Below are 57,671 nucleotides of genomic sequence, written 5' to 3'. Positions count from 1 at the left end.
AATTGCGATAAGCCAAAACGTTCTGCGCTCTCAATAATCATTACCGAAGCATTTGGAACATTTACACCAACTTCAATAACCGTTGTGGCCACCATAATTTGCGTTTCGCCTTTCACAAAGCGTTGCATTTCAAATTCCTTATCAGTAGGTTTCATTTGGCCATGAACAATAGAAATTTGATATTCTGGCATAGGAAATTCACGAGAGACACTTTCATAACCGTCCATTAAATCTTTATAATCCATTTTTTCACTTTCCTGAATTAAAGGATATACGATATAAACTTGTCGACCTAAAGCGATTTCATCTTTCATAAATTTGAAAACTTTCAGTCGGTTGCTATCATAGCGATGAACTGTTTTTATAGGTTTTCTACCAGCTGGTAATTCATCAATTACAGAGATATCCAAGTCTCCATAAACGGACATGGCTAAGGTTCTGGGAATTGGAGTAGCGGTCATTACAAGAATATGTGGAGGAATAAAAGCCCCACCAACCTCCCCAGAGGGGAGGCTTTTTAATTTCGTTTCTATTTGGCTGAGTACATTATCGATATTACCAATGACTTGTTCATTAGTAAAACGAATTACTTTAAAACCAAGATCTCTTAAAATGAGTGTTCTCACTTCATCGATTTCTGTTTGCTGCATGCTGTTATGATAACCACCATCGACCTCAATGACTAAGTTTTTTTCAAGATTTACAAAATCGACAATAAATTCATCTATGATGTGTTGTCGTCTAAACTTATAATTAAGCTTTTTTGCTCTTAAGCATTCCCATAAAATACGCTCCGCTTCGGTGCTATTTTTTTTATTTTCTTGTTGAAATGCTTTCATTAGTTGATAGCTAGAAGGGCGAGCAGTTCTGTATCGGTCAAGTACGGTTTTTGCTTCTTCCCCCTGGGAAGATTGAGATGGGCTTTGTGGTGCGCTTTTATGCCATAATTTACTCCGTTGCGCCACTCCAAAACGGTGCTGTTCGTCAATAATTGCGAGTCCTAAATTCTTAAATTTCACCTTATCTTCAAGGAGTGCATGTGTGCCAATTAAGAGTTGTAAATTGCCGTTTTCGAGATTTTCATGAATTATTTTTCGTTCTGAAGTTTTAGTTGATCCAATTAGTAATGATACGCTGATATCTAGTGGTTTGCATAAATCACTTAATCCATGGTAGTGTTGTGTTGACAGAATGGCAGTCGGAGCCATTAAGCAACATTGAAAACCATTGTCAAGTCCCATTAATATTGACATAAAGGCGACTATGGTCTTCCCAGAACCAACATCTCCTTGTAAAAGCCGATTCATCTGTGCGTTGCTTCCTAAATCTTGCCGGATTTCTTTTAAAACGCGTTTCTGTGCATTGGTTAATTCGAAGGGTAAATGGTCTTTATAAAAACTATTGAAATAGTCTCCTACTTTATCGAAAGTGAAACCTTTTATTTTAGATTTATGGATGAGGTTTTTAATAATTAATTGTAGTTGAATGTAAAATAATTCTTCAAATTTAAGTCGGAATTGTGCCTTTGCCAATAGCTCAGGAGTCTTCGGAAAATGGATATTAAAAAGCGCATCGGGTTTTGAAATTAATTTCAATTCCCTCATAATTGAATCTGGCAAGGTTTCAACAAATCGACCATTAGTTTCCAAAAATAATTGCTGCATTGCATTGGTCACTACTTTATTGGTGACACCTCTATTTGATAGTTTTTCGGTAGAAGGATAGATGGCTTGCATCGCTGAGCGCAGATTGCTCTCGTGGTTAGATTGGGCTTCAATTTCTGGGTGTGGCATACTGAATTTGCCATTAAACCAATTCGCCTTTCCGAAAATAATATAAGTCTGACCCACTTTAAGGTTTTCGCGCATCCATTTCTGTCCACGAAACCAAACCAACTCCATAATTCCGGTATCATCCCTAAAATCAGCAACCAGACGTTTGCCACGTTTTTGAGCGATTTCTCTAAAACCTGTTATTTTTCCAATAATTTGAACGTCAGCATTATTGCGCTGTAACTCATTGATTTTGTAGTATTTGGTACGATCAATATAACGATTCGGAAAAAGATTTAAAAGGTCTTGATAGGTCTTAATACCCAACTCTGAGCGCAATAAATCTGCTCTGTTAGGACCTACACCTTTTAGGTAATCGACAGGAGTTTGTAAATTCACACTCATAGATGCGAATTTAATTAATTCCTACGATTTATATGGAACTAGTTTTAGTAACATAGAAATCATAAACAATGTGAAAAAGCTATTTTATAGAATTTAGTTGTTGTAATTTGTATTTTCATTTATTTTGGTCTCATTCTTGTTTTAAACTATTTATGAAGAATTTTTTTGTCATTATTTGTCTTTTTTTAACGCATGTTTGTTTTGCTCAGCAGATGGATTATGTGGATTTCAAAAAGGTGGAATCTCTAGTTGTATTTAACCAGTTTACTGTAGATAGTACCTTATTTAATTCTTATGATATTAAATTTGATATTCTTAAACCCACAGATTCTATTTATTTAGATGCGCTGAATATGGAGTTTAAGCATGTTGCCCTTAATGGAAAAGCGGTTAAATTTAAAAATGATGGTAAAAAGTTAATCGTGTATAGTGATTTTATTGGTAACCAAAACTACCAGCTTAGTTTTATGTTTTTTACATCTCCTAAAAAAGCCATGTATTTTGTAGGTTGGGAAAATGAAGGTCGAAATCAAATTTGGACTCAAGGTCAGGGGAAATACACCAGTAATTGGTTGCCAAGTATTGACGATGTCAATGATAAAATTGAATTTGACTTAAAATTTGTAGCACCAAAAGGCTATCGGGTTTTAGCAAATGGTAAGCTCATATCTAAGTCAGACTTTTCAGGAAATAATTTGTGGGAATATGATATGGATAAGCCAATGGCCAGTTATTTGGTTGCTGTTGTGGTAGGTGAGTATGATGGTCGATCCGAAATTTCTAAAAGTGGAATTCCACTAGAATATTACTATTATCCTGAAGATTCTTTAAAATTTGAACCTACTTATCGCTATAGCAAGCGCATGTTCGATTTTTTAGAAGAAGAAATCGGTTTTGCGTATCCATGGCAAAATTACAAACAAGTACCTGTGCACGATTTTCTGTATGCAGGTATGGAAAACACAAGTCTTACTATTTTTTCAGATGCTTTTGTGGTCGATTCTATTGGATTTAATGATAAAAATTATGTCAATGTTAATGCGCACGAGTTAGCACATCAATGGTTTGGTAATTTAGTCACAGCAACGTCTGGTGAGAATCATTGGCTTCAAGAAGGCTTTGCAACTTATTATGCTTTATTGGCAGAACGCGATATTTTTGGTGACGATTATTACCATTTTAAGCTTTTGGAATCTGTTTTAGATTTAAGTCAACAAGATTTGTCTGGTAATGGAACCTCACTATTAAATCCTAAATCGAGTAGTCTTACCTTTTATCAACATGGAGCTTGGGTGCTACATGCCTTAAGAACTAAGGTTGGAGATGTGGTTTTTAAACAAGCGGTTAAAAATTATTTAGAAAAGCACCAATTTGCCAATGTACAAACTACTGATTTTATAAAGGAAGTAGAGCGTTTGCATGGCAGATCGTTAAATGCTTTTGTTAATCTGTGGATTAAGAAAAACGGGTTTCCGTTTGAACAAGCTTTTGAGTTGTTGAAGAAGCAATCTACCTTTATAAATGAATATGCGATGGTAGATTGTGAAACCAAATCGTCTAAATGTGCAGAGTATTTAAAATATTACGTTTCAGATGAAGCCAAAGTAAAAATTATTTCACAAGTGCCAGAGTTGGTGACTAAAGATACATTTAAGCATGGTCTCAAAGTAAGGCAAGCCATTGCGCAACACCTAACTAAAATTCCTGAGGCTTTAAAAGCAGATTATGAATCCTTGCTAGAAGATAAATCTTATATCACGATAGAAAAGGCTTTGTATAATTTGTGGGTTAATTTTCCTATTGATCGTGCTACGTATTTGTCAAAAACAAGAGATGTCTATGGTTTTAGCGATAAAAATGTACGTGTCCTTTGGATTGCCTTAAATTTAAGTACGCCTTATTATGAAACCGACAAGCAAAAATTATTTAACGAGTTGGTGAGTTACACAGGTGAAGCGCATAATGCCGATTTGCGGATGAATGCTTTTCAATATTTAAATTTAATGAAATCTTGTAATGACGAATGTCAATCTAATTTAGAGAATGCAAAGTCGCATCATAACTGGAGATTGGTTAAGTTTGCCAAAGAATTATCTGAAAAAATGGCTGCAACAAAACAAAATAAAGATTAATGCGCGCTTTAGTAATATCTGGAGGTGGAAGTAAAGGCGCTTTTGCAGGTGGAGTAGCACAATATCTTATGGAGCGCGAAAAACGCACCTACGATATGTTTTTAGGAACGTCTACAGGAAGTCTCATTGTGCCACATTTGGCTGTAAACGATATTTCTAAATTGTACGATATCTTTACCAATGTGCAACAGCAAGATATATTTAGCATTAGTCCCTTTGTACAGCGTAAAAAAGGCGATCGTGAATATGTTTCTATCGATTTTGTAAACTCATTATGGCAGTTTATGAAGCGCAAGCGTACATTTGGTGAGAGTAAGGCTTTAAAACGTAAAATCCGACGCGATTTTACCCAAGAGGAATACCACAAAATTAAAAAGGAAAAACAGGATGTTGTGGTGACGGTCTCTAACCTTTCTATGAATAGAGTAGAGTATAAGTCCATAAATGATTACAGTTATGAAGAATTTTGTAATTGGATTTGGATATCGTGTAACTACATTCCCTTTATGTCTTTAGCAACGGTAGACGGTTATGAATATGCAGATGGCGGTTTTGGTTGCGTCATTCCTATTAGAGAAGCCATCTTAAGAGGAGCTACCGAAATTGATGCTGTGGTCTTAGAAGCTGAAACTTTAGGAAAGCAAAAAGTTTTGGGTAAAAATCCATTTTCATTAATGATTAGTTTATTTGGTCATTTAATGGATCAAGTAGAGCATAACGATATTGCGATTGGCAAACTCGCAGCGAAGAATAAAAATGTAAAATTGAACCTATACTACACGCCAACTAGTCTTACAGAAAACTCTCTAATTTTTAGTAAGCGTTTAATGGAGCAATGGTGGAAGGAAGGCTCTGAGTATGCTGAAATGAAGCATGCTAAGTAGCATTTTTTTGTAAAAGATATCGTCAATTTGAAAACTTTTTGAATATTAAATTTCATTAAATAAGCTATAGGGTTTTGCTACTTCCTTTTGTAATTATTAGCAAATTTTTAGCACTTCAATTTTAAAAACAAACCTATTTTTCATTGTATCTTTGTGGTTCTATGAAAAAGAAAACCATTGTTATTATTGGTGCTGGTATTGCAGGTATTGCGGCAGCTATTAGGTTAAAATCTAAAGGCAATGATGTTACCGTTTACGAGGCCAATGCATATCCTGGTGGTAAACTTACGGCTTTTTCAGAACAAGGGTATCGCTTTGATATGGGTCCATCATTATTCACCATGCCACAATTTGTAGAGCAATTGTTTGAGGCGGCAAATCAGCCCATCGCAAATTATTTTGAATACAAAAAGAAAGCTACTGTTTGTAATTATTTTTATGAGGACGGTACCACATTTTCCGCAGTGGCAGATGAAGTTGAGTTTGCTAAAAATGCAGCCCACACTTTTAATGTTGAAGAAACTGATATTCTCAATTATTTTAAAAGAAGTAAAAAGAAATACGATTTAACCGCCTCCTTGTTTTTAGAAAAGTCCTTACACAAAACAGCAACCTATTTAAATGCGGACACGCTAAAAGCTATTTTTAATGTGAATAGTTTAGATATTGATACGACGCTTTCAGCTTATAATTCTAAAGTCTTTAAAGACGAACGCCTAGTGCAATTTTACAATCGTTTTGCAACTTACAACGGCTCGTCACCATACCAAACACCAGGAATTATGTCTATGATTCCGCATCTCGAACAATATTTTGGTACCTATTTTCCAAAAGGCGGTATGCATTCTATTACGATGAGTTTGTTTCAATTGGCAAAAGATATTGGTGTCGATTTCCAGTTGAATACCAAAGTCGATGAAATTATTACAGAAGGCAAAAAAGCGGTTGGTATTAAATTAGCCAATCAAATGGTTTCGGCAGATATTGTGGTGTCTAATTCTGATGTCGTCCCAACCTACCGTCAGTTATTAAAAAAACATAAAGCTCCCGAAAAAATACTACAGCAACCTAGAAGCAGTTCGGCATTAATCTTTTATTGGGGAATTACAAAAACATTTCCGCAGCTCGATCTGCATAATATTTTCTTTTCAGAAGATTACAAAACGGAATTCGATTTTATCTTTAACAAAAAAGACGTGCATAGCGATCCAACGGTTTATGTAAACATTTCTTCAAAAGATGAACCAAATGATGCGCCAAAAGGCTGCGAAAATTGGTTTACGATGGTAAATGTACCAAGCAACACTGGTCAAGATTGGGATGAGATAATTAACCAAACCAGACAAAATATTATTAAAAAACTCAGTCGATTATTAGGTGAAGATATATCCAAACTGATAGAATTTGAATCTATTTTAGATCCAAGATCTATTGAATCTAAGACCCAGAGTTACCAAGGAGCACTTTATGGAGCGTCTAGTAATAACAAATATGCCGCTTTTTTAAGGCATCCAAATTTTAAAAGTAGTATCGCTAATCTTTACTTTTGTGGCGGTAGTGTGCATCCTGGTGGTGGCATTCCACTATGTTTACTTTCTGGTAAAATTGTAGCTGATTTAATTGAGTCTTAATCGCATGAAACAGAATAAAAACTTTAAATTATACCTTTCAATCTTTGTCATTTGGCTATTTACAGTATCTGGTATTATTGGCATTTTATCGTCATATCAAGATTGGTTTTTGAGTCTAACACCTTTAAATCTTTTTATCACATTTATTATCTTAATTATCAATATTGAAGACTTAAAACCAAAAGTTGCTTTAGCCTTAAGTATTCCTTTTATTTTAGGTTTCGTCACTGAAGCTTTAGGAGTCAACTATGGACTTATTTTCGGCACGTATGCTTACGGTGAAAACTTAGGATGGAAAATTGCAGGTGTACCACTACTGATATGTTTCAATTGGGCATTATTAACCGCAGTTTCTGCAGATGTGTCGCGTTTTATTTCTAAAAATATCATTGCAGCAGCGTTGATTGGTGGTATTATAATGACTGCTATGGATTTACTTTTAGAGCAATCGGCACCACGTTTCGATTTTTGGGAGTTTGAAAACGGCATTGTACCACTTCAAAATTATATCGGTTGGGTAGCAACGGCTTTTGTGGCACATTTGGGTTATCAAGCCTTCGCCATTAAGACCAATAAAATCATTTCTTGGCACATTTTAATTTCAATTATTGTATTTTTCACCGTATTCTTATTCTTTTAAATGACAAAATCAGATTATATCATTTTAGGCGCTGGCGCATCAGGTTTATTATTAGCGTATCGCATGGCTAATGATTCCTTTTTTGATGAGACGTCTATTGTTATAATCGATAAAGTAAAAGATAAAGGCAATGACCGAACCTGGTGTTTTTGGGAAGAAGGTCTAGGCGAATGGGATTCTATTTTACACAAATCATGGTCTTCTGTTTATTTTGGAAGTGATTTCATTTCAAAACAAATAGACATTAAGCCTTACAAGTATAACATGATTCGCAGTGCGTCGTTTTACGATTTACTTTGGAAGACCATTAGTGAAAAATCAAACATCAGTTTTCAGCAAGCAGAGGTTTCTGGACTTCAGTCTATTGAAAATAAGGTTGTTGTCGAAACCAAATCGGGTCAGTTTGAAGCGTCAAAGGTATTTAACAGCTTGTTGTTTGATGATAGTTATAAAACACAAACCAAATTCCCAGTATTACAGCAGCATTTTATTGGTTGGTTTATTAAAACTGAAACTCCTCAATTTGATGCTGAGGTGGCTACCTTTATGGATTTTGAAATTCCACAACAAGGGAATACACGATTTATGTATGTATTGCCAACCAGTAAAACTGAAGCGTTGTTTGAATACACCTTATTTTCAAAAGAGCTATTACCTAAGGCTGCATACGAAACTGCGATAAAAGATTATTTAGACAAAAAAGGTATTAAAGACTATACCATTACCGAAACTGAAATGGGCTCTATACCTATGACTTGCTATGAGTTTTCTAAACAAAATACCAAAAACATATTACACATTGGTACAGCAGGTGGCTGGACTAAAGCGAGTACAGGTTATACCTTTATGACTACGACTAAAAAGACAAAAGCTTTGGTAGAATTTTTAAAAACGGAGGCTAACATATCTAAATTCGCAAAACGCACAAAATTTTGGTATTACGATTTATTGATGCTCGATGTGTTGGCTAGCGACAATAGCTATGGTGCAAAATTATTTTCAAGCTTATTTAAAAACACAAAAGTTACAACGATTTTTAAATTTTTAGATGAAGAATCAACTTTGATTCAAGATTTAAAAATAATTACTTCTGTACCATCTTGGCCTTTTATTAAAGTTTTATTTAAGCGTTTGTTTTAAGCAAAAAAAAATGCAAGCATCGGGATTTAACTTTTTTTTTCACACCTAACACCTAACACCTAACACCTAACTACTTTCATAAACTTGGCCTCGATGTGGTTTCAACGTATCTCTAATAGGTTTCATTTCAGATTCATCAACCACTAAATATGCTAAACTATGCATGTCGCTGATCGTTTCAACACCAGTAATACTTATGTCTAATTTGTTGATAGTAATGTATTCTTTGAGATGAATGAGATGATGTTCTGCTGTTTTTTGTCCGGCTGGACCTCTAAAATCCCAGATAAGTTTCAGTTGTCGCATGGTTGTACTGCTTTATAAATTTGGTTTATAAATAGAAGTTCCTTTTTCAACGAAATTCTTAAAATTAGTCATATAAGTTCTAGTCTGTTTTTTAAACGCACCTGGCATAAAAAAAAGCATCATGCTCATTTTAAAATTGGTAGGCTCAAATTCATTAACAGAAATCCATTTGGTAAAGCCTTCGTCTGTAGCTTCATAATAATTTTCCTGAATATTTCTAATGCCTTCTGTAGTATAAGTGGCATGAAATTCTTTTGGAAAATCTTGTTTGGTCAATGTTTCTAATACTTCCATCACACGATTCCCAAAACGGTATTTAAGTTTCATTTTGGCGCCCAACTGATTTGGCACTCCAGAAATATGTGCCGTACTCACCAAGCCTTCTTGCCAATGTTTCCAATTACTGGTAGAATTCAGTTTTTTAATCACTTCTGAAATGTTCTTTTTAATCAGTATTTCAGTGGTGTATTTCATACCATCTTTTATTTCGATAAAAGTATAAAAAGTGTCACCAAAAGTGTCAACTATTCGATGTTTGTTTCGTTTTTAGTGTTAAAATCATTATAAAATAATGCCACTTGTTATAATGGTGTGATTTTTACTACGTAACTAGCAGAAACAATTAAAATATTGCCTTTTAAACCGCTTGTGAAATAGGCTATTTATGTTATTTTTGCTCTGTTTCAAATGTGAATAACACAATCTGTACAATATAATAAAATTATAAATTATGAGTCTTAAATTTAAATGTCTGTTTTTAGTGCTTTTTGCATTAAATGTTTCGTTTTCTCAAGATACCGATGCTGTACTTTTAACAGTAGATGGTCAGCCCATTATGGCTTCAGAGTTTTTAAGAGTTTATAATAAAAATCTCGATTTGGTAAAAGATGAAAACCAAAAGGATATCGATGGTTATCTCAAATTATTTACAGAGTACCAACTGAAGCTAAAAGAAGCAAAACGCTTAAAATTAGACGAGGATAAAAATTACCAACGCGAATTTTCTCGATATAAAAAACAACTCATTCAAAATTATATATCAGAAAACGAAGTTACGGATACTTTAGTGAAAGAAGCTTACGAGCGCAGTAATATAGATATTAACGCAGCACACATATTAGTGCGCGTGGATGCTAATGCCAAAGATACCTTAACAGCTTACAACCAAGTTTTAGGGCTGAGAAAACGGGCTTTAGAAGAAGGCTTTGATAAAGTGAAAGCTGAAATGCATAACGGAAAAACCATCTTTATTGAAGACCTCGGTTATTTTTCAGCATTTAAAATGGTTTACGATTTTGAATCAGCCGCATTCAATACTCCTGTTGGCGAAATTTCAATGCCTTTTAAAACTCAGTTTGGATACCATGTGGTAAAAGTTAATGATAAACGTGCATCGCGTGGAACCATAACAGCGGCTCATATTATGGTTAACTTGGCATCTAAAGATTCGTTGCGCGATGCAGAACAGCGTATAAATGAAATTTATAAAAAACTAAACCAAGGAGAGCGTTTTGATGCGCTTGCTAAACAATTTTCTGAAGATAAAAGCTCGGCCAAAAACGGTGGAAAAATTTCACCATTTAAAAGTGGTCAGTTAAGTTCTATTGAATTTGAGGATGAAGCATTTGCGCTTAAAAATGATGGTGACGTTAGTAAACCATTTAAAACAGCATACGGTTGGCACATTGTAAAGCGTATGGAGTTAAAACCCATCGAAGCTTTTGAAGATGTGAAAACGTCTTTTGAAACTAAAGTAAAACGAGATTCGCGCTCTAAATTAATCAACGAAGCCATGGTAGCGAAGTTGAAGAAAAAATATAAGGTGAATTACAACAGCGACGCAAATGCTTATTTTACCTCTATACTGAATAAAGAAATGTATAATCGTGCTTGGAAAGTACCAGAAGATCTTGTAAAGTCTGATACTATTTTCACCATTAATAAACGACCGTTTTCTTATGAAGCGTTTGCGAATCATTTAATGACAGCACAAAGACTCTATACAGGAAAAGCAACTCCATTTGAAACCATAGTTGAAAAAGAATTTGAAAGCTTTTTTGAAAAGTCTATCCTTAAATATAGAGAAGATAATTTAGAAAATGAAAATGAAGAATTCGCAAATATCTTAAAAGAATACAGAGATGGCTTGTTGTTATTTGATTTAATGGAAAAGGAAGTTTGGAATAAAGCTGCTAAAGACTCTCTTGGTTTAGAAACGTTTTATGCCAAAAACAAAGCCAACTACCAATGGAAAGATCGTGTAGATGTGGTTATTGCAACATCTGCAGATCAATCAAAAATGAAACGGATTCTTAAATTGATGAAAAAAGGAAAGTCGGAAGAGGTTATTAAAGTGGCTTTAAATACTGAGGTTGAACAGAATGTTATTTTTACTAAAGGGTTCTATGATACAAGTGATCCTATTTTACCTGCCGATTTTAAAGAGAAGAAAGGGGTTTCTAAAGTTTATGAACACAATGAAGCTTTTCATGTCATAGACGTAAAGGATGTTCTGCCAGCGGGACAAAAAACTTTGGAAGAAGCAAAGGGTAAAGTTATTAATGATTACCAAGCCGAAATAGAAACCAATTGGATTCAAGATTTATACAATCGTTTTGAGATCGAGGTGAATAATGAGGTACTGGCTACAATAAAGGCTAAAATCGGAAACTAATTTATAATTTTGAAGCACAGCGTTTACATAATTCTTATCAGTTTACTGTTGGTGGGTTGCGATTTTTTTAAAAAATCAGACGACCTAGAGCCAGTGGCTAGAGTAAATGATAATTATCTGTATAAGGAGAATCTTAAAGATGTGGTGCCAAAAGGCGCTTCTTCGGCAGACAGTACCTTAATGATAAATACTTACATAAATCGTTGGGCAAGACAATTACTTTTAATGGATGGTGCTTTGGTGAATCTTTCTGAAGATAAGCAGCATGAATTTTCCAAATTAGTAGAACAATACAAACACGATTTATACGCAAAAGCTTATTTAGAGCGTTTAGTTAAAAAAAATATAGACACGATTGTAAAACAAGAGGAAGCACAATTGTTTTATGAAGCTAATAAAGAGTCTTTTAAATTGAATGACGATTTAATACAATTCAGATACATTAGTTTGGCTCTAAACCCAATTAATCTTGATACGATAAAAACACGTTTCAAACGTTTTGAAACAAAAGATAAAATGTATTTAGATTCTATTTCTGTACAATTTAAATCACACGTATTAAGTGATTCTATTTGGATTAAATTAAGCCGTGTGGTAGAAAAAATTCCGATTATCACCAGTGCCAATAAAGATCAACTGTTAAATAAAACTAATTTTTTACAACTCGAAGATTCATTAAACCTATATTTGATGTATGTGAAGGATGTACGCTTTCAAAACGATTATGCGCCTTTAGATTACGTTAATACGTCTATAAATAAAATTGTTATAAACAAGAGAAAATTAGAGCTCATCAAGCAACTCGAAAATGATATTACAAAAGATGCAATTAAAAACAATAAGTTCGAAATTTATAAGTAAGGTAGCCCTTTTGGTTTGCTTTATAGCTTTCAGTTTCACCAATGCCCAAGAAATTATTGATGATGAAGCGCCAGCTGCTGTCGTTGAAAAATCAATGGATAGCGTGGTTAAGAAAACACGAATTAAAGCAGATGGTGTTGCTGCCGTGGTTGGTGATTTTATTATTCTAGAATCAGATTTAGAAAGAGAAAAAGAACAATTTAAAGCACAAGGAGCCGATTTAGAAGGGTTTACGGATTGTGAGTTTTTTGGTCGTTTACTAGAAAATAAATTATATGCGCATCAAGCCATTCAAGATAGTGTTTTGGTCAATGAGTTATACATTCAATCTCGAGTAGAGCAACAATTTCAAGGTATTTTAGGACAAATGAATGGTGACCTTGATAAAATGTTGAAACTGTACAAAAAGGAGTCGGAAGAAGCCTTAAGAGAAGAGATGTACGAGATCAATAAAACGGGTTATTTAGCACAAGAAATGCAAACGAAAGTGACAGGTGATATTGAAGTCACTCCAGAAGAAGTGCGTACCTTTTTTAATGAGATTCCAGAAGATGAACGTCCAACATTCGGTACTGAGTTAAAACTAGCAGAAATTGTAGTGATACCAGAAGTGACTGAGGACGCACGAGAAGCTGTTATTGAGAAGCTCAACGGTTTTAAGAAAGATGTAGAGGAAAATGGTTCTAGTTTTACAACTAAGGTCTTATTTTACACCGAAGATTCTGGTTCTAAATCTACAGGAGGTAAATATACTTTGAATAGAAAACAACCAAGAATGGTAAAGGAATTTAGAGATGTGGCTTTTTCACTTCAAGAAGGTGAAATCTCTGATCCTTTTGCAACCGACTTTGGTTATCATATCATTTTACTCGAAAAAGTAAGAGGGCAAGAATATGATGTAAGGCATATTTTATTACGACCAGAATTAACACAAGACGCCATTCAAAAAGCGAAAGATGAAATTGATGAGGTAAGAGCAAAAATTGTAGATGGTACATTAACATTTGCTCAAGCTGCACGCGAATTTAGCGACCAGAAGGAAACAAAATACGAAGGTGGTCAGTTAACCAACCCAACGACACAAGATTTTAATTTTGAATTAACCAGAATGGAGCCAGAGTTATACTCGCAAATTCAAAATTTAAAAGATGGTGAGATTAGTCCTGTATTACAAGATGAAGATCGTATCAATAGAATTAAATTCAAAATTTTAACCGTTACAGATCGTATTGACGATCATGAAGCTGACTTTGCAAAAGATTATTTAAAAATTAAAAATCTCGCTTTACAAGACAAACAAATTAAAGCCGTAGAAAAGTGGCAAAAAGAAACCATTAAAGATACTTATATCAAGGTTAATAGTGTTTATCGAGAGTGTGATTTTCAAAGTAACTGGTTAAAAAAATAAGAGAATATGTCTGATGTTACTATCATCGAAAACTTCGTTAAAAAATATGCTGCCTTAAAAAAAGAAGTTGCCAAAGTTATTATTGGGCAAGATGCGGTTGTAGATCAAGTTTTAATTTCCATTTTTTCTGGCGGTCACTCGCTTTTAGTAGGTGTCCCTGGATTAGCAAAAACCTTAATGGTAAATACCATTGCACAAGCTTTGGGTTTAAATTTTAAGCGGATTCAGTTTACGCCAGATTTAATGCCAAGTGATATTTTAGGTAGTGAAATTCTTGATGAGAATCGTCAGTTTAAATTCATTAAAGGTCCTATTTTTTCGAACATTGTATTGGCCGATGAGATTAACCGAACACCTCCAAAAACACAAGCCGCTTTACTAGAAGCCATGCAAGAGCGTTCGGTAACGGTTGCTGGTCATCAGTACAAATTAGATTTACCTTATTTTGTATTAGCCACACAAAACCCAATTGAGCAAGAAGGAACGTATCCCTTACCAGAAGCACAACTAGACCGTTTTATGTTTGCTATTAACTTAGAATATCCATCATTTCAGGAAGAGGTGGATGTGGTAAAAGCCACAACTACGGATATTAAAATGACCGTGAATGCTTTATTTACGGCACAAGAGATTATTGATTTTCAGAATGTGATACGTCGTATTCCTGTAGCAGATAATGTTATAGAATACGCAGTGTCTTTAGTGTCTAAAACCAGACCAAAAGAAGCTACAGCAGCAGATATTGTAAAAGAGTTTGTAGATTGGGGAGCAGGACCAAGAGCATCACAAAATTTAATTTTAGCAGCTAAAACACACGCAGCCACTTTAGGTAAATTTTCTCCAGATATTGAAAATATTCAAGCCGTTGCCACAGGAATTCTAAGACACAGAATCATTAAAAACTACAAAGCAGAAGCTGAAGGGATTACTGACGAGAAGATTATTGAGAGTTTGTTTTAGGATAATCTTAAATAACAGCTTAGCCAATATTATAGTTTGAATAATCAAAAGATATCTATTTTTTATTCTGAAAATTAACCTTTCAATTCGTCAAGATTTTTCCATCCTGAAATGCCTTTAGATTTGAGTTGTAAAATACCATAAAGTAACCCGAATCTTATTCCAATTCCTAAAATATTATTTAGGGTTAGTATTCCCGATTTATCACTTATGTAGATATCGATGACGTAGGAAATCATAATGCCATAAAAGCCAATTTTATACCATCTAAATACCCAATAAATAGAAAGTATTTCAATGAAAGTAGCAAACAATTGTAAATACAATAAGTAGGTTGTGAACTTAGGAATTAACTCAATCATTTCGTCATAGAAGAATATACTACCAATTGCAGTTCCAAGAGACGTCAGAATTAATAAAATTAGATATAAAGTAAGAAGGATATGTCTGCTTTTATTCAACTTCTCCTTTGTTTTTAATTCTGTTACCTATGGCTCCGCTTACCATTGCGATAAGGACTGTTATTACAATAGATGTCCAATCAATACCACTATTGTCTGTTTTCATTACAAAGTGATAAGCGATGTAAGCTAAAGTTGGAAAGTAGATAATAAAGTTTCCTAATATTTTTTTATCCATAGGATGTATTGAAGTTTTGAATACTTATTCTTTCACAAATTTTAAAGTCGTCAACACTCCATTGTCAGTTTCAAGACTTATAAAATAAAGACCAGTTGAAAACGTGCTAACATTAATACCATTTTCATAGCGTCTTGATTTAGAAATCAATTTTCCATTAGCACTATAAATACGATATGTCAGGTTTTGAGATAATAGGTTATTGGCTATATTTAATTCTAATTGATCCTTTACAGGATTTTCAATAAGCGCTATAGCGTTATAGTCAAATTCATTAATGGATAGGGCTTGCTTTCTAAAAACGATACTATTGTTTATATCGGTAGAACGTTCTAAATCGCCAGTAGGTGTCAAAATCAAATGATCTCCATTATTTGTAATTTCAAATGTAAATACATTGAATTCTGGATTGCTTAAAATTGAAAAATAGGCAGTTTCAAGAGCGCTTATCGGATCGCAAACATTTGTAGTTGGTATGAAATTGTTGATTCTTAGGTTATCTCCATTATTAACATACATGTTATAATCTCCTTCAAAATCATTACAAACTCCAGTACCCTGAAAAGATATGGAACCAAAGAAAGGATGTACGTTATTTAACAACGTTAGGCTAGGCGAATTTGAAGATAAGCCATTAAAGGTTGTTCCGTTTTCTGTAACCGTATCCAAGTACCAAGTGCTGTGAAGACTGACTGTAGTTTCTTGTTTATTGTAAAAAATTTTATCTCCATTCGCATTGGTTAAGATTAAAGTTTGATTGTCTCCTTCACCAGTAATAACATAAGTAAATGCGCTTGATTCTGTAAAGTTGTTACTCAGTAATGCAAAATATATATTTTCAAAAGTAGCTCTTGGTGCGTTACCACAATCCATAGCAGTCATGCCTAAACTATAAAATTCAATTTCAGCGGTTGTCGATATATAGTAACCAAAAAAAGCGTTACAGGTCGATGTTCCATCATATTCTAAAAAGTTTTCAAAAGCAATATCTTCACTAAATATGATATTATTTACAAAGGGGTAAACATTGTTGTAAGTTGCATTGTCTATCAACATTGAATCCAAATACCATTCTCCTATTAAATCATTTTGGGCAGAAGAAAATCCGGTAATAAAAAGTAGTATGATAGAGATGTGTTTCATGATAAAACTTTAAAAGTTATTTAAAGTCACAAAATTTATCCGTGAATGGTTTCGCTATTGCTTAGGTTTTTCATGATATCAGCTTCATAGTTAAGCAGTTGTTCCCATTTGTCATCAACTTCTTTTCGGTCTCCATATTTTCGTGCAAAATTAAGAAACATGGTATAATGGCCAGCTTCGCTTATCATCAGTTTGCGGTAAAATTTGGCGAGTTTTTTGTCCTCTAATTCTTCAGAAAGTAATCTAAAACGTTCGCAACTGCGTGCTTCAATTAAGGCTGCATATAAAAGGCGATGCACTAGTTGTGTGGTTCTACTGCCACCTTTTGGAAAGAATTTGATAAGCGCAATAACATAATCGTCTTTGCGATCTCTACCAAGCGTCCAGCCATTTTCAACGATTTTATCGTGCACCATTTTAAAATGGCTCATTTCTTCGGTAACCAAATCAACCATTTCATTAATTAATTCCGTGTATTCAGGGAAACTTACAATGAGTGAAATCGCAGTGCTTGCTGCTTTTTGTTCGCAGTAAGCATGGTCTGTAAGGATATCTTCAATATTCTTTTCTACAATATTTACCCATCTTGGGTCGGTTGGTAATTTTAATCCGAGCATTTTTTTGAGGAATTAGGTATGGTAACATTAAGTTGTAAAGATACTGTGAAAATTAGTTGTTTTTAGCAATGACGTAAGAGATGATAACATGTCATAGCCAATATATTAGTCGTTTAGTTCACGCCTAATTGAACAATATTAGCAGTGCCTTTATCATTTATCAATAATCTGTGTGATGAGGATCTGTCCGTTTCAGGAATGGCGTACATAATGTCAATTAAAACCATATTGGTGTAGCTAGGATCATCATTAACGTCAATAGATTTTAAAACGCTAAGTGTATCAAAATTATACAAATCAGAGCTAACTGTTAAATTTGGATTGTAATTGAAGACTTTATTTACTTTTTGTTTATCAAATTGGTCTTTATAAATGAGTTTATCGTCTTTTGTGACGCGCACTTCAAACTTAAAATTTCTGTAATGTGTTTGGTAGTTGATGGTATCTTTAATTTTTGAAAACTGCACACTGTTCGTCATATCAGCATAGGTTTTTATGTGAACACGGAAACCATTGCTCATTACAGTATCTACTTCGCGTTCCATATAGTTTTCAGGAATATAAACGTGCGATTCAAGATTTACCGTTTTTTTGAATTTAGCAATGCTTTCTGATAAGGCTTGCTGCTGTGTTTTTTTGCCTTCGCAACTTGTTAAGGCTATGGTTATAAGTAATAGTATTAGAAATAAGTGTTTCATAATATTAATATTAAACATCCAACCCAAAAGTCTGTCGTAAAACTTCAATATTCGGATTTTTTTCTTTCAGTTTTTCGTATTTCTCTAATGGAGTAAAGGCGTATTTTTTTGCAATTTCTTCGTTGACCGTAATATCTAAAGTAAGATCGTAATTTAATAATTTCTTCTTTAGAAAAGCCATTAAAGGAAATTCAGCACGTTCTAATTCAATTTTATTGGTAGTGTTAGAGTAGGTGAGGCAGATGGTCGTCCCTTTTAATTTTGGCATATCCATTTGTAGAATAGAAGCCATAATTTTTTCACCCTTTTTATCCATTTGGTCTGTGTAGGCTTTCCAAGCTTCAGTTAAAGCCTCTTGCGTTACAGGTTCTTTTGGTAAATCGTCTTCATCAATAACCACTTCCATTTGTCGCAATTGATGTTCTTTCTTTTCGCGAATACTTTTTAAAGACAAGCCAGAGGTGGTTAATTTTGGTTTATTGATAGATATTTTAGGAATAACAACAACAGGCTCAGCAACTTCCGAAACAGTTTCTTTAGGCGTTTCTTTTAGTTCGGGTTTAGCAGTCGTTTGAGGTGTGTTAACTTCAACTTTTGGTTTAGTAACAGGAATTGGTGTAATGCCACGCGCTTTAAAATAAGAAGGCGGAATTATGAAGTACCTACCATTTTTTTTTTCTCCATCAAAAGTGATAGAGGCAAGTTGCATAAGTGTTAACTCAACTAATAAACGTTGATTTTTGCTGGTTTTGTATTTAAGATCACAGTCGTTAGCCATCCGAATGCCTTCCATTAAAAAGGTATGCGATGTTTTCTGAGATTGTTCCATATATTTCTGGCTGGTATCTTCACCGACTTCTAATAACGGAATGGTTGATGGATTTTTACACACCATTAAATCTCTAAAATGTGAAGCTAAACCTGCAATATAATGATGGCCATCAAAGCCTTTGGATAGAATACTGTTGAATTGCACTAACAATTCTGGAATCTTATTTTCTAATATTAAATCCGTACTTGTAAAATACGTTTCGTAATCAAGCACATTTAAATTCTCGGTAACGGCTTGTCTGGTTAAATTTTTTCCAGAAAAACTGACTACACGATCAAAAATAGATAAGGCATCTCTCATGGCACCATCTGCTTTTTGAGCAATGATATGAAGAGCATCATCTTCGGCTTCAATACCTTGTTCTTTGGCAATATATTTTAGGTAATTTTTAGCATCGGAAACCGTAATACGTTTAAAATCGAATATCTGACAACGTGATAATATCGTCGGAATGATTTTATGTTTTTCTGTCGTCGCTAAAATAAAAATACAGTGTTTTGGTGGCTCTTCTAAAGTCTTCAAAAAGGCATTAAAAGCCGCTTGTGAAAGCATGTGTACCTCATCAATGATATACACTTTATATTTTCCAACTTGTGGTGGAATACGCACTTGGTCTGTTAAACTTCTAATGTCATCAACTGAATTGTTAGATGCTGCATCGAGTTCAAAAATATTAAAGGCAAAATCTTCGTCTTCTTTAGTGTTGCCATCACTATTAATCATTTTTGCCAGGATACGTGCACAAGTCGTTTTACCAACTCCACGAGGTCCTGTAAATAATAAGGCTTGTGCTAAATGATTGTTTTCAATAGCATTCAGTAAGGTATTTGTAATAGCCTGCTGACCCACAACATCCTTAAAGGTCTGTGGTCTGTATTTACGAGCTGATACTACAAAGTGTTCCAAGGTTGTGCTGAACTATTTTAGGCATCTTACGATGCTGAGGTTTTGATTTTTAACTGAAATACAAATTTAAAAAAAGAAGCGCAATTTAGAGTTTAAATTGCGCTTAGTTTATTTGAGTTATTAACAGTATCGCTGTAAAATATCATAAACAATTTTTTTTGAAAAGCACGTAAGCTGCGAATTTTGGTTAATCTTCACTATCAGACTTAATTTGATAAAGCACTTTATTGAGTCACCTTGAGAATTGAAACATTTATTTTAAGACTTTAGAAAGTCTCCGAGTTTTTTAGGGTTTTCTTTGTTGTTCCAAAACAATAAAAGTTCTACAGTTTTTATGTCGTCATGAACATCGAAAAATAAAGTAGTCTGTTTTGAAATAACAAAAAATCTCATATTAGTGGTTTGAGATATTTTCCCTTTAATAATGCCAGATTCTATTTTTTGAACAAAATCATCCACTAAATCTATAAAATTATTTACTTCAGAAATAGACCATTTTTCACTAATAAACTCTAAAGTTTTAGCAAAGGTTAATTCTGCCATTGGAGTCTAAATAACAGTCATAAGACTTAACTAGGCATATTATATTTTTCTCTAAAATCGGCCATAACTTGGCTATGCGTTCTAGTGTTTCCTTTTTTGGCTTGCGTTCGACTATCCATTAAAAGTTCCTGAATTTCAATTGGAAGTTCATTAAAGAAATTATCGTCTTTGTTTGTGCTATAGCTTTTATGTAAGGCATTAACCATTCGTAAAAAACGTTCATCAGAAGAATTTATAATTTCTAATACTTTGTGTTTCAAATCTACTGCTCCCATAATGATAAGGTTATTTCTCAAAGATAATAATTTATGTCTATTTATGCGTCGTTTTGTTTGTCACCATGATATGAAACAAAAAAAGAACCAGCAAAGCTAGTCCTTTTTCCATTTTTTTGATTGTCTAACTTAGTTACCAACACTACCAGAACCCGTTACCTTAGTATCCTTACTAGTCGGTTTTCCTGAGTAATTGACATCTCCAGAGCCTGTAATTCTTACCACCAGTTTGCCATTGCAAACCACATCAATGTCACCAGAACCCGTAAGTTTGGCCGTAACATCGGTACTTTGTAAATCGTTGCCATCAAAATCGCCTGAACCTGCAATTTTTGTTGTTAAATTTTTGGTGCTTCCTTTTAATTTTATGTCACCAGAACCTGCTATGGCACTGTCTAAAGATTCAGATGAAACGGCTAAGTTAATATCTCCAGACCCAGCCAAAGACACATTAAATTGATCCGCTTTAATGATACCTGAACTTTCAATATCTCCTGATCCTGCTAACGATACGGAACTAATAGATTCATAAGGTACAGTAACGACAATGGCTTGGGTGTATTTTAAACTGACTCCTTTTTTTACTCTTACCACCAGTTTGTTGTCTTTAACTTCTGTAATTATATACTCCATAAGGTTAGCATCTCCTTTAATAGTGATGTTGCCTTCTTTGCCTTCTACAAGTTTAAAATCCATAGGTCCTGCAGCTTTTAAGCCATCATAAGACTCTGTAGATCTCTTAACTGTTGTAATGTCTCCGTTACCTTTAATTTTTTGTCCATTCCATTGTGCACAAGATAATGTGGTGCTTAAAAGAAAAACTAATGCTGTAATTGATTGTAATGTTTTCATGTATCTGATTTTTAATTGATTTTTCTAAACTATAAACTCTTAATTCTTCTTAAAACTAACACTTCCATATTCAGATTTTATGTTGACTAGGTTTCCTGAGTTTTGTGAACCATAGTAACCTTTGTATTTCTTCTCTGTCATTTCAATTTCTTTACTTATGAAATTAAAGTCGTCGGATTCTCGTAAAGATGCAAATTCTAAATCGATATCAAAATTAAAATTGTAATCGACATCATAACCTATGGTAATTCCAGTGAATTCTGATTTAATATCAATATTCTTGGCTTTAGATGCCATTCGGTCAATTTTAATTGAACCAAAATTGGTTTTAATATTTACGTTTTTAAAAACATCACCTAGTCTTAAACTTAAATAATCTCCTTGTCCATCAAGATTGTTAATGTTATCTATTTTTAAAGACCCATAATCACAATTATAGTCTACATTTTCTGCAGCCTCAATAATTGATTTTGTGTAATCTGCTTTTACAATTAAATTTTTTGCTTTAGCAACTGTAAAACCACTATAATCTGCTTTAATCGTGCCACTATTAATATATTCAAAAAAGCAGCTAGAGCTATAATCGAAACGAATATCATTAGCGTCTGCCATCAATTCTTTCGTGGTTATTTTTCCATAATCACAACTGATTTTTGCAACACCTTCAAGTCGGTCGAGATTAATAGAACCATAGTCATTGCTGAGATCTACATGGTTCGTAATTGGCATCTTTATGAGATAGTTAATTTCTAATTGAAGGTTCATTTTTTTTCCCCAATTCCACCAATTACTTTCATTTTTTTCAATTCTCGTAATCGCAGAAACCAAATCGTTTGTCGCAGAAAAATCTACAGCAATGCTATTGAGGCGATCTTGTACTTTTTCGGCATTATTTCCTGTTACTTTTATGGTGATATCAAATTCAATTTTATTTTGATCCCAAGTAACGATATTTAAGTTCCCAAAACTATTATTCACCTTTAATGTAGCATTTGGAGAGACATTGTACGATTTCTTAATGTTCCGTTCTTTAGTTGTTTTAACCAAATCTCGTTCGGTATTTGCGAAGAGCACAAAGGGCATAAGCAAAATTAAAAACGCTATTTTAAATGGTATTTTTAAGTTCATTGGTGTTGTTTTTTAAGTGTTTAATGTCTTCTATTTGTTCTAAAACAGTATTTAAAATATCTATTCTATTTTGAAAGTTGCTAATCATCGCATAAATAACACGCTGATCGTTTCCACTTTCGGTTAAATCTGTTTTTAAAGTTTGATAGTCGGTTTCTAGTATTTTCACTTGTTTTAAAGCATCGGTAATTATTTGTTCTGTGAGAGGTGAACTTTCCTTGTTTAGTTTTTTCAATTCGTTTTCAATTGTCACCGTGAAAAAATCTTGAGTTTCTGATAGTTCTGGCGACACACTGGCTAAATCTAAAACTTCAGGTTGGTTTTGTAGCGTTATAAAAACACTTAAACAAATGACGACAGAGGCAGCAATCGCAAAAACTGGTTTCCAATTAAAACGAGCTATAGTTTTAAGCTCAGTGATGTGGTTAGCATCTAATTTTAATTTGTTTAAAAACCGTTGCTCATGATGTTGATTGGGTGTTTCAATATCAAAGTCATTTTTTAAATTATCAAATAGCTGCTCTAAATTATCTTTTTCCATAGGTTATTAAGATGCTTTTAATACTATTTTCTTCCTTAAACTTTCTTTGGCTCGCGATATAAGTGTTCTGCAATTGGCATAAGAAATATTCATAATGTCGCAGATTTCTTCATAATCGTAACCTTCAATAAGATGTAATGTTAAACTCAAACTATAATTGGGTTTTAAGGTTTTCATTACGTTTAAAATATGTTTCACTTTAGCAGTGTTTTGTTCATCTTCATTGAGCCCAGTTTCATTTTCAACTTTATAAATAATAGGGTCTAAAGGCACTTCGTTTTGTTTCATAGTTTTGTTGTAGTGCGAAATACTATTATTAATCACAATACGTTTTAACCAGGCACCAAATAAACTACTGTCTTCTAAGGCATTCAATTTTGTAAAAGCCGTTAAAAAAGACTCTTGCATAATGTCCTCAGCTTTAAAAGAATCTTTTACAATTCTTATTGCTGTGTTGTACATCGCTTTGTTATATCTGTTATAAATTTCCAACTGTGCACGGTGGTTTCCAGATTTGCAAAGCAATAGTAACTGTTCGATATTTTGATTGGTTGATGTCAAAAAAACAATTGCTTTTACTTAAAGAGATACTCTTTTTCATTTTGTTACAGTTAGACTGAAAAAAAGTTTATCTAAAGTTATTTCCAATCATAAAGGTAATGGCATAACAATTGAAAATAGAGTAGTGTGAATAACTTTGAATATCTTATAAGTAATTGATATTCAATATAAAGTTAATTATTAATACTTTTAAATTAATGTGATTTTGTTGCGTTTAGTGACAGAATGGCTAGAAAACATATATGAAAAAATCAAAATTTTTAAATTTAGACAATCTGTCATTTCAGGATTTCGATGAGAATTCAGAATTAATTCCGTTAATGACTCCTGAAGATGAAGAGTTAATAAACAACGAATCGTTACCAGAATCCTTACCTATTTTGCCCTTACGAAATACCGTATTATTTCCAGGTGTTGTTATTCCGATAACCGCTGGCAGAGATGCATCGATAAAGTTAATTAATGATGCTAACAAAGGCGGAAAAGTGATTGGTGTGGTATCTCAGAAAGATGAAGCTGTAGAAAACCCAAAGGCTAAAGATATTTATAAAACAGGAACCGTTGCGCGCATCTTAAAAGTGCTAAAAATGCCAGATGGCAATACAACCGTTATTATTCAAGGTAAAAAGCGTTTTGCTATTAATGAGGTAGTTTCTGAAAAGCCCTATTTAACCGCTACGATTTCTGATATTCCTGAAGCAAAGCCTGCACCAGATAATGAGGAATTTAAAGCGATTATTGATTCTATCAAGGATTTATCTTTAGATATTATAAAAGAAAGTCCAAACATTCCTTCTGAAGCGTCTTTTGCAATTAAGAATATTGAAAGTAATTCGTTTTTAGTCAATTTTGTCTCGTCCAACATGAATCTTAAAGTAGAGGAGAAGCAAAAGTTATTAATGATCAATGATCTTAAAGAACGTGCGCTCGAAACGTTGAAGTTTATGAATATGGAATATCAAAAGCTAGAGCTTAAAAATGATATTCAGAATAAGGTTCAAAGTGATATGAACCAACAACAACGTGAGTATTTCTTGCACCAACAGATGAAAACTATTCAAGAAGAATTGGGTGGTGGAGTGTCGTCTGGTGAAGAGATTGAAGACATGAAAACCCGAGCTAAGAATAAGAAATGGGATAAAAAAGTAAAAGCACATTTTGATAAGGAACTTGCAAAAATGCAACGTATGAATCCTCAAGTCGCTGAGTATTCTATTCAACGTAACTATTTAGACTTGTTTTTAGATTTACCTTGGAATGAATTTAGCAAGGATAAATTCGATTTAAAACGTGCTGTGAAAATCTTAGATCGTGACCATTTTGGATTAGAAGATGTTAAAAAACGCATCATAGAATATTTAGCAGTATTGAAATTACGTAATGACATGAAGTCGCCAATACTTTGTCTGTACGGACCTCCAGGTGTTGGTAAAACATCTTTAGGAAAATCTATTGCAGAAGCTTTAGGTAGAGAATATGTGCGTATTTCACTTGGTGGATTGCGTGATGAAGCTGAAATAAGAGGACATAGAAAAACCTATATTGGTGCCATGCCAGGACGAATTATTCAAAGTTTGAAGAAAGCAGGAACCTCTAATCCTGTGTTTGTTTTAGATGAAATTGATAAACTATCTACAGGCAATCAAGGCGATCCGTCTTCTGCGATGTTAGAAGTTTTAGATCCTGAGCAAAACAATGAATTTTACGATAACTTCCTAGAAATGGGTTACGATTTATCTAAAGTGATGTTTATTGCGACGTCTAATAGTATGAATACCATTCAGCCGGCTTTAAGAGACCGAATGGAAATTATAAATGTTACTGGCTATACTATTGAAGAAAAAGTTGAAATCGCCAAACGTCATTTATTACCAAAGCAATTAAAAGAGCATGGTTTAGATGCTTCTGCATTAAAAGTCGGAAAACCACAATTAGAAAAAATAGTTGAAGGTTACACGAGAGAATCTGGTGTCAGAGGATTGGAAAAACAAATTGCAAAAACGGTGCGTTATGCAGCTAAAAATATTGCAATGGAAGAAAAATATAACATCAAAATCTCTAATGAAGATGTTATTGAAATATTAGGAAGCCCAAGATTAGAGCGCGATAAATACGAAAATAATAATGTCGCTGGTGTTGTTACTGGTTTAGCATGGACTAGAGTAGGTGGTGATATTTTATTTATAGAATCTATTTTATCTAAAGGAAAAGGAACACTTTCAATCACAGGGAATTTAGGAAAAGTGATGAAAGAATCTGCAACCATTGCTATGGAATATATTAAAGCCAATGCAGATGAATTTGGACTAAGTTCAGAAATTTTTGAGAAGTACAATGTACATATTCACGTACCAGAAGGTGCTACACCAAAAGATGGTCCTAGTGCAGGTGTTACGATGTTAACCTCTTTAGTATCTTTGTTTACGCAACGTAAAGTTAAAAAGAGTTTAGCCATGACAGGTGAAATCACTTTAAGAGGTAAGGTATTACCAGTTGGTGGTATAAAAGAGAAAATTTTGGCTGCGAAGCGCGCGCGTATAAAAGAGATTTTACTCTGTGAAGAGAATAGAAGAGATATTGATGAAATTAAAGCAGAGTACCTCAAAGGCTTAACGTTTCATTATGTTACTGATATGAGCGATGTGCTGAAACTTGCATTAACAAATCAAAAAGTTAAAAATGCTAAGAAATTATAAATTAATTATAGCCATTGTCGCCCTCGGATTTTCTAGTTTATGTGTTTTTGCACAAGACCAAGTTGAGTATAAGGACGTTTTTTTAGATGGTAAACCTGCAAAGCTGAATGTTACTACTGGTGAAATAACCTTAGTAAAACCTGAGGTTAAAAAACCAACACAACCTGCGGTGAGAGTTACAAACGAGCCATCATCAAATGCTTATATCGTTAATTCTAGCGATTTTCATGTGGTAAAAGAGAATGAGTCTTTGCTAGACGTCTCCAAAAAGTACGGAGTTTCATTAGCGCAATTAAAGCAGGCTAACAAATTAGAGTCGACTTTAGTTAATGAAGGACAAACACTTCGTATTAGTAATTTTGACGCTGTTGAAGCCAATACAGTGTCTCAAAATACAACAGCAGATGACTACTCTAATAACGAAGGATTGGATTACCACATTGTTTCTTCTGGTGAAACCTTATTTAGTTTGGCAAAACAATATGGTATTACAGTAAGCCAATTGAAACGGTTAAATAATTTAAATTCTAATGTTATTAGGCCAAATCAAGAGCTTCGTGTACGTGAAGATGCCAGTTCTGAAGTGTCTAGCAGTTCATCATCATTCTGGGTGGTGCAACGTGGAGATAATCTGTACCGTATTGCCTTAAATAATGGTACAACGGTAGAAGCACTAAAACGTTTAAACGGCTTAAAAAGCAATACCATAAAAATTGGTCAGAGATTAAAGTTGCGATAAAAACTAGTGCACCTAAAAAATAAAAAAATCATATCATCGTTTTAAGATAGATTTGGTTATTTTGCAAAATCTATGATTAAGAGGATTTCCACCTTATGTTTAATGCTTTTGGCATTGCCTATGTTTGCACAGTTGGGTGGAGAATCGACGTATCAATTTTTGAATTTAGTATCCTCGCCAAGGCAAGCAGCTTTGGGTGGCAAAATAATAACTAACTTCGATCATGATGTAACGGAAGCACTTTACAATCCAGCATCTTTAAATGGCGAAATGAGTAATCAGTTGGCTGTAAATTATTCCAATTTTTTGGGAGGTATTAGCTACGGAACAGCTGCTTACGCTTACACTTGGGATCGGCATGTACAAACCTTTCACTTTGGTGTCACCTACATTAATTATGGTTCTTTTGATGGTTACGATCTTAATGGTGTTTCCACCGGAACATTTAGCGGAAACGAGACAGCGATTTCAGCAGGTTATAACTATAATATTCCTTATACAGATTTCTACGTTGGTGCCAATCTAAAGATTATTACATCGCTTTTAGAACAGTACAACTCAGTTGGTGGTGCTTTCGATTTTGGCGCCATGTACATTAATGAGAAGCTCGATTTTCATGCCGCTTTAACGATTAGAAATTTAGGGACACAATTTACAACCTACGCTGGGCAACGCGAACCTTTACCATTTGAGATTAATTTTGGGATGTCGCAAACGCTCGAAAATATGCCACTTCGTTGGCATTTAACGTTACAGAATTTACAACAATGGCCAATTGGTGTTTCTAATCCTGCAAGAGTAACGACGGATTTAGATGGTAACCAAACTGAAGAAAAAGTAAGTTTTTTTAATCAAGCACTAAGACATGTTATTTTAGGAGGCGAATTGTTTCCAGAAGGTGCATTCAACTTGCGTTTTGGTTATAATTTTAGACGTGCCGAGGAATTGCGAATTGAAGACCAAAGAAATTTTTCAGGAATTTCATTTGGTGTGGGTCTCAAACTAAACAAGATGCGTTTTAGTTATACACATGCAAGGTACACAGGTGCATCAAATACTAGCTTTTTCGGACTTCAAATTGATTTAGATAATAGAAGACGATAGCTTAAATAAATAGAATGAAAAAAATCATCATCGCTATAGATGGATTCTCATCCACAGGTAAAAGTACAGTAGCCAAGCAATTGGCTAAAAAACTCAACTATATTTATGTAGATACAGGAGCTATGTATCGAGCTGTGACGTATTTTGCGTTAGAAAATGGCTTTATAGATGAAGCCGCCTTTAAGGAAGAAGAACTCACAAAGCGCTTGGATGATATTTCAATTACATTCAAATTTAATGACGCTTTAGGTTTTGCTGAGGTATATTTAAACGGTAAAAATATTGAGGCTGATATTAGAACACTTAGGGTTTCAAAATATGTGAGTCCTGTAGCAACTCTGTCGGCCGTGAGACGAAAGCTTGTAGAGCAACAACAACTCATGGGAAAAGATAAAGGTATTGTTATGGATGGGAGAGATATCGCAACCGTTGTTTTTCCTGAAGCTGAATTAAAAGTCTTTATGACGGCTTCAGCAGAGACCAGAGCGAAACGACGTTACAAGGAATTAATAGATAGAGGTCATAATTTAAGTTACGATGATGTCCTCGAAAATGTAACTACTCGCGATCGTATCGATTCTACAAGAGAAGATTCTCCTCTAATAAAAGCAGACGACGCTATAGAGATTGATAATTCTGATTTAACGATTGAAGCACAGTTAGAGCGTTTGACTGAATTGGCTGAGCAGCTTATTTCAGCATAAAAAGAAAATCTAGATAATAAGATTAACCATCATCTTTTTTCTTTTTCTTCTTCTTACGTCTTTTTTTCTTCTCTTTTACGACTTCTTTTTCTTTGAAATCACCTTTAATTAATTCCTTAATTTTAGACATGTCACTTTCAGAAATGAGTTCTTCCAGTTCTTTAAAATGTGTATTTTCAAGATTTTCAATGGCTTTTTTACGATCTAGGCTATGTTCAAAAGGTGTTTTAAAAATAGCCAATTTAGCATCAAAAAAGCTGGTGATATTTTGTTTTACTATATGTTTCTGAAATTCATCACCTTCAAGGGTAAGTATGAAGTTATCTATATATTCTTCCTTGCGCTCCTCCATGTCGCGCTTACGCTTTTCAATTTCTTGTTCTGTCGGTTCGGTATTGGTTTGTGGCATTCTATTCATTTGCCCACGTCCACCGCGTTGCATTTGTCCATAGGTATTGATGCCTAAGAATAAAGTAAAAATAATTAAAACTATTTTTTTCATCTTTAATAATATTATAGAATTTCTAAAATTAACTCTGGTGGCCTGCCAATCGCAGCTTTATTTTTATTGGTAACAATTGGTCGCTCTATTAACTTAGCATGCGCAATCATCGCATCTATAAGTGCGTTATCTGAAAGCGTTTTGCCTTTATAATCCGTTTTCCAAATGGCTTCATTTTTTCGGATTAAAGCTAAGGGTTTTATGCCTAATTTAAAAATTATTGCTTCTAATTCTTTAGAAGTCAATGGGCTGTCTAAGTATTTGACGACTTCAAATGGTTTTCCTGATGCTTCTAGTAATGCCAAACCTTGTCTCGATTTTGCGCATCTTGGATTGTGGTATATTTTAATCATAATAATTAATTTCTCTTTTTATTTCATAGACCAAAGTATGCGATTGATCAAAATAGCGCTGACTCTGAAAATTGCCATAGCTATCTATCCCTAAGTTTTCGATATGAGTTGTGTCTTTTGTTTTTGTCGTAAGGTCTAATACGTCTATCCAATCGAGTAAGCCATCAGTATAATTATAAGACAATTGCATATTTACCCATTCTTCACCATTCTCTTTCATTATTGTATTTATTCTATCGACAAGTACATTAGCTTCAAATTTAAATACGCTATAAGACCTAATGTCCTTACTAATATTAACGTCTAAACTATATACATTAGGTTGCAATACTTTAAAAGTTCCTGTGGAAGTGATTGCTCTATTTTTTGTGTCTCTTACTGTAAAGGTGCGTTCACCATGCTTGTTTTCAAAGTGGTGAATGCTATTGTTAATTAAAGAATCTTGTTCGTTAAGGAATTCACTATATTCATCAATTGTAGTTAATAATCCATTTCTATCAAAGTGATATACCTTTTTTACATCTGGAGTATTAGGCACGCTCACAATTTCTACAACGGTTTTTACAGCGCCATTTAAATCATTTAATACTAAATCTGTTGGAAGTGTACTCTGACCCAAACAAAATTTAGACATTATAAAAAGCGAAATAAAGCAGACTGTTTTCATTAAATAGTTTTTTAACAAGTGCAGAGCAATTATAATGCCGAATCTTCTTTTTGTCCCATCATCATTAAATACGCTTTTAAAAATGGCTCTAAATCTCCATTCAATACAGCATCTACATTGCCTGTTTCGTGAGCAGAACGTACGTCTTTTATCAATTTATAAGGATGTAAGACGTAATTTCTAATTTGGCTTCCCCATTCAATTTTCATTTTTCCAGCTTCAATATCTTCTCGCTGTGCCATTTGCTTTTGCAATTCAATTTCATACAATTGCGATTTTAACATCTGCATGGCTCGTGCGCGGTTATCTTGTTGCGAACGTGTTTCAGAACATTGAATTTGAATGCCAGAAGGTTTATGAAATAACTGAACCTTAGTTTCTACTTTATTGACGTTTTGTCCACCAGCTCCACTAGAACGTGCCGTTGTAATTTCAATATCTGCAGGATTAATATCAATTTCAATAGTATCGTCAACTAGCGGATAGACATAAACCGAGGCAAAACTCGTGTGACGTTTCGCATTACTGTCAAAAGGCGAAATACGTACCAAACGGTGTACTCCATTTTCACCTTTTAACCAACCAAATGCAAAGTCGCCTTCAATTTCTATGGTTACGGTTTTAATGCCAGCAACATCACCCTCTTGCATGTTGAGTTCTCGTACCTTGTAACCGCTTTTTTCAGCATACATTAAATACATTCGCATCAGCATATTTGCCCAATCACACGATTCTGTACCACCTGCACCAGCTGTAATTTGTAGGACTGCACTAAGACTATCACCTTCCTCAGAAAGCATATTTTTAAACTCTAGCTTTTCAATAGCATTCACGGTTTTTTCAAAACGAGCTTCCACATTTTCTATGGGCACTTCGTCTTCCTTGTAAAATTCGTAAATAACTTCTAAATCTTCAAAAAGTGTAGCGGCTTCGTTATAATCATTCACCCAACTTTTTTTCTCTCTTATGGATCTCATCACCAATTCGGCAGCTTTTGAGTCATTCCAAAAAGAAGGATCAAACGTTTGCTCTTCCTCGTTAGAGATTTCTATGAGCTTGGCATCTAAGTCAAAGATATTGTCTAAGTGCGTCTAGACGGGAATTAAGATCTTTTATTTGATCTGATGTTATCATTTGATTCTAAATTTAATTCATTAGTAATTAGTGACAAAAGCATTGCAATGTCACCTTGAGTGCAGTCGAAAGGTCTTCTTAACTTAATTATCAATAGGTTTTCGACTCCGCTCCACCAGACAACACACCTCATAATTATGATTTGTGTTGTATAGTTTCTGCAAATATAAGATGCGTTATTAAAGTGCCATAATTTTGAATCGGTTTTTTAGAAATTCCGTAGCTTTAGCATTCAATTTAAGTGGTATGAAAAAAATAGTGGTTCTCTTTTGTGTTTTCTTTGTTAGTATGCAACTCCAAGCACAAATATTAGATAAGAAAAATCTTAAAACGTATGAAGGGTATTTCGACTTTTATTATGAAGAAAGTACCGATAAAATTTATCTTAAGGTTGAAAAATTAAATGATGAGTTTCTATATATCAATTCTTTAGCATCAGGAGTAGGAAGCAACGATATTGGCTTAGATAGAGGGCAGTTAGGAAACGAGCGCTTAGTCTATTTTAAAAAGGCTGGAAATAAATTATTACTCATTCAGCCCAACTTAAAATATAGAGCCAATACAGATAATGCTTTAGAAAAGAAAAGTATAGAACAAGCCTTTGCACAATCGGTTTTATTTGGGTTTAAAATTTTATCTAAAAAAGACGCACCATTTATCATTGATTTCACTCCTTTTTTAATGGAAGATACACATGGCGTCGCAAATCGTTTAAAAGCACGAAAAGAAGGAACTTATAAAATTGATGCCACGAAAAGTGCTTTAGCCTTAGAACGAACCAAAGCGTTTCCCGAAAATGTAGAGTTTGAAGCCTTATTGACGTTTAAAGGGCAACCGACTGGTCGCAATCTTAGGAGTGTTGCACCAACAGCTTCATTAATAAGTCTGGTTCAGCATCATTCATTTATAAAATTACCAGATGATAATTATCAACCAAGAGCTTTTGATACACGTAGTGGAGCATTGTCTATTTCGTATTTAGATTATACCACTCCGATTCAAGAAGATATTAAAAAGCGCTTCATAACACGTCATCGCTTAGAAAAGAAGAATCCTAAAGCCGAAATCAGTAAAGCCAAAGAACCCATTATCTACTATTTAGATCCTGGTACTCCTGAACCAGTACGTTCTGCATTGTTAGAAGGTGCACGTTGGTGGAATGAAGCTTATGAAGCGATTGGTTTTAAAGATGCCTTTCAGGTAAAAATGTTGCCGAAAGATGCAGATCCTATGGATTGCAGATACAATGTGATTCAATGGGTGCACAGAAGCACAAGAGGTTGGAGTTATGGTGCAAGTGTGGTTGATCCTAGAACAGGTGAAATTATAAAAGGGCATGTCAGTTTAGGAAGCTTACGTATTCGTCAAGATTTTATGATTGCTCAAGCTTTAATGAACCAACCTTTTGCCGAACGCGATGATAATTATCAGCCGATGTTAGATATGGCTTTGGCGAGAATCAGACAATTAAGTGCACATGAGGTTGGCCATACCATTGGCTTTGCTCATAATTTTGCAGCGAGTACCAACAACAGAGCTTCAGTTATGGATTATCCACATCCTCAGATTTCCCTTAAAGACGGAACCATAGATTTTAGTAAGGCTTATGCCACAGGAATAGGTGATTGGGATAAAATCACGGTAGCTTATAGTTATTCAGAATTCGATAAAAGTACAAACGAGAAAGATGCTTTAAACAAAATTTTGAAAAAAGCGCAAGATGATGGTTTACGTTTTATAACGGACTCTGATGCCAGAGCAGCTGGTGGAGCACACGGATTAGCGCATTTATGGGATAATGGTAAATCGCCTGCGGAAGAATTGAATACGGTTTTGCAATTGCGTAAACAAGCTATTTCTAATTTTTCGGTAGATAATATCAAGAGTTTTGAACCTTATTCAGTTTTAGAAGATGTGTTTGTGCCTTTGTATTTTTATCATCGTTTTCAGGTGGAAGCGGCAACAAAGGTTATTGGTGGTTTAGATTATAATTATGCTGTAAAAGGCGATGGGCAATTCACAACAAAGCCAGTCGATGTGGCTATACAGGAGCAAACACTAGATGCTATTCTTAAAACATTAGATGCTGAAATTTTAGCCATTCCGAAAGAAAAATTAGGCTTGTTTCCACCAAGAGCAAATGGTTATTATCGCACCCGAGAATCGTTTAAAGGAAAAACAGGAGTGGCTTTTGATCCGTTTAGTGCTGCAAATACGGCTAGTGATATGACTTTGAAATATTTATTACATCCACAACGTGCTAATCGTCTGATACTGCAAAAGAGTTTGGATGACAATCAATTGAGTTTAGAAGAAGTGATAACAAACCTTGTCAATGCATCTTTCGAAAAAAAGATTGAGGATGCTTATGTAATGGAAATTCAACATCAAGTGAATGCAAATGTGCTGAAATACTTGATGAATTTGGCTGTGAATGATGAAAGTTATTTTCAGACCAAAGCCATTGCTAATAAAGCATTGAGAGAGATTAGTAAGAAGAATTTAGGTTTTGATGCTGTTCAATACCAATATAATTTAATGATAAAAGAATTTTACGAACATCCAGAAAAATTTAAAATAGAACAGTCACCAAAAATACCAGATGGCTCGCCAATAGGAAGTGGTGTATGTAGTTACAATTCGAATTAAATAAAAATTGAGACACAGAATTTTATCATCCGTGAAAATCTGTGAAAACCGTGTCAAAATAAATGATACTGAACGATTAAATTAAATTTAGCATAAAATGATAATAGACCTAAGAAGCGACACCGTCACAAAACCAACAAAAGGCATGCTCGATGCTATGCTCAATGCAGAAGTTGGTGACGACGTGTATAAAGAAGATCCATCAATTAATGCTCTTGAAAAGCGTTTAGCTGATATGTTTGGAATGGATGAAGCCTTGTTTTTTCCAACAGGTAGTATGGCAAATCAAGCCGCTTTAAAATTACACACCAATCCTGGTGAGCAAGTGATATGCGATAAATATGCACATATTTATAATTACGAAGGAGGTGGAGCTTCCTTTAATAGTGGTATCTCTTGTAAATTGGTTGATGGTCATCGTGGCATGTACACAGCGCAACAAGCTGAGGCTGCTATAAATCCACCAGACTTTTATCACAGTCCGCTAACATCATTGATTGAAATTGAAAATACCACAAATAAAGGTGGTGGAGCCTGTTGGGATTTTGAAGAATTACAAAAAATAAGAAACGTTGCCGACCAACATCATCTAGGGTATCATTTAGATGGAGCACGACTTTGGAATGCTCTTATCGCTAAAAATGAAAGTCCAAAACAATACGGAGAATTATTTGATACCATTTCGGTGTGTTTAAGCAAAGGACTGGGTTGTCCGATGGGTTCCGTGCTCATAGGAAACAAAGATTTAATGAAAGGCGTCCTCAGAGTTCGTAAAATTCTTGGTGGTGGTATGCGACAAGTCGGTTTTGCAGCAGCAGCCGGACTTTATGCTTTAGACTATCATTTTGATAGACTCAAAGAAGATCATAAAAAAGCAAAAGAAATAGGCGAGGTGCTTTCTAAATTATCGGCCATCAAAAAAGTAGAAACGATTGAAACCAATATTGTGATTTTTGAGCTGAATACTGATGTGGATGAAACGCAATTCCTAAATAAACTCAATGAAAAAGGAATTAAGATTATAGGAATGGGAAGTAATAAGTTGCGTATGGTAACGCATTTGGATTATACGGATCTAATGCATGATAAGTTATTAGGGATTTTGGCGATTTTATAAATTAAATTTCACCTTAAAAAGATGGATTTAGCCGTATGATTATAAGTATAGATTTTCCCCTTTTGGGAATTAAAAGGGCTTTTAAAATCCAGGAATATTGGGCATACCTTCTTTAGCTACAGCAGCAATTTCAGTTTCATTAACGTTGGTCGCTTTTTCAATGGCTTTATTTAATGTTAAGATTAAGTAATCCTCTAACATCTCTTTATCTTGTAATAACGCGTCGTCAATGCTAATCGACTTAATGGTTCTATTAGCTGTAATGGTTACTTTTAACTTATCATCTGTACTGGCTTCATCAATTAAAACGCTATGCAAACGTTGTTTTGTTTCTTCAACTTTTTTTTGAGCTTCTTTCAATTTGCCCATCATTCCCATCATATCTCCAAACATAATTGTGTGTTTTAAATTTGTCTGGTGCAAAATTAGTAAATTGCCATTCTTTTCGCACATAAAATTTTCTTAAAACACATGACAAAGAATTCTAATCTAAATCCGCCAATTGCAAAAAAAATACCACATCAATTAGAAAAGCATGGAGACCTGCGGATTGATAATTATTTTTGGATGAAGAACAGAGAACATCCTGAAGTGATTGACTACCTGAATGCTGAAAATGCCTATTGTGATGAAAAAATGGCGCATACTAAGAACTTTCAGGTCGATTTATTTGAAGAAATGAAAGCCAGAATTAAAGAAGATGATGCTTCTGTACCGTATAAATATAATGGCTATTGGTACATTACAAAATTCGAAAAAGGAAAAGATTATCCAATTTATACCAGAAAAAAAGAGTCGCTTGATAATCCTGAAGAGTTATTATTCGACTGTAATAAAATGGCAGAAGGAGAATCTTATTTTAAGTTAGTCGGTATTAGTATTAGTCCAAATAACAATTTAGTGTCTTACGGTATCGATACGACAGGAAGACGAAACTATACCATTCATATTAAAAATTTAGAAACGCATGAAGTCGCTTCGGATCGTGTGCTGAATACCACAGGCTCCTCAAGTTGGGCAAATGATGATGCCACTTTATTTTATACTAAAAAAGATGAGGTGACACTTAGAGCTTTTCAAATTTACAAACACCGTTTAGGAGACGAAGCTGAAGATGCCCTCATTTTTGAAGAAGGCGATGATACCTTTGGTGTGGCAGTTTATAAATCAAAATCGAGAAAATATATCATTATCGCTTGTTATAGTACATTGACTAACGAATATCATGTACTCAACGCTGACCAGCCAGATGGAAAGTTTCAAATTTTTCAACCAAGAATAAGAGGATTAGAGTACAGCATTGCACATTACGATAATCATTTTTATATGCTGACCAATAAAGATAAAGCGACCAATTTTAAGTTAATGAAAACTTTAGAAACTCATACTAAAGTTGAGAATTGGACTGAGGTGATTTCGCATAGAAAAGATGTGTTAATAGAAGGTGTTGATATTTTTAAAGACTATTTAGTCATTAGTGAGCGTAAAAATGGTTTAAACGACATACGGATAAAACGTTGGGATGAAACTGAAGACTATTATCTGCCTTTTGATAACGAAACGTATACCGCTTACACAGGTACAAATGTAGATTTTGATACAGAACTATTGCGATATGGTTATAATGCTATGACCACACCTTCGTCAGTTATAGAATTTAACATGCGTACCAAAACGAAAACTGTTTTAAAAGAACAAGAGGTTTTAGGTGGAAAATTTAATAAAGAGAATTACACCTCTGAACGTATTTGGGCAACAGCAGACGATGGTACTAAAATCCCAATGTCTGTAGTGTACAAAAAAGGCATGAAGAAAGATGGCACAAATCCATTATTACAATACGCTTATGGAAGTTATGGTTCTACTGTAGATCCTTATTTCTCTACCATACGATTGAGTTTATTAGATCGTGGGTTTATTTATGTTATAGCACATATTAGAGGAGGAGAATATTTAGGACGTCATTGGTATGAAGATGGAAAATTATTAAATAAGAAAAATACGTTTTCAGATTTTATGTCTTGTTCCATTCATTTAATTAAAGAACGTTATACATCTTCTAAACATTTATATGCTATGGGAGGCAGTGCAGGAGGTTTGCTAATGGGAGCCATCATCAATAAAGCACCCGAGCTTTACAATGGTATTATCGCAGCAGTCCCTTTTGTGGATGTCATTACAACCATGTTAGACGATTCTATTCCGTTAACCACAGGCGAGTATGATGAATGGGGAAATCCAAATGACAAGTTGTATTACGACTATATTAAATCGTATTCGCCTTATGATAATGTGGAAGCCAAGGACTATCCTCATATGTTGATCACCACAGGATTGCACGATTCGCAAGTACAATATTGGGAACCAGCAAAATGGGTTGCGAAACTACGTGACGTAAAAACAGATTCGAATCAACTGTATTTAAAAACCAATATGGATGCTGGTCATGGTGGAGCTTCGGGTCGTTTTGAAAGTTTAAAAGAAGATGCTGAAGAGTTTGCCTTTCTCTTAGATTTAGAGGGTATTTCGAGCTAAGTCAAAAAAAATGTTACCTTTGCAAGGTTTTAGGTGTCTAAATAAAAACTAGGTTACTGAAAAATAACGTTTATGAAAAACAACAACAATGTATTTGATAATGTACTTCAACTTATAGGAAATACACCACTTATCAAATTAAATAACATAACCGCTGACTTTGATGGTGAGTTTTATGCAAAAGTAGAAGCATTTAATCCTGGTCATTCTTCAAAAGACAGAATTGCATTACACATTATAGAAGAAGCAGAGCGTCAAGGCATTTTATCAGCTGGTGATACCATTATAGAAACGACTTCTGGTAATACAGGTTTTAGCATTGCAATGGTAAGTATTATTAAAGGTTACAATTGTATTTTAGCTGTAAGTTCTAAATCTTCTCCAGATAAAATAGACATGTTGAAGTCTATGGGAGCAAAGGTTTATGTTTGTCCTGCACACGTAAAAGCAGACGATCCGCGTTCATATTACCAAGTTGCAAAGCGTTTACATGAAGAGAATAAAGGTTCTATCTATATCAATCAATATTTTAATCAACTGAATATTGATGCACATTTTAACACGACTGGTCCAGAAATTTGGAATCAGACAGAAGGTCAAATAACACATTTAGTCGCTTGTAGTGGTACAGGTGGCACCATTTCAGGAATTTCTAAATATTTAAAAGAGCAAAATCCAAACGTAAAAGTGATTGGAGTAGATGCTTACGGTTCGGTTTTAAAGAAGTATCATGAAACACGTGAGTCCGATGATAAAGAAATTTACCCTTACCGTATTGAAGGTTTAGGTAAAAATTTAATTCCAACAGCTACAGATTTTGATGCAATTGACACGTTTGTAAAAGTTACAGATGAAGAAAGTGCGCATACAGCAAGAGAAATTTCTAATACAGAAGGTCTTTTTGTCGGTTATACAAGTGGTGCAGCAATGCAAGCCATAAAACAACTACAAGAGGAAGGGGAGTTTAAACCAACAGATAAGATTGTGGTTGTCTTTCCAGATCATGGATCGCGTTATATGAGTAAAGTGTACAGTGATAAATGGATGGAAGATCAAGGCTTTTTTGATAGCAAATCTGAAGTACAAGCGACAATAGAATATATCAAATAGAAAATTTTCACGATTTAAAAACCTATCATAGCACGTTGTGATAGGTTTTTTTTGTTTAAAACTTAGTGAAGACTTAAAATAAATAAATTATGCATTCATAATATTATTACCTAATTTTGCATGCACTAACAAGATTGAATTAACAACAGTTAATAGCTGTTTCTATGGGCTAAAAACATAGGAAATGCCATTAATAGCAAAGCATAAGCATGAAAGATTTATTTGAAAAGATTTATAGAGATAAAGGACCACTCGGAAAATGGGCAGCGCAAGCAGAAGGCTATTTTGTTTTTCCTAAGTTGGAAGGTCAAATTTCTAACCGAATGAAATTTCAAGGAAAAGATGTGATTACTTGGAGTATTAATGATTATTTAGGTTTGGCAAATCACCCAGAAGTTCGTAAAGTTGATGCCGAAGCTGCGGCAGATTATGGCTCTGCGTACCCAATGGGAGCGCGTATGATGTCTGGTCATACAGATTTACACGAAACATTACAAACGCAGTTGGCTGAATTTGTAAATAAGGAAGCGGCTTACCTTCTTAATTTTGGGTATCAAGGTATCATGTCTACTGTTGATGCTTTAGTTGCAAAAGACGATATTATAGTATATGATGTGGATTCTCATGCTTGTATTATTGATGGTGTGCGCTTACATATGGGAAAACGTTTTACCTATAAACATAACGATATTGAAAGCTTAGAGAAAAACTTGGAGCGAGCCACTAAAATGGCAGAGCAAACAGGAGGTGGTATCTTAGTCATTTCAGAAGGTGTTTTTGGAATGCGAGGTGAGCAAGGACGACTTAAAGAAATTGTGGAATTGAAAAAGAAATTCAATTTTAGATTTTTAGTAGATGATGCTCATGGTTTTGGAACACTTGGTGCAACTGGTGCAGGAGCAGGTGAAGAGCAAGGAGTGCAAGATGATATTGACGTCTATTTTGCAACCTTTGCAAAATCTATGGCAAGTACAGGTGCATTTATTGCAGCAGATAAAGAAATTATTGATTACCTAAAATATAACCTACGTTCGCAAATGTTTGCAAAATCACTGCAAATGACTTTAACGGTTGGTGCTTTAAAGCGTTTAGAAATGCTTAAAACCATGCCAGAGCTTAAAGAAAATTTGTGGAAAATTGTAAATGCGCTTCAATCAGGTTTAAAAGCACGTGGTTTTGATATTGGGAACACACAGAGTTGTGTAACTCCAGTATATTTAAAAGGTAGCATACCTGAAGCCATGGCTTTAGTGAGAGATTTACGTGAGAATCATGGTATATTTTGTTCTATAGTTGTTTATCCTGTAATTCCTAAAGGATTAATTTTACTAAGAATGATACCAACAGCAACGCATACCTTGCAAGATGTGGAAGAAACCTTAGTGGCTTTTGATGCCATTAGAACACGCTTAGAAAATGGGACGTATAAAAGAATGTCAGCAGCTTTAATCGCTGCAATGGGTGAATAAGTAGTTTAAGTTAGTATAGTATTATGAAAAAATCATCACATGTTGTGGTGATTTTTTTTGCTATATAGATTAAAATTCTTTTTTTCTTTCAACTATTTGAGTACTCCAAAGCCGCCATCATTGTCCTAAACAAAACCTTGTGTCTAATCAGATTTAGTATTCATAGATTTTTGCTTATTGGCGAAAAGAAGAAATTGAATTCACTAATCTCAAAATAAATCCTTCACATAAGTCTTACGTTTCGCATAGATAACAGGATCAAAATGTTTCCAAATTTTCTTTATAGCGAAGTTGTTTTCTAGTTCTGGAGTTCTATAGCAAGTCTTAATTCCTTTAGCTTTAAATGTTTCGTAATACTCATTAAAAATGACGGCATGAATGCCTTTATTATGATATTCAGGAAGAATCCCTATCAAATAAAAAATAACTTCTTTACTATTGTGTTTGGCCTTAAGAATATGCGCAAACCCAAACGGAAATAACTTCCCATTTGCTTTTTGCAAGGCTTCAGCAAATCTTGGCATTACGATAGCAAAACCAATGAGCCGATCGTTCTTATCAACCACAAACTTGATGTATTCTGGATTTATAAAACCAATAAATTTCTTTTTAAAATATTCTTTTTGAATATCTGTAATTTCCACAAAAGAAGATAAGGATGCGTAACTTTCATTAAACAGATCAAACATGCGATCTACATAAGGCATCACTTCTTTCGTTTTGGTCAACTTTAAAGCTCTTAAATTATAACGTTGCTTAATGAGTTCTTGTGCTTTTTTAAAATATTTCGGTTTTACGTTTTCAAAAGGAAAGCTACTTTCTGCGTATTCCTTTTCTATTTCGTAACCGCGTGCTTTGTAGTGATCTACATAATAGGCATGGTTGTACCACGTAATCATGGTCGCTAAATGATCATAACCTTCAGTCATGATACCAACCTTATCTAAATTTGAAAATCCTACAGGACCTTCCGCATAACTCAGTTGATGTTCGCGACCTATGTTTTCAACAGTTTCAAAAAGTGCTTTACTGACTTCTAAATCATCGATAAAATCAAACCAGCCAAAACGCATTTTTTTAATGCCTTGTTTATTAATTTCTAACCAATTGACGATACCTGCAATTCTACCAACCAGTTCACCATCTTTATAGGCTAGAAAAAAACGTGCGTCAGCATCATTAAAAACAGGATTTTTGTCTTTATTAAACGTATCTAATTCTTGCTTTATAATAGGTGGTACCCAATATTTAGAATTTTTGTAGAGTTTAAATGGAAACTTTACAAAAGCTTTTAAATCTTTTTTAGATGTGGCTTTTTTAATTGTAATCATGCAGTTGCAAAGGCTAGTATGTTAAGAGTCGAAATCATCTTCTTTTTTCTTTTTTTTCTTCTTTTTTCGTTTGTCTCCTTTTGAATCTTTGGCAGAAGTACCATTGTCTATTTCTTTGTCTTTATGAAAATCTAAGCGGTAAGATGCACCAAAAGCAATATTAAAAATTGAAGGAGTATCTTTAGTATTAAAGGCAATATTAGCATCTAATTGAAAATCTTTTGTCCAAAGATAAGCCCCTCCAAATCTAAAAATATTGTCGGCATAAAAATCACTTTGAATGCCTTGTGTTTCACCAAAAACAACCCATTGTGGAGTAAATGAATGTGTTAAGGTCAGTATATACTGAAAATCGGATTGGTTAGTGCCAATTCTATCTTTAATAAAATTCATCACAAATACCCAACCTCCATTAAAATTATTTTGAGTGGCGAGCATAATTTTTGGACTAACACCTTCAACACCAAAAGCGGTATATGGATTGGCTTTAGAATCTATATTCGCACCTGCAAAAACGGAAACAGCTGGAATTAATGATTTCCAATTAAAAGCTCGGTTAGCGTGGTAACTGTAAATGTTTGGTTTGGCTTCTTCTGCATTTTTATAAGGATCGTAAACTAGATATTTTGCTCCAATCGTAAAATTTCTAAAATTAGAACGTGGATTTTTCGTTGGAATATTAGTACCTGTAAAGGTCTGCGTATCGTTTTGGTAAACTCCATCTAATTGTAATTCTAGTTGCTCAAAAAGCAAACCATATCTTATGGCAAAATCGAGACCAAATCCTGAAACTTCATAATTAGCAAGCGCATGTTCTTCACTTACGGCGAAGGCACCAGCTTCAAACTGTACCACTCCAGTACCGACTGAAAAGGCGCTTTCGGAAACACCTGGACGATTAGAATTTATAACCTCAGTATACTGCGCATAAGTAGCACTGAAGCTCAATATTAAAAGTAAAACAAATGAAGATTTGAGTATTCGCATTATGGATGTGTTTTAAAACTAATGGATCTATTGCGGTTTAAAGTCAAATATAGATATTTTATAGTTTTTTTAAGGAATAATAAGGTATTATAAATGGCTATAATCGTATTTTTGAATATTACTTAAGTTTATCACTGAAGAAGTTTAGTCCATGGGATTATTAAGAACAATATTAATTATTATCCTCTGTTACTACGGATTTAAGATTTTAGCACGTCTTTTCGCACCGTTGTTAGTCCGTTTTGTAGCCAAAAAAGCAGAGCAAAAATTTGGTGAGCAGTTTGGTGGATTTCAAAATCCAAACCAACAACGCCAGCAACAGAAACAAAAAGCAGGAGAAACCGTTATCGATAAAATGCCAAATAAAAGTGGCTCTTCTAACCAAAAGGTTGGTGAATATATTGATTACGAGGAAATTGATTAATTAAATTCTTGCTAAAGCAGGAATCTCTTTAGGTTTTTCAAAAAAAATAACTACTTTTCAGCATCATTCATCTTAAAGCGTTCTCATGTCATTTTCTATTAAACGTTTATTACCACATGTCTTAGTTTTAATAGGATTTATAGCCTTGTCTTTAGCTTATTTCAGTCCTATATTACAAGGTAAAAAAATCAACCAAAGTGATATTATGCATTACATTGGTATGGCAGAACAGCAAAAGGAGTTTGCCAGAACCACAGGCGAAGAAACCTATTGGACCAACAGTGCCTTCGGTGGCATGCCAACCTATCAGTTAGGTGCGAAGTATCCTCATAATTACATAAAGAAACTCGACTTAACTTTAAGATTTTTACCAAGACCTGCAGATTATCTGTTCTTGTATTTTATAGGGTTTTATATCTTATTAGTGTCTCTAAAAGTCGATTTTAAACTCGCAGCTTTAGGTGCTTTGGCCTTTGGCTTTTCAACTTATCTTATAATTATACTTGGAGTTGGTCATAATTCTAAAGCGCACGCTATTGCTTATATGCCTTTGGTATTGGCAGGAATTGTTCTCATGTTTAGACGAAAATATGTCCTCGGATTTTTACTCACTACTGTTGCTTCGGGTTTACAATTAGTGGCGAATCATCCACAAATGTCGTATTATTTGTTGTTGTTGATATTAGTTTTAGGTTTCGTTTACTTAGTGGATGCTTACAAGAAAAAAGTCTTGCCGCATTTCTTTAAATCGGTTGGCTTGTTAGCTGTGGCAGCTGTATTAGCCGTTGGACTCAATGCCACTAGTATTATGGCAACGCAAGAGTATGTAAAAGAAAGTACACGTGGTAAAAGTGAACTGACGATTAATGTGGACGGTTCACCAAAAGAAGCGTCTACTGGTTTAAGCAAAGATTATATTACCGAATACAGTTATGGCATTTTAGAAACCTTTAATCTGTATATCCCAAAGTTTATGGGAGGTGGCAATAGAGAAGATGTTGGTAAAGATTCTGAAACTTATAAGGCTTACATTAATTTAGGCGCATCACCAATTGAAGCTTTAGATGCCGCCAGAAATGCACCAATGTATTGGGGAGAACAGCCAATTGTTGAAGCACCAGCTTATGTTGGAGCCGTTATTATTTTCTTATTCGTTTTAGGGTTGTTCTTAGTCAAAGGACGTTTAAAATGGTGGCTTGTTGGTGGCACTTTATTGTCATGGATATTATCTTTAGGAAAGAATTGGTTTTTTGTTGAAAACCCTCAACCAGACGGTAATCCAATTACGAATTTCTTTATTGATTTTGTACCATTATATAATAAATTTAGAGCCGTAAGTTCTATTCAGGTGATATTGGAATTGTGTATTCCTGTATTAGGAATTTTTGCCTTAGTACGTTTATTTAATGATCTTCAGAAAGATGAAGAAAAGTTAAAAGCGTTAAAATATGCCGTCGGAATAACAGCTGGTTTAGCACTAATGTTCTTATTATTTAAATCGACGTTATTCGATTTTGAAAGTTTTAGAGACGACCAATACATTGAAGCTTACGGACAACCATTTATAGATGCGGTTATTAAAGACCGTAAAGCATTAATGAGTGCGGATACGCTTAGAACCTTGATTTTAGTCTTACTTTCCGCAGGAACTATTTTCATGTTCTTAAAAAAGAAACTATCCGAAAACTTAGTGGTTGTTATTTTTACAGTATTGATACTTTTTGATTTGGTATCTGTGAATAGACAATATGTAAATAATGATAATTTCATTCCAGCTTTACGCGTCGATAAGCCTTATCAGCCAAATGCAGCAGATAAGGAAATCTTACAAGATAAAGGACATTTTAGAGTTTTAGATATGTCGTCTCAAGGACAACGGATGCCGGCCAAAGCCGCTTACTATCATAATTCGTTATTTGGTTATCATGCCGCAAAATTAGGACGTGTTAATGAGTTGTTAGAATTTCATGTGTATAAAAACAACATGAACGTACTCAACATGCTCAACACTAAATATATCATTGCAGAAGAGCAAGGTCAAATCTTTCCATACACAAATACCGAAACAAATGGTAATGCGTGGTTTGTTTCTAAACTAAATGTTGTTGCAGATGCCAACCAAGAAATTGTAGCATTAGACAGTTTAAATACGAAAACAACAGCGGTTTTACAGAAATTCGTGGCAAGTGAAAATAATTTAAAACCGAGGTATCAGGTAGATTCTTTAGCATCGATTCAGTTAAAAGATTTTAAACCGAACTATTTAAAATACGAATCCAATAATAGCAATGATGGTGTAGCCATATTTTCAGAAATTTATTACAGTCAAGGCTGGAATGCTTATATCAATGGCGAATTAACACCACATTTTAGAGTGAATTATGTACTAAGAGCTTTAGAACTTCCAAAAGGAAATCACACTATAGAATTTAAGTTTGAACCACAAGTTATAGAAACAGGAAGTAAAGTCGCTTTAGCGAGTTCTGCCGTTTTTGGTATTTTACTTTTATTGGGTTTATTTTATGAGGTGAAGCGGAGGAAAACTGAGGGATAATTTCTACTAAAAAAATGAGTTGCTAAACCTTAAAAATCTATGAATTGGATACTAGGAGTTGTTATTGTTTTAATTTTAATCTCCCTGTATGCCAATCACTCAAACAAAAGGAAACGTCTTAAAATTATAGACTATTTACAACTGAATTGGGGAAAACCTAAAAAGCGAGAGGAATTTCATTTCAAATCCATTGAAAAATATTTTAAGAATAATAATCATAAAAAGGAGGCATATCATATTTTATCGGATCGATGTGCTATCGATTTAGATATTAATGAAACCTTTGAAATTATTGATAGGACAAGTTCAAAAATTGGTCAACAGTATTTATATTATAAGTTAAGAACTATAGGAACTATTGAAAGTCTTTTGAAATTTAGGGACTTAACTTCTGTTTTTGAAACTAATGAGGAGTTAAGGTTAAAAACACAATTACAGCTCAATAAATTAAATAGAACAGCGTCTTATTACTTCGAAGAATTGGTGAATTCAAAACCAGTAGAAAAACCTAAAGTAATACGCTTTGTATATATGTTGTCAGTTTTGTCACTACTATGTATCGTTTTAAGTTTTTTTAGCCCATTTTTTTTCATAGTATTAATTATTATCTTTTCAATAAATTTATTTTTTCATCTAAAAAATAAATGGAATGTTTCGGGTTATTTAGATGGTGTGAGTCAATTATCACGAACACTAAACGTTGCTAAGGCTATCTCCAATTATTCTGATATTAAATTAAAATTTAGTGATACTTCTTTTATAAATCAGGTGGAAAAAATAAAAAGTAAAACAGCTTACATCAGTTTTGAGAAAAATCTAGATAACGAATTTGCTTCTGTTATTTGGTTAGTTGCTGAATTTATCAAGGTATTATTCAATATAGAATATCTCATTTTTTATAGTTTTGTAGATAGCATATCAACTAAAAGAGATGCGCTTAAAAAGTTATTTCATTTTATTGGCGAGGTTGATTGTGCTATTTCTGTTGCATCACTAAAAGCTAGTGAGTTTCAAATTTGCGAGCCAAAATTTATTTCAGAAAAACAATTGAATATTAATGAAGTTTCACATCCAATAATTGAAAATTGTATAACAAATGATTTAAATTTAATAGATACTAGTTTATTACTGACTGGTTCTAACATGTCTGGCAAAACTACCTTTATAAGAAGTGTAGCCATAAATAGTATTTTAGCCCAAACTTTAAATATTTGTTTTGCAAAATACTATGCTGCACCATTTTTAAAATTGTATTCTTCAATTAGAATAACGGATGATTTGTTAGACAACACGAGTTATTATCTCAAAGAAGTTTTAATAATTAAAGAATTGATAGAGGCTTCTAATGGAAGCGAACCTTGCCTGTTTGTATTAGACGAAATTTTTAAAGGTACAAATACTGTAGAACGGATTTCTGGCGGAAAAGCGATACTCACAAATCTTAACAAAGGAAATAATATGGTTTTAGTTTCTACTCATGATATTGAATTAGCTGAGTTGTTAGTAAAAGAAAAATATGTATTGTATCATTTTAGCGAGCAAATAGAAAATAACGAACTCTCATTTGACCATAAACTTAAAAAGGGTAAATTAAAAACTAGAAATGCAATTAGTATTTTAGAATTGTACGGATATCCAGTTGATATTATTGAAGACGCTAGACGAACAGAAAAAGAAACTTTTAATAACTAAAAAGATTCCTGCTTTCGCAGGAATATAGGATGGGCAAAACACTTATCATAACATATTATTGGCCACCAGCTGGAGGTCCTGGTGTACAACGTTGGTTAAAATTCGTAAAGTACCTGCCAGACTTTGGTATTGAACCTGTGGTTTATTGTCCTGAAAATCCAAACTATCCTATTATGGATGAAAGTTTGGTTAATGAAATTCCGCAGAACACCACTATTTTAAAACAACCGATAAGTGAACCTTATGGTTTGGCGAGTCTATTTTCTAAAGGGAAATCTAAAAAAATTAGTTCAGGAGTGATTCCCAAAGTAAAAAAGCAATCGGTGATTGAAAAAGCGATGTTGTACGTAAGAGGCAATTATTTTATACCAGATGCGCGTAAAAATTGGGTAAAACCTTCCGTAGATTTTCTTTCAAATTATATTAAAGAACATGACATCGAAACGATTATTACCACAGGTCCACCGCACAGTTTGCATTTAATAGGATTACAACTTAAAGAAAAAAGAGATATGAAATGGTTAGCAGATTTTAGAGATCCTTGGACAACTATTGGTTACCATAAAGATTTAAAATTGACAGCATCTTCTAAAGCAAAACACCTGGCATTAGAACACAAGGTTTTAAATACAGCTGATGAAATCATCGTAACAAGCAACCACACAAAAAACGAATTTCAAACCAAAACTAACCAACCAATTTCTGTGATTACCAATGGTTATGATGGACATTCGGTTAAGGTAGAAGGGAAGGACGCGCTATTTACCTTATCACATATTGGTTCTTTATTGTCCGAACGAAATCCCGAGGTCTTATGGGAAACGCTTTCGGAATTAATACAAGAAAGCGAAGCGTTTTCAAAAGCCTTTAAATTACAATTGGTTGGTGTGGTGAGTGACGACGTTATAGCGTCGATTCATGAAAACGGATTAAAACATCATGTGGATATTTTGGGTTATGTAAGTCATGATGACGCTTTAAAATTTCAAATGAAATCACAATTGTTATTGTTAATTGAGATTGATTCAGAAGATACCAAAGCCATTATTGCAGGTAAAGTGTTTGAATATTTAATTTCTGAAACACCAATTTTAGCGATAGGTCCAAAAGATGCCGATGTAGAACAAATTATAAAATCAACCAACACAGGTACGTATTTTAATTACTCACAGAAAGCAGAATTAAAATCACAACTACAGGAGTGTTTCTACGCTTTTCAGAATAAGACTTTAAAAGTAAATGCCATTGGTTTACAACCTTATAGCAGAAAAGCCTTGACTGAAAAACTAGCAATATTAATTAAATAATGTTTCTATATCCTGCAAGGTTTCTAAAACCTTGTAGGTATTAAATACCAGCCTTAATTTAATCCATAAACTTAATCGCAATATAAATGTGTGAGCATCTTGCGAAGTTTCACGGTGGCTGGGCGAAGTCGAAGTCAAAACTTTGTAGATATTACAACTTAAAGTCAACCCTTTATCATCAATATTTTGCAACAAATACCTGCGAAGTTTCACGGTGACTGAGCGAAGTCGAAGTCAAAATCTTACAGATAAGAATAACTATTTTTCTAACCACACTTTGCAATTTAAAACCTTATAGTTGTAATTTGCATCACTATGGGAATCGTACGCAACCAATCATTCAAAAATACCATCACCACTTATTTAGGCTTTGGTATTGGTGCTATAAATACGCTTTTCCTTTACACCAACTTTTTATCAGATAAATACTATGGCTTAGTTGCGTTTTTACTCTCCGCAGCTAATATTATGATGCCGTTTATGGCCTTTGGTGTACATAATGCCATTGTTAAGTTTTATTCCACATTCCGAACTAAAAACAGTATCAACAGTTTTTTAACCTTGATGTTGTTTTTGCCTTTGGTATTTATAATTCCGACGGGTTTCATCGGTTATTTTGCCTATGACGCTATTGTGAGTTGGCTTTCAAACGAAAATCCAATTGTAGAAAATTACATTTGGCATATTTTTATTCTAGCGATAGCCATGGCGTATTTTGAAGTTTTTTTCGCTTGGACGAAAGTGCAATTGCAAACCGTATTCGGGAATTTAATGAAAGAGATTTTTCATCGTGTATGTATAATGATGTTGCTTTTTACCGTGTATTTAGAATGGCTGTCGGTAAATGATTTTATACTTGCTCTAGTTGGAGTGTATGTGCTACGAATGGTGATTATGAAATTATATGCCTTTACGATACGATTGCCAAAGCTAAAATTTCAGAAAATTGAAAACCGAAGTTCTGTATTAAAGTATTCAGGATTAATGATTATTGCAGGTTCTGTAGCCATGTTGATTCTTGATATCGATAAATTTATGATTGGTCTCATTTTGCCAGATATTGAGCAAGTGGCTTACTACAGCGTCGCTATTTTTATTGCCACGGTTATTGCAGTGCCACAGCGCGCTATGCATCAAATTATGCTGCCATTAACCGCAAAGTATCTTAATGAAAAGGATCATGTGGGATTGGAAGATTTGTACAAACGCAGTTCCATGACCTTGTTGGTGGTAAGTGGTTTTATTTTTTTGTTGATTATTTTGAATATTAATCAGCTTTACGACATCCTTCCAGAAGAATTTACAGGAGGTCTTTTTGTAGTCTTCATTGTGAGTTTAGCCAAATTGTATGATAACAGTTTAGGTAACAATAATGCGATTCTTTTTAATAGCGATTATTATAGAATGGTCTTGTTTTTCGGCGTGTTATTAGCAATTATGGCTATTGTATTGAATGCTGTTTTTATTCCTGTTTATGGTATTGAAGGTTCTGCATTCGCCACGTTTTTAGCTGTTTTTATTTACAATACTATTAAAATCATTTTCGTAAAACGAAAGTTCAACATGGTGCCTTTTACGATTGGATCGGTAAAAATCATCATCACTTTATTTGTATTGTGTGCGGCTTTCTATTTTTGGGAATTTCCTTTTCATCCTATGGTCAATATCATTTTGAAATCTGGATGCATTGGTTTGATTTATTTCAGTCTAATTTATAAATTGAATGTCTCTGAGGATATTTCTAATCAGATCAAAACCTATTTACGGTTGAAGTAGGTTGCAGAAATCGAAATTGAAGTTGAAGACGAAGATGAAGCTGAAGACGAAGACGAACTTGAACTTGAAAATAGACCTAACGAATATTCCACAATCTGAGTTATTTAATTTAAACATTCTAGACTACATCTCGTAAAAAAATAACTAGGCCTCACCTAAATTTTAATACGACCTGAATAAATGATTTTCAGAAAGAATGAGCAAGAATTAGTGCCGCCTAGATTAGTTTAGGGTTCAAATATGCATTAAAAAAAACACCACAAATCAAATGTATTAGCTAATGGCGTTCTAAAAGGGCATAGTCAGTTATTATCACCTTCACCTTCACCTTCACCTTCACCTTCATCTTCATCTTCGTCTTCGTCTTCATCTTCTGCTTCGTCTTCACCTTATCCTTCACCTTCAAAAATAAGAATGTCCCGTAAGGTGCTAGAAAGCATACATCATACGGGACATCCAACCAACCAAAAAAACTTTTATCCTCTAGATCGTCTTGAGTTAGATCTTGTAGAGCCTTGGTTACTGCTTCTACTTATATTCGATCTGCTCTTTACAGACGACGATTGTCTTTTATTTTGAACACTACTTCTCTGTCTTACATTTTGCGCTGCCGCTCTATTAATTGTTCGAGTCGGAGTTGCTTTTACTTGTCTAGTAGACGTAGCTCTTGTTCTATTATTAGACACAGAATTGTTACTTCTGGTCACATTATTACGCGTATTTCTTGTAGATATGTTATTATTACTACGTGTTGCTCGCGTTGGAGTTGCCACTCTTGTATTAGAACGTGTCGTTGTTGCATTTGCATTTAGAGTTCTACTTGTTCTTGTCGGAGTTGCTACTCTTGTATTAGAACGTGTTGCTGTTGCTTGGTTAGATACACGTGTTGTGTTAGATCTAGTTGTCGCATTTGTATTTCTTGTTGTTCTTGTCGCAGTAGCTGTGTTGTCTCTTAAACGTGTAGCTCTTGTACTAGCAATAGTTGCATTGTTGTTTCTTACACGAGTTCTAATACTTCGCTCTGTTCTATTTCTAGGAGTCTGCACATATCTATTATTATGTCTTGTTGCGTTACCACGTCTTCCTATTTGGTTATTTCCACGTCTTCCAACATTAAAATTTCTAACGTTATTAAGATAAGGTCTGTAGAAAATATGTCTTACAGGTGCATAAAACTGTCTGTAAGGATTTGCATTTATAACACAGAAGTTAGCATGTGGTACACCGTAAAACTGGTGCCAAGGTCTCCATACATAAGCACGGTTAAAGTTGTTTATAAATCCGTCGTATCTCCAAAACATATTGTTTCTGTAAAAGATGTTTAGACCACCAATTCTGTTAATTCTATTAAAACTGTTGTAGTTAATAAAAATGTTTCCAATTTGGTTAACTCTACCATAAAAATCATAGAATACTGGAGTGTTTTGAATCTGAATGATAGCACCAAAGCTATCGTACTGTACAAATGGATTGTAATTAAAACCAGAGTTGAAACTGAATGAAAAACCAGGGCTGTTAATTCCGACGTTGACATCTGGACCATGATTTGGTAAAAAGAAATCGAACTGGCCATCTGCAAATATTGAAAATTCAATACCAGCTTCATTAAATATGAAAGAATTGCCGTAACCTCTCACATTATTCATAATAGAAGCTTCTGCTTCAATAGTGTTGGCTGTTGCTGTTGCAGTAGTACTAACTAGTACTAAACTTGCAAATAAAAATAGTAGCTTTTTCATAATTAATGGGTTTTAAAAATTAAACTCGTTAACTATAAAACAAACAGCGTGCCAAAATATAAATTAGCTTGTTTATTTAAATAATACATTACTTTTGGTCGATTAAATAAACACAAAAAAGAGGCTTACGTTTTAAGTAGCCTCTTTAGATATTTCACTCTTTTACATGATTCTAGTAATACGCGTAGCGTCTTACTTTAGAAATGTATTTTGATAAACGAATAACTTGCTGGCTATAGCCATATTCATTATCGTACCAAATGTATAAAATAGCATTTTTTCCATCTTTTCTAACAATAGTCGCTTTACTATCATAAATAGAAGGAGCTGAGCTACCTACAATATCGCTCGATACTAATTCGTCACTCATTTCGTATTTAATTTGCTCTACCAAATCACCTTCTAAAGCGTATTTTTTCATAATAGCATTCATACTATCAACCGAAGTTTTACCTTCTAGTTCTAAACTTAAAATTGCTAAAGATCCGTTTGGTACAGGCACTCTAATAGCATTAGATGTTAATTTACCTTCTAAAGACGGCAAGGCTTTACTTACCGCTTGGCCAGCTCCAGTTTCGGTAATCACCATATTTAAACCAGCAGCGCGTCCACGTCTGTATTTACTATGAAAATTATCAACTAAATTTTGATCATTCGTGTAAGCATGAATCGTTTCTAAATGTCCGGTTTTAATTCCGAAAGAATCTTCAACCGCTTTTAAAATTGGTGTGATAGCGTTTGTTGTGCAAGACGCTGCAGAAACTATTTTTACTTTATCAGGATCGTACTCCGTATGATTGACACCATGCACAATATTAGGAATCCCTTTACCAGGAGCGGTTAGTAATACTTTATCAACTCCTTTTGCTTTTAAATGTCTACTTAAAGCAGCTTTATCTCTAAATGCACCAGTATTATCAATGACTAAAGCATTATTGATACTATATGATGTATAGTCAATGTCTTCTGGTTTATTGGCTGAAATAATCTTTACAGTAGTCCCATTAATAATTAAAGCTGAGTTTTTTTCATCAACGCTTACCATTCCTGAAAAATCGCCATGTACAGAATCGTTTCTTAATAAAGAGGCACGCTTTTCTAAAACAGTTGCGTTTATTTCACCTCTAGTCACAATGGCTCTTAAACGTAATTGTGTACCTTTTCCTGTGCGTGTCATTAATTCACGTGCAACCAAACGACCAATTCTACCAAAACCATAAAGCACAACATCCTTCGGTTCTATAGCTTTATTATTTTTAGCCTTTCCTAATTTAGCGGATACAAAAGCAGTGGCATTACTATATTTCTGATCTTCTAAATGAAACTCGTAAGTTAATTTTCCAATGTCTAGTTTAGCAGGTGGAAGATTAAGCGCGCTTATGGCTTGGGCAATTTCAACCGAATCAAAAATAGAAATAGGTTTTTGAACAAACTCTCCTGCATACTCATGCAAGTTTAAAATTTCACTGACATTTCTGTCGATTAATTGGTTTCTAAAAAGCACCAATTCTATAGACTTATCGTACCATAAGTCACTAATAATTTTAATAAATTCTACCGTTGCTCTGCGACGGTCTGCTTGAAACGCTAACTCTTTTTCGTAAGTGTCGTTAAAACCCATGTTTTGTTTGGTTTATGGTTTATAATTTGCGCAAAAGTAATATATTTCAAACGTTTTCGTAACACGTTTCAACGAAAATAAAAACCCTTCAAAGAATAATACTTTGAAGGGTTTAAATTGTAAGATCTAGTAAGGTTTTTTATCTGAAATTATACACCACTTTTTCACCTTCATTATTAATAACTTCGATTTGAAGTGGTTCATTTAAATTTCTGGTTTTCATTGTTGTCTGTACATCGTCAACGGAGTATAATTTTTTACCATTAATTTTTGTGATGACGTCTCCTTCTTTTACATTATTGCTATTCCAATATGGTATATAATTTTCATCTGTTAATTTGTGAATTTTCACACCGTAAGTGGTGTTATAAGCTTTTAATTCTTTGTCCGTAGGGTTTTTTACAAAGCCTACAGTTGGAAGCGTAGTAATTGATGGTTTCAGTAAGGTTACAGGTATAACTTCTTCATCTCCACCTCTTAGTAAGGTCACATTCACTACATCATCAGGACTTTTAGTTTTTAAATATCCTGTTAAATCAGAAAATTTATTAATATCAACACCATCTACTTTTCTTATAATATCTCCAGATTTAATGCCTGCTTTTGCAGCTCCTGTTTCTTCTTGTACATCACTTACATAAAAGCCTTGTGTGGTTTCTGTACCTAATTTTTCTGCGGTTTCACTATTTAAAGCTCCTCCAACAACTCCAAGAATACCATTTTGTACATTACCATATTCCATAATGTCGTTGACGATTTTTCTAGCAATATTGCTTGGTACAGCAAATGAATAGCCAATATAAGAACCTGTTCTTGAAGAAATAGCCGTATTAATACCAATTAAATCTCCATTGGTATTGACCAAAGCTCCACCTGAGTTGCCAGGATTTACGGCTGCATCAGTTTGAATAAATGATTGCGAATTTTGTCCAGATAAATCGCGAGCCTTAGCACTTATAATGCCTGCGGTTACGGTAGAATTTAAATTAAAGGGATTACCAACGGCCAAAACCCATTCGCCAATTTTAGCATTGTCAGAATCTCCAAAAGCCATAAATGGTAAATCGTCGTCCGTTTCAATTTTAAGTAATGCGATATCAGTCGCTTCGTCAGTACCGATCAGTTCAGCGATATATGCTTTGTTATTATTTAAAGTAATACTGATTTTGTCGGCATTATTAATCACGTGGTTATTAGTAACAATATAACCGGTTGGCGAAATAATGACACCACTACCTGTACCGACTTGTGCACGTTGCGAATTTCGACCAAAAAATAAATCTTGCATCGTCATTGGTGCATTGACGATAGAGGTATTTTTTACGTGAACCACAGCATCTAATGATTTTTCAGCAGCTTCCACAAAGTTAGGAGCGATAACTGAAGTGGTGTTTCTTGTGTTCATGTAATTAGCTGTAGGCACAAATAAAGGGGCTTCAGAAGCTTGTTCTACAATTAAAGGATTATTATTTTTTTCGACAAAGAGTTTATAACCGCTTAGTGTTAATAGACCACCTAATGCCGAAACACATACTAATGTTAGAATCTTCTTCATTTTTTTTTCAGATTTAAGTTTAACTATTGATTTAATTGTTTGTTATCTTTTAACGATTAAAATTAGAGATTTATTGATTTCATTTTTCATTTTAACTACTATTTAACGTCAAATTTAACGACGCTTTAACATCATATTTTATAGTCGAATATGCTTATATTTGCTACCAACTTATGGCAATAACATTTTACAAATATCAAGGCACTGGTAACGATTTTATAATCGTAGATAACCGCTTACATTTTATAAACAAAAACGATACCAAACGCATAGCAACCTTGTGCGACCGACGTTTTGGCATTGGAGCAGACGGTTTTATACTGTTAGAAACTGACGAAAATTCAGATTTTAAAATGGTGTATTACAATGCAGATGGTAATGAAAGTAGTATGTGTGGTAATGGCGGACGTTGTATCGTAGCATTTGCAAAGTTCTTAGGTATTATTGAAAATGAAACTGAGTTTGTTGCGATCGATGGTTTGCATAAAGCCAAAATTGAAAATGACGTGGTACATCTTCAAATGCAAGATGTTTCTGAAATACAGATTTTTGAAAATCATCAATTTTTAAATACAGGATCTCCGCATCATGTGGAACTATGTTCAGACTTATCGCAACTAAATGTAAAAACTGAAGGTGCACGAATTAGATATGGAGACATTTATACTAATAGTGGAAGTAATGTGAATTTTGCAGAGCAGATTGCTAACGATAAATTTGCTGTTAGAACTTACGAGCGTGGAGTGGAAGATGAAACCCTTTCTTGTGGAACTGGAGTTACAGCAGTAGCATTAGCGATGCATAAAACAGGTAAAACACAACATAATAATGTGACTTTGAAAGTTGAAGGTGGTGAACTGAAAGTGACGTTTCAAAATGATGAAAATAGTTACCATAATATTTGGCTAATCGGTCCTGCCGAGCAAGTATTTAAAGGTGAAATTAAATGGTAAGTTTAAAAGCAGAACATATTTATTTAAGAGCTTTAGAGCCAGAAGATCTAGACTTTGTTTATGAAATTGAAAATGATACGAATTTGTGGGTGTTGAGCGATACGCAAACACCATATTCTAAATTTTTAATTAAACAATACCTAGACAATGCGCAACAAGATATTTTTGAAGCCAAACAACTACGATTAGCTATTTGCACTAAAAATGACAAAACTATTGGTTTAATTGACGTGTTTGATTTTGATATAAAAAACAAGCGTGCTGGTATCGGTATTCTTATTCAAGATAAAGCTAACCGAAATCAAGGTTATGGGAAAGAAGCCTTAGATGTATTGGTAAATTATTGTTTTCAGACCTTACATTTGCATCAAGTTTATGCCAATATTTCTGAATCTAATTTAGCCAGCTTAAAATTGTTTCAAGCCAATGGATTTAAAATTATAGGATTAAAAAATGATTGGAGTTTTAATGGTGAAAACTTCACGAACGAATATCTATTACAACGCATTAAAGCATAATTATGTACATTAAAAAAATTCTTTGGGCTATTGCACTGATTGGTTTGGCTGTTTTCGCAGGCTTTGCTTATTATATTTACGGAGCTATGTTTTCGCCAAATACAAAATTCAATAATGAAACGGCCTATATCTATATATCCACAAACGCAGACTATTCTGAAGTACGATCTCAATTAGAACCGCTTCTAGAAGATATTGATGCTTTTGATGCGCTAGCGCATCAGAAAAAATACAGTTCAAATATTAAAGCAGGTCGTTATGCTATTACGAAAGGCATGAATAATAATGCTATTATTAATTCCATCCGAAGTAAAAATTTACCAATTAAAATTGCGTTTAATAATCAGCACAGTTTAGCCGATTTAGCGGGAAGAATTAGCACACAAATTGAAGCCGATAGTTTGTCTTTGTTGAAGGCAATGACTGATGATACCTTTCTGAATAAGAATGGTTTTAACAAAGCGACTGCCTTAGGCATGTATCTGCCGAATAGTTATGAGTTTTTCTGGAACACTTCTGCGGAAACCTTTAGAGATAGAATGCTAAAAGAATACAACCGCTTTTGGACGGACACTAGAAAAGCACAAGCTGAAAAATTAAATCTAAGTCCGAACGAAGTTATAACCTTAGCCTCTATAGTACACGAAGAATCTAAACAAGCAGACGAACAACCAAGAGTTGCAGGAGTTTATTTGAATAGATTGCGCATTGGTATGCCTTTGCAGGCTGATCCGACTTTGAAATTTGCGGCATATCAATTACCAACATATAAAAACACGATTATAAGACGTGTTTTAAATATTCATAAAGAGATCGATTCTCCTTATAATACGTATAAGAATTTAGGTTTACCTCCAGGACTTATCGCCATGCCAGATTTATCAGCA

The 57,671-nt window shown here is 34.0% G+C and carries 51 protein-coding genes (2 of these 51 cut by a window edge); 26 read left to right on the top strand and 25 right to left on the bottom strand.

Going from position 1 to position 57,671, the window contains the following annotated elements:
• A protein-coding gene (locus AB8B52_RS12040; protein WP_406028441.1) for a DUF559 domain-containing protein crosses the window boundary here: on the bottom strand, positions 1-2,177 show its 5' portion. 373 nt of this gene lie to the left of the window's left edge; 2,177 of the gene's 2,550 nt are visible here — the first part of the coding sequence; it begins with the start codon at positions 2,175-2,177; its stop codon lies off the left edge, out of view.
• A gap of 152 nt (positions 2,178-2,329) precedes the next feature.
• Between AB8B52_RS12040 and AB8B52_RS12035 the strand changes: the two genes are divergently transcribed.
• The 5 genes from AB8B52_RS12035 (at position 2,330) to AB8B52_RS12015 (ending at position 8,604) form a co-directional block, all read left to right on the top strand.
• Complete coding sequence (locus AB8B52_RS12035; protein WP_406028439.1) at positions 2,330-4,309, top strand: M1 family metallopeptidase; 1,980 nt, start codon at positions 2,330-2,332, stop codon at positions 4,307-4,309.
• Positions 4,309-5,193 carry a patatin family protein gene (locus AB8B52_RS12030; protein WP_406028437.1) on the top strand — a complete coding sequence of 295 codons (885 nt, stop codon included), beginning with the start codon at positions 4,309-4,311 and terminating at the stop codon, positions 5,191-5,193. The genes AB8B52_RS12035 and AB8B52_RS12030 overlap by 1 nt, the downstream gene beginning before the upstream one ends.
• Positions 5,194-5,354: 161 nt before the next feature.
• A complete protein-coding gene (crtD, locus tag AB8B52_RS12025; protein WP_406028435.1) occupies positions 5,355-6,824 on the top strand; it encodes a 1-hydroxycarotenoid 3,4-desaturase CrtD in 1,470 nt (489 codons plus the stop codon).
• 4 nt (positions 6,825-6,828) lie between these two features.
• Positions 6,829-7,464, top strand: coding sequence for a carotenoid biosynthesis protein (locus AB8B52_RS12020; protein WP_406028433.1), 636 nt, complete (start codon positions 6,829-6,831; stop codon positions 7,462-7,464).
• Positions 7,465-8,604, top strand: a complete 1,140-nt coding sequence (locus AB8B52_RS12015) for a lycopene cyclase family protein (RefSeq protein WP_406028431.1) — start codon at positions 7,465-7,467, stop codon at positions 8,602-8,604. It begins immediately after the preceding gene.
• Between the two features lie 66 nt (positions 8,605-8,670).
• On the opposite strand, the gene AB8B52_RS12010 is transcribed toward AB8B52_RS12015, so the two are convergent.
• Positions 8,671-8,910 (bottom strand): hypothetical protein, encoded by a 240-nt coding sequence (locus AB8B52_RS12010; RefSeq protein ID WP_406028429.1) that lies wholly within the window; start codon positions 8,908-8,910, stop codon positions 8,671-8,673.
• 12 nt (positions 8,911-8,922) lie between these two features.
• Positions 8,923-9,384, bottom strand: a complete 462-nt coding sequence (locus tag AB8B52_RS12005; protein ID WP_406028427.1) for an SRPBCC family protein — start codon at positions 9,382-9,384, stop codon at positions 8,923-8,925.
• Positions 9,385-9,640: 256 nt separating this feature from the next.
• Between AB8B52_RS12005 and AB8B52_RS12000 the strand changes: the two genes are divergently transcribed.
• From AB8B52_RS12000 to AB8B52_RS11985, 4 genes are read left to right on the top strand one after another with little or no spacing between them, the layout of a single operon-like run.
• Positions 9,641-11,584, top strand: coding sequence for a peptidylprolyl isomerase (locus AB8B52_RS12000; RefSeq protein WP_406028425.1), 1,944 nt, complete (start codon positions 9,641-9,643; stop codon positions 11,582-11,584).
• A 9-nt stretch (positions 11,585-11,593) separates the two neighbouring features.
• Positions 11,594-12,445, top strand: a complete 852-nt coding sequence (locus AB8B52_RS11995) for a peptidyl-prolyl cis-trans isomerase (protein ID WP_406028423.1) — start codon at positions 11,594-11,596, stop codon at positions 12,443-12,445.
• Positions 12,408-13,853, top strand: coding sequence for a peptidylprolyl isomerase (locus AB8B52_RS11990; RefSeq protein ID WP_406028421.1), 1,446 nt, complete (start codon positions 12,408-12,410; stop codon positions 13,851-13,853). Before AB8B52_RS11995 ends, AB8B52_RS11990 begins: the two co-directional genes overlap by 38 nt.
• A gap of 6 nt (positions 13,854-13,859) precedes the next feature.
• Positions 13,860-14,813, top strand: coding sequence for an AAA family ATPase (locus tag AB8B52_RS11985; protein WP_406028419.1), 954 nt, complete (start codon positions 13,860-13,862; stop codon positions 14,811-14,813).
• 74 nt (positions 14,814-14,887) lie between these two features.
• On the opposite strand, the gene AB8B52_RS11980 is transcribed toward AB8B52_RS11985, so the two are convergent.
• The 12 genes from AB8B52_RS11980 to AB8B52_RS11925 form a co-directional block, all read right to left on the bottom strand.
• A complete protein-coding gene (locus AB8B52_RS11980; RefSeq protein ID WP_406028417.1) occupies positions 14,888-15,274 on the bottom strand; it encodes a hypothetical protein in 387 nt (128 codons plus the stop codon).
• Positions 15,267-15,452, bottom strand: coding sequence for a hypothetical protein (locus tag AB8B52_RS11975; protein ID WP_406028415.1), 186 nt, complete (start codon positions 15,450-15,452; stop codon positions 15,267-15,269). Before AB8B52_RS11975 ends, AB8B52_RS11980 begins: the two co-directional genes overlap by 8 nt.
• Before the next feature lie 24 nt (positions 15,453-15,476).
• Positions 15,477-16,595, bottom strand: a complete 1,119-nt coding sequence (locus tag AB8B52_RS11970) for an META domain-containing protein (protein WP_406028413.1) — start codon at positions 16,593-16,595, stop codon at positions 15,477-15,479.
• A 35-nt stretch (positions 16,596-16,630) separates the two neighbouring features.
• Positions 16,631-17,212 (bottom strand): tRNA-(ms[2]io[6]A)-hydroxylase, encoded by a 582-nt coding sequence (locus AB8B52_RS11965; RefSeq protein ID WP_406028411.1) that lies wholly within the window; start codon positions 17,210-17,212, stop codon positions 16,631-16,633.
• A 113-nt stretch (positions 17,213-17,325) separates the two neighbouring features.
• Positions 17,326-17,910 carry a hypothetical protein gene (locus tag AB8B52_RS11960; RefSeq protein ID WP_406028410.1) on the bottom strand — a complete coding sequence of 195 codons (585 nt, stop codon included), beginning with the start codon at positions 17,908-17,910 and terminating at the stop codon, positions 17,326-17,328.
• A 10-nt stretch (positions 17,911-17,920) separates the two neighbouring features.
• On the bottom strand, positions 17,921-19,648 hold the full coding sequence (locus AB8B52_RS11955) for a DNA polymerase III subunit gamma/tau (RefSeq protein WP_406028408.1): 1,728 nt from the start codon (positions 19,646-19,648) through the stop codon (positions 17,921-17,923).
• Between the two features lie 258 nt (positions 19,649-19,906).
• A complete protein-coding gene (locus AB8B52_RS11950; RefSeq protein ID WP_406028406.1) occupies positions 19,907-20,191 on the bottom strand; it encodes a hypothetical protein in 285 nt (94 codons plus the stop codon).
• Positions 20,192-20,217: 26 nt separating this feature from the next.
• Complete coding sequence (locus tag AB8B52_RS11945; RefSeq protein WP_406028404.1) at positions 20,218-20,487, bottom strand: hypothetical protein; 270 nt, start codon at positions 20,485-20,487, stop codon at positions 20,218-20,220.
• 108 nt (positions 20,488-20,595) lie between these two features.
• A complete protein-coding gene (locus tag AB8B52_RS11940; protein ID WP_406028402.1) occupies positions 20,596-21,318 on the bottom strand; it encodes a head GIN domain-containing protein in 723 nt (240 codons plus the stop codon).
• Positions 21,319-21,357: 39 nt separating this feature from the next.
• Positions 21,358-22,446 carry a hypothetical protein gene (locus AB8B52_RS11935; protein ID WP_406028400.1) on the bottom strand — a complete coding sequence of 363 codons (1,089 nt, stop codon included), beginning with the start codon at positions 22,444-22,446 and terminating at the stop codon, positions 21,358-21,360.
• On the bottom strand, positions 22,424-22,987 hold the full coding sequence (locus AB8B52_RS11930; RefSeq protein ID WP_406028398.1) for a hypothetical protein: 564 nt from the start codon (positions 22,985-22,987) through the stop codon (positions 22,424-22,426). Before AB8B52_RS11930 ends, AB8B52_RS11935 begins: the two co-directional genes overlap by 23 nt.
• A 6-nt stretch (positions 22,988-22,993) precedes the next feature.
• A complete protein-coding gene (locus AB8B52_RS11925) occupies positions 22,994-23,548 on the bottom strand; it encodes an RNA polymerase sigma factor (protein WP_406028396.1) in 555 nt (184 codons plus the stop codon).
• A gap of 242 nt (positions 23,549-23,790) precedes the next feature.
• Between AB8B52_RS11925 and lon the strand changes: the two genes are divergently transcribed.
• The 4 genes from lon (at position 23,791) to cmk (ending at position 28,791) form a co-directional block, all read left to right on the top strand.
• The gene (lon, locus tag AB8B52_RS11920; RefSeq protein WP_406028394.1) at positions 23,791-26,244 is read left to right on the top strand and encodes an endopeptidase La; all 2,454 of its coding nucleotides are present in this window, start codon (positions 23,791-23,793) and stop codon (positions 26,242-26,244) included.
• A complete protein-coding gene (locus AB8B52_RS11915) occupies positions 26,228-26,983 on the top strand; it encodes a LysM peptidoglycan-binding domain-containing protein (protein ID WP_406028392.1) in 756 nt (251 codons plus the stop codon). The genes lon and AB8B52_RS11915 overlap by 17 nt, the downstream gene beginning before the upstream one ends.
• 72 nt (positions 26,984-27,055) lie before the next feature.
• Positions 27,056-28,087 (top strand): type IX secretion system protein PorQ, encoded by a 1,032-nt coding sequence (gene porQ, locus AB8B52_RS11910; RefSeq protein WP_406028390.1) that lies wholly within the window; start codon positions 27,056-27,058, stop codon positions 28,085-28,087.
• Between the two features lie 14 nt (positions 28,088-28,101).
• Complete coding sequence (gene cmk / locus AB8B52_RS11905; protein ID WP_406028388.1) at positions 28,102-28,791, top strand: (d)CMP kinase; 690 nt, start codon at positions 28,102-28,104, stop codon at positions 28,789-28,791.
• A 22-nt stretch (positions 28,792-28,813) separates the two neighbouring features.
• On the opposite strand, the gene AB8B52_RS11900 is transcribed toward cmk, so the two are convergent.
• From AB8B52_RS11900 to prfB, 4 genes are all read right to left on the bottom strand, one after another.
• Positions 28,814-29,293: a hypothetical protein gene (locus AB8B52_RS11900; protein ID WP_406028386.1), complete on the bottom strand. Its 480-nt coding sequence runs from the start codon at positions 29,291-29,293 to the stop codon at positions 28,814-28,816.
• Between the two features lie 11 nt (positions 29,294-29,304).
• Positions 29,305-29,646 (bottom strand): arsenate reductase (glutaredoxin), encoded by a 342-nt coding sequence (gene arsC / locus AB8B52_RS11895; RefSeq protein WP_406028384.1) that lies wholly within the window; start codon positions 29,644-29,646, stop codon positions 29,305-29,307.
• Positions 29,639-30,313 carry a hypothetical protein gene (locus AB8B52_RS11890; protein ID WP_406028382.1) on the bottom strand — a complete coding sequence of 225 codons (675 nt, stop codon included), beginning with the start codon at positions 30,311-30,313 and terminating at the stop codon, positions 29,639-29,641. The genes arsC and AB8B52_RS11890 overlap by 8 nt, the downstream gene beginning before the upstream one ends.
• 29 nt (positions 30,314-30,342) lie before the next feature.
• A protein-coding gene (prfB, locus tag AB8B52_RS11885; RefSeq protein ID WP_406028380.1) for a peptide chain release factor 2 occupies positions 30,343-31,447 on the bottom strand; the annotation gives its coding sequence in 2 pieces (ribosomal slippage) (positions 30,343-31,383 and positions 31,385-31,447; 1,104 coding nt in all).
• 246 nt (positions 31,448-31,693) lie between these two features.
• Between prfB and AB8B52_RS11880 the strand changes: the two genes are divergently transcribed.
• The gene (locus AB8B52_RS11880) at positions 31,694-34,096 is read left to right on the top strand and encodes a zinc-dependent metalloprotease (protein WP_406028378.1); all 2,403 of its coding nucleotides are present in this window, start codon (positions 31,694-31,696) and stop codon (positions 34,094-34,096) included.
• Positions 34,097-34,193: 97 nt separating this feature from the next.
• Complete coding sequence (locus AB8B52_RS11875; protein WP_406028376.1) at positions 34,194-35,213, top strand: threonine aldolase family protein; 1,020 nt, start codon at positions 34,194-34,196, stop codon at positions 35,211-35,213.
• A gap of 81 nt (positions 35,214-35,294) precedes the next feature.
• On the opposite strand, the gene AB8B52_RS11870 is transcribed toward AB8B52_RS11875, so the two are convergent.
• Positions 35,295-35,606, bottom strand: coding sequence for a YbaB/EbfC family nucleoid-associated protein (locus AB8B52_RS11870; RefSeq protein WP_406028374.1), 312 nt, complete (start codon positions 35,604-35,606; stop codon positions 35,295-35,297).
• Between the two features lie 78 nt (positions 35,607-35,684).
• On the opposite strand from AB8B52_RS11870, the gene AB8B52_RS11865 reads away from it, so the two are divergent.
• The 3 genes from AB8B52_RS11865 to AB8B52_RS11855 all read left to right on the top strand — a co-directional run bounded on the left by AB8B52_RS11865 (position 35,685) and on the right by AB8B52_RS11855 (position 40,327).
• Complete coding sequence (locus AB8B52_RS11865; protein WP_406028372.1) at positions 35,685-37,748, top strand: S9 family peptidase; 2,064 nt, start codon at positions 35,685-35,687, stop codon at positions 37,746-37,748.
• A gap of 72 nt (positions 37,749-37,820) precedes the next feature.
• The gene (locus AB8B52_RS11860; protein ID WP_406028370.1) at positions 37,821-38,858 is read left to right on the top strand and encodes a PLP-dependent cysteine synthase family protein; all 1,038 of its coding nucleotides are present in this window, start codon (positions 37,821-37,823) and stop codon (positions 38,856-38,858) included.
• 209 nt (positions 38,859-39,067) lie between these two features.
• A complete protein-coding gene (locus AB8B52_RS11855; RefSeq protein ID WP_406028368.1) occupies positions 39,068-40,327 on the top strand; it encodes an aminotransferase class I/II-fold pyridoxal phosphate-dependent enzyme in 1,260 nt (419 codons plus the stop codon).
• Between the two features lie 209 nt (positions 40,328-40,536).
• Here AB8B52_RS11855 and AB8B52_RS11850 read toward each other — a convergent pair whose 3' ends face one another.
• A complete protein-coding gene (locus AB8B52_RS11850; RefSeq protein WP_406028366.1) occupies positions 40,537-41,658 on the bottom strand; it encodes a GTP cyclohydrolase in 1,122 nt (373 codons plus the stop codon).
• Positions 41,659-41,679: 21 nt separating this feature from the next.
• On the bottom strand, positions 41,680-42,645 hold the full coding sequence (locus AB8B52_RS11845; protein ID WP_406028364.1) for a transporter: 966 nt from the start codon (positions 42,643-42,645) through the stop codon (positions 41,680-41,682).
• A gap of 151 nt (positions 42,646-42,796) precedes the next feature.
• Between AB8B52_RS11845 and AB8B52_RS11840 the strand changes: the two genes are divergently transcribed.
• The 5 genes from AB8B52_RS11840 to AB8B52_RS11820 all read left to right on the top strand — a co-directional run bounded on the left by AB8B52_RS11840 (position 42,797) and on the right by AB8B52_RS11820 (position 50,398).
• Entirely contained in the window at positions 42,797-43,069 is a 273-nt protein-coding gene (locus AB8B52_RS11840; protein WP_406028362.1) for a DUF4834 family protein, read from the top strand.
• Positions 43,070-43,154: 85 nt separating this feature from the next.
• The gene (locus tag AB8B52_RS11835) at positions 43,155-45,623 is read left to right on the top strand and encodes a YfhO family protein (RefSeq protein ID WP_406028360.1); all 2,469 of its coding nucleotides are present in this window, start codon (positions 43,155-43,157) and stop codon (positions 45,621-45,623) included.
• A gap of 39 nt (positions 45,624-45,662) precedes the next feature.
• On the top strand, positions 45,663-47,315 hold the full coding sequence (locus AB8B52_RS11830; protein WP_406028358.1) for a MutS-related protein: 1,653 nt from the start codon (positions 45,663-45,665) through the stop codon (positions 47,313-47,315).
• Between the two features lie 29 nt (positions 47,316-47,344).
• A complete protein-coding gene (locus tag AB8B52_RS11825; protein ID WP_406028356.1) occupies positions 47,345-48,622 on the top strand; it encodes a glycosyl transferase family 1 in 1,278 nt (425 codons plus the stop codon).
• Positions 48,623-48,937: 315 nt separating this feature from the next.
• Positions 48,938-50,398 (top strand): polysaccharide biosynthesis C-terminal domain-containing protein, encoded by a 1,461-nt coding sequence (locus AB8B52_RS11820; protein ID WP_406028354.1) that lies wholly within the window; start codon positions 48,938-48,940, stop codon positions 50,396-50,398.
• 476 nt (positions 50,399-50,874) lie between these two features.
• Here the strand turns inward: AB8B52_RS11820 and AB8B52_RS11815 are convergent, their stop codons facing one another.
• The 3 genes from AB8B52_RS11815 to AB8B52_RS11805 form a co-directional block, all read right to left on the bottom strand.
• Positions 50,875-52,137: a hypothetical protein gene (locus AB8B52_RS11815; protein WP_406028352.1), complete on the bottom strand. Its 1,263-nt coding sequence runs from the start codon at positions 52,135-52,137 to the stop codon at positions 50,875-50,877.
• 172 nt (positions 52,138-52,309) lie between these two features.
• Positions 52,310-53,758, bottom strand: coding sequence for a glyceraldehyde-3-phosphate dehydrogenase (locus tag AB8B52_RS11810; protein WP_406028350.1), 1,449 nt, complete (start codon positions 53,756-53,758; stop codon positions 52,310-52,312).
• A 139-nt stretch (positions 53,759-53,897) separates the two neighbouring features.
• On the bottom strand, positions 53,898-55,313 hold the full coding sequence (locus AB8B52_RS11805) for a trypsin-like peptidase domain-containing protein (protein ID WP_406028348.1): 1,416 nt from the start codon (positions 55,311-55,313) through the stop codon (positions 53,898-53,900).
• A gap of 173 nt (positions 55,314-55,486) precedes the next feature.
• Here AB8B52_RS11805 and dapF point away from each other — a divergent pair, with 173 nt between their 5' ends.
• The 3 genes in view from dapF to mltG are tightly spaced (at most 2 nt apart) and all read left to right on the top strand, a layout consistent with a single transcriptional unit that may run on beyond the window.
• Positions 55,487-56,266, top strand: a complete 780-nt coding sequence (gene dapF, locus AB8B52_RS11800; protein ID WP_406028346.1) for a diaminopimelate epimerase — start codon at positions 55,487-55,489, stop codon at positions 56,264-56,266.
• Positions 56,260-56,784 carry a GNAT family N-acetyltransferase gene (locus AB8B52_RS11795; RefSeq protein WP_406028344.1) on the top strand — a complete coding sequence of 175 codons (525 nt, stop codon included), beginning with the start codon at positions 56,260-56,262 and terminating at the stop codon, positions 56,782-56,784. Before dapF ends, AB8B52_RS11795 begins: the two co-directional genes overlap by 7 nt.
• A 2-nt stretch (positions 56,785-56,786) precedes the next feature.
• Positions 56,787-57,671 carry the 5' portion of an endolytic transglycosylase MltG gene (gene mltG, locus AB8B52_RS11790; protein ID WP_406028343.1) on the top strand. 159 nt of this gene lie beyond the right edge of the window, so only the first 885 of its 1,044 coding nucleotides appear in the window; it begins with the start codon at positions 56,787-56,789; the stop codon falls past the right edge of the window.

It is taken from the genome of Winogradskyella sp. (assembly GCF_045105575.1).
Lineage (GTDB): Bacteria > Bacteroidota > Bacteroidia > Flavobacteriales > Flavobacteriaceae > Winogradskyella.
The sequence above is the reverse complement of the archived record's forward strand: the minus strand, read 5'-3'. Positions and strand labels throughout refer to the sequence as shown.

Excerpts from the sequence above, each read along its gene's own strand:
- porQ (WP_406028390.1), top strand. The coding sequence starts at position 27,056 with ATGATTAAGAGGATTTCCACCTTATGTTTAATGCTTTTGGCATTGCCT.
- AB8B52_RS11900 (WP_406028386.1), bottom strand. The coding sequence starts at position 29,293 with ATGAAAAAAATAGTTTTAATTATTTTTACTTTATTCTTAGGCATCAAT.
- AB8B52_RS11915 (WP_406028392.1), top strand. The coding sequence starts at position 26,228 with ATGCTAAGAAATTATAAATTAATTATAGCCATTGTCGCCCTCGGATTT.
- AB8B52_RS11855 (WP_406028368.1), top strand. The coding sequence starts at position 39,068 with ATGAAAGATTTATTTGAAAAGATTTATAGAGATAAAGGACCACTCGGA.
- dapF (WP_406028346.1), top strand. The coding sequence starts at position 55,487 with ATGGCAATAACATTTTACAAATATCAAGGCACTGGTAACGATTTTATA.
- AB8B52_RS12015 (WP_406028431.1), top strand. The coding sequence starts at position 7,465 with ATGACAAAATCAGATTATATCATTTTAGGCGCTGGCGCATCAGGTTTA.
- AB8B52_RS11875 (WP_406028376.1), top strand. The coding sequence starts at position 34,194 with ATGATAATAGACCTAAGAAGCGACACCGTCACAAAACCAACAAAAGGC.
- AB8B52_RS11865 (WP_406028372.1), top strand. The coding sequence starts at position 35,685 with ATGACAAAGAATTCTAATCTAAATCCGCCAATTGCAAAAAAAATACCA.
- AB8B52_RS11810 (WP_406028350.1), bottom strand. The coding sequence starts at position 53,758 with ATGGGTTTTAACGACACTTACGAAAAAGAGTTAGCGTTTCAAGCAGAC.
- AB8B52_RS11845 (WP_406028364.1), bottom strand. The coding sequence starts at position 42,645 with ATGCGAATACTCAAATCTTCATTTGTTTTACTTTTAATATTGAGCTTC.
- AB8B52_RS12005 (WP_406028427.1), bottom strand. The coding sequence starts at position 9,384 with ATGAAATACACCACTGAAATACTGATTAAAAAGAACATTTCAGAAGTG.
- AB8B52_RS11965 (WP_406028411.1), bottom strand. The coding sequence starts at position 17,212 with ATGCTCGGATTAAAATTACCAACCGACCCAAGATGGGTAAATATTGTA.
- AB8B52_RS11825 (WP_406028356.1), top strand. The coding sequence starts at position 47,345 with ATGGGCAAAACACTTATCATAACATATTATTGGCCACCAGCTGGAGGT.
- crtD (WP_406028435.1), top strand. The coding sequence starts at position 5,355 with ATGAAAAAGAAAACCATTGTTATTATTGGTGCTGGTATTGCAGGTATT.
- AB8B52_RS11835 (WP_406028360.1), top strand. The coding sequence starts at position 43,155 with ATGTCATTTTCTATTAAACGTTTATTACCACATGTCTTAGTTTTAATA.
- AB8B52_RS11890 (WP_406028382.1), bottom strand. The coding sequence starts at position 30,313 with ATGAAAACAGTCTGCTTTATTTCGCTTTTTATAATGTCTAAATTTTGT.
- cmk (WP_406028388.1), top strand. The coding sequence starts at position 28,102 with ATGAAAAAAATCATCATCGCTATAGATGGATTCTCATCCACAGGTAAA.
- AB8B52_RS11850 (WP_406028366.1), bottom strand. The coding sequence starts at position 41,658 with ATGATTACAATTAAAAAAGCCACATCTAAAAAAGATTTAAAAGCTTTT.
- AB8B52_RS12000 (WP_406028425.1), top strand. The coding sequence starts at position 9,641 with ATGAGTCTTAAATTTAAATGTCTGTTTTTAGTGCTTTTTGCATTAAAT.
- AB8B52_RS12010 (WP_406028429.1), bottom strand. The coding sequence starts at position 8,910 with ATGCGACAACTGAAACTTATCTGGGATTTTAGAGGTCCAGCCGGACAA.
- AB8B52_RS11935 (WP_406028400.1), bottom strand. The coding sequence starts at position 22,446 with ATGAACTTAAAAATACCATTTAAAATAGCGTTTTTAATTTTGCTTATG.
- lon (WP_406028394.1), top strand. The coding sequence starts at position 23,791 with ATGAAAAAATCAAAATTTTTAAATTTAGACAATCTGTCATTTCAGGAT.
- AB8B52_RS11970 (WP_406028413.1), bottom strand. The coding sequence starts at position 16,595 with ATGAAACACATCTCTATCATACTACTTTTTATTACCGGATTTTCTTCT.
- arsC (WP_406028384.1), bottom strand. The coding sequence starts at position 29,646 with ATGATTAAAATATACCACAATCCAAGATGCGCAAAATCGAGACAAGGT.
- AB8B52_RS11975 (WP_406028415.1), bottom strand. The coding sequence starts at position 15,452 with ATGGATAAAAAAATATTAGGAAACTTTATTATCTACTTTCCAACTTTA.
- AB8B52_RS11990 (WP_406028421.1), top strand. The coding sequence starts at position 12,408 with ATGCAATTAAAAACAATAAGTTCGAAATTTATAAGTAAGGTAGCCCTT.
- AB8B52_RS11960 (WP_406028410.1), bottom strand. The coding sequence starts at position 17,910 with ATGAAACACTTATTTCTAATACTATTACTTATAACCATAGCCTTAACA.
- AB8B52_RS11830 (WP_406028358.1), top strand. The coding sequence starts at position 45,663 with ATGAATTGGATACTAGGAGTTGTTATTGTTTTAATTTTAATCTCCCTG.
- AB8B52_RS11795 (WP_406028344.1), top strand. The coding sequence starts at position 56,260 with ATGGTAAGTTTAAAAGCAGAACATATTTATTTAAGAGCTTTAGAGCCA.
- AB8B52_RS11840 (WP_406028362.1), top strand. The coding sequence starts at position 42,797 with ATGGGATTATTAAGAACAATATTAATTATTATCCTCTGTTACTACGGA.
- AB8B52_RS11805 (WP_406028348.1), bottom strand. The coding sequence starts at position 55,313 with ATGAAGAAGATTCTAACATTAGTATGTGTTTCGGCATTAGGTGGTCTA.
- AB8B52_RS11985 (WP_406028419.1), top strand. The coding sequence starts at position 13,860 with ATGTCTGATGTTACTATCATCGAAAACTTCGTTAAAAAATATGCTGCC.
- AB8B52_RS11860 (WP_406028370.1), top strand. The coding sequence starts at position 37,821 with ATGAAAAACAACAACAATGTATTTGATAATGTACTTCAACTTATAGGA.
- AB8B52_RS12035 (WP_406028439.1), top strand. The coding sequence starts at position 2,330 with ATGAAGAATTTTTTTGTCATTATTTGTCTTTTTTTAACGCATGTTTGT.
- AB8B52_RS12020 (WP_406028433.1), top strand. The coding sequence starts at position 6,829 with ATGAAACAGAATAAAAACTTTAAATTATACCTTTCAATCTTTGTCATT.
- AB8B52_RS11940 (WP_406028402.1), bottom strand. The coding sequence starts at position 21,318 with ATGAAAACATTACAATCAATTACAGCATTAGTTTTTCTTTTAAGCACC.
- AB8B52_RS11815 (WP_406028352.1), bottom strand. The coding sequence starts at position 52,137 with ATGAAAAAGCTACTATTTTTATTTGCAAGTTTAGTACTAGTTAGTACT.
- AB8B52_RS11930 (WP_406028398.1), bottom strand. The coding sequence starts at position 22,987 with ATGGAAAAAGATAATTTAGAGCAGCTATTTGATAATTTAAAAAATGAC.
- AB8B52_RS11870 (WP_406028374.1), bottom strand. The coding sequence starts at position 35,606 with ATGTTTGGAGATATGATGGGAATGATGGGCAAATTGAAAGAAGCTCAA.
- AB8B52_RS11880 (WP_406028378.1), top strand. The coding sequence starts at position 31,694 with ATGAAAAAAATAGTGGTTCTCTTTTGTGTTTTCTTTGTTAGTATGCAA.
- AB8B52_RS11820 (WP_406028354.1), top strand. The coding sequence starts at position 48,938 with ATGGGAATCGTACGCAACCAATCATTCAAAAATACCATCACCACTTAT.
- AB8B52_RS11950 (WP_406028406.1), bottom strand. The coding sequence starts at position 20,191 with ATGGCAGAATTAACCTTTGCTAAAACTTTAGAGTTTATTAGTGAAAAA.
- AB8B52_RS12030 (WP_406028437.1), top strand. The coding sequence starts at position 4,309 with ATGCGCGCTTTAGTAATATCTGGAGGTGGAAGTAAAGGCGCTTTTGCA.